General features: G+C 59.2%; 49 protein-coding genes and 7 pseudogenes (1 of these 56 cut by a window edge). 25 read left to right on the top strand and 31 right to left on the bottom strand.

What is annotated here, in order from left to right:
• The 4 genes in view from ACNJX8_RS09980 to folD are tightly spaced (at most 30 nt apart) and all read left to right on the top strand, a layout consistent with a single transcriptional unit that may run on beyond the window.
• Nucleotides 1-1,276: the final stretch of a sarcosine oxidase subunit alpha family protein gene (locus ACNJX8_RS09980; RefSeq protein WP_439360464.1), read on the top strand. Its footprint begins 1,697 nt before the window's first position; only the last 1,276 of its 2,973 coding nucleotides appear in the window; the start codon falls outside the window, past its left edge; its stop codon occupies nt 1,274-1,276.
• Nucleotides 1,269-1,880 carry a sarcosine oxidase subunit gamma gene (locus ACNJX8_RS09975; protein WP_439360463.1) on the top strand — a complete coding sequence of 204 codons (612 nt, stop codon included), beginning with the start codon at nt 1,269-1,271 and terminating at the stop codon, nt 1,878-1,880. The genes ACNJX8_RS09980 and ACNJX8_RS09975 overlap by 8 nt, the downstream gene beginning before the upstream one ends.
• Nucleotides 1,881-1,910: 30 nt before the next feature.
• On the top strand, nt 1,911-2,771 hold the full coding sequence (gene purU, locus ACNJX8_RS09970; protein ID WP_439360462.1) for a formyltetrahydrofolate deformylase: 861 nt from the start codon (nt 1,911-1,913) through the stop codon (nt 2,769-2,771).
• Nucleotides 2,772-2,774: 3 nt separating this feature from the next.
• On the top strand, nt 2,775-3,650 hold the full coding sequence (folD, locus tag ACNJX8_RS09965; RefSeq protein WP_439360461.1) for a bifunctional methylenetetrahydrofolate dehydrogenase/methenyltetrahydrofolate cyclohydrolase FolD: 876 nt from the start codon (nt 2,775-2,777) through the stop codon (nt 3,648-3,650).
• A 124-nt stretch (nt 3,651-3,774) separates the two neighbouring features.
• Here the strand turns inward: folD and glnT are convergent, their stop codons facing one another.
• From glnT to ACNJX8_RS09935, 6 genes and pseudogenes are all read right to left on the bottom strand, one after another.
• Nucleotides 3,775-5,073, bottom strand: coding sequence for a type III glutamate--ammonia ligase (glnT, locus tag ACNJX8_RS09960; RefSeq protein WP_439360460.1), 1,299 nt, complete (start codon nt 5,071-5,073; stop codon nt 3,775-3,777).
• Between the two features lie 73 nt (nt 5,074-5,146).
• Nucleotides 5,147-6,475, bottom strand: a complete 1,329-nt coding sequence (locus ACNJX8_RS09955; protein WP_439360459.1) for an FMN-binding glutamate synthase family protein — start codon at nt 6,473-6,475, stop codon at nt 5,147-5,149.
• Between the two features lie 12 nt (nt 6,476-6,487).
• On the bottom strand, nt 6,488-7,177 hold the full coding sequence (locus tag ACNJX8_RS09950) for a protein glxC (protein ID WP_439360458.1): 690 nt from the start codon (nt 7,175-7,177) through the stop codon (nt 6,488-6,490).
• Complete coding sequence (locus ACNJX8_RS09945) at nt 7,177-8,082, bottom strand: class II glutamine amidotransferase (protein ID WP_439360457.1); 906 nt, start codon at nt 8,080-8,082, stop codon at nt 7,177-7,179. The genes ACNJX8_RS09950 and ACNJX8_RS09945 overlap by 1 nt, the downstream gene beginning before the upstream one ends.
• A gap of 59 nt (nt 8,083-8,141) precedes the next feature.
• Complete coding sequence (locus tag ACNJX8_RS09940) at nt 8,142-8,489, bottom strand: hypothetical protein (protein WP_439360456.1); 348 nt, start codon at nt 8,487-8,489, stop codon at nt 8,142-8,144.
• 38 nt (nt 8,490-8,527) lie between these two features.
• A pseudogene (locus tag ACNJX8_RS09935) lies at nt 8,528-8,901 on the bottom strand (hypothetical protein).
• Nucleotides 8,902-9,236: 335 nt separating this feature from the next.
• On the opposite strand from ACNJX8_RS09935, the gene ACNJX8_RS09930 reads away from it, so the two are divergent.
• Nucleotides 9,237-9,899, top strand: a complete 663-nt coding sequence (locus ACNJX8_RS09930; protein WP_439360455.1) for a helix-turn-helix domain-containing protein — start codon at nt 9,237-9,239, stop codon at nt 9,897-9,899.
• 538 nt (nt 9,900-10,437) lie between these two features.
• Here ACNJX8_RS09930 and ACNJX8_RS09925 read toward each other — a convergent pair.
• Nucleotides 10,438-10,691, bottom strand: a pseudogene (locus ACNJX8_RS09925) (hypothetical protein); the annotation flags it as partial.
• A gap of 16 nt (nt 10,692-10,707) precedes the next feature.
• Nucleotides 10,708-10,908: a hypothetical protein gene (locus tag ACNJX8_RS09920; protein WP_439360454.1), complete on the bottom strand. Its 201-nt coding sequence runs from the start codon at nt 10,906-10,908 to the stop codon at nt 10,708-10,710.
• A 690-nt stretch (nt 10,909-11,598) separates the two neighbouring features.
• Between ACNJX8_RS09920 and ACNJX8_RS09915 the strand changes: the two genes are divergently transcribed.
• The gene (locus tag ACNJX8_RS09915) at nt 11,599-11,802 is read left to right on the top strand and encodes a DUF6894 family protein (RefSeq protein WP_439360453.1); all 204 of its coding nucleotides are present in this window, start codon (nt 11,599-11,601) and stop codon (nt 11,800-11,802) included.
• 211 nt (nt 11,803-12,013) lie between these two features.
• On the opposite strand, the gene ACNJX8_RS09910 is transcribed toward ACNJX8_RS09915, so the two are convergent.
• Together ACNJX8_RS09910 and ACNJX8_RS09905 are read right to left on the bottom strand one after the other, a co-directional pair.
• Complete coding sequence (locus tag ACNJX8_RS09910; RefSeq protein WP_439360452.1) at nt 12,014-13,996, bottom strand: methyl-accepting chemotaxis protein; 1,983 nt, start codon at nt 13,994-13,996, stop codon at nt 12,014-12,016.
• A gap of 914 nt (nt 13,997-14,910) precedes the next feature.
• Nucleotides 14,911-15,339 (bottom strand): annotated as a pseudogene (locus ACNJX8_RS09905) (pantoate--beta-alanine ligase); the annotation flags it as partial.
• A 99-nt stretch (nt 15,340-15,438) separates the two neighbouring features.
• On the opposite strand from ACNJX8_RS09905, the gene ACNJX8_RS09900 reads away from it, so the two are divergent.
• Entirely contained in the window at nt 15,439-16,713 is a 1,275-nt protein-coding gene (locus tag ACNJX8_RS09900; protein ID WP_439360350.1) for an IS256 family transposase, read from the top strand.
• A gap of 54 nt (nt 16,714-16,767) precedes the next feature.
• Here ACNJX8_RS09900 and ACNJX8_RS09895 read toward each other — a convergent pair.
• Nucleotides 16,768-17,223: pseudogene (locus tag ACNJX8_RS09895) on the bottom strand (4-phosphopantoate--beta-alanine ligase); the annotation flags it as partial.
• 12 nt (nt 17,224-17,235) lie between these two features.
• Complete coding sequence (gene panB / locus ACNJX8_RS09890) at nt 17,236-18,108, bottom strand: 3-methyl-2-oxobutanoate hydroxymethyltransferase (RefSeq protein WP_439360451.1); 873 nt, start codon at nt 18,106-18,108, stop codon at nt 17,236-17,238.
• 608 nt (nt 18,109-18,716) lie between these two features.
• Here panB and ACNJX8_RS09885 point away from each other — a divergent pair.
• The gene (locus tag ACNJX8_RS09885) at nt 18,717-19,007 is read left to right on the top strand and encodes a hypothetical protein (RefSeq protein ID WP_439360450.1); all 291 of its coding nucleotides are present in this window, start codon (nt 18,717-18,719) and stop codon (nt 19,005-19,007) included.
• 545 nt (nt 19,008-19,552) lie between these two features.
• On the opposite strand, the gene ACNJX8_RS09880 is transcribed toward ACNJX8_RS09885, so the two are convergent.
• The 5 genes from ACNJX8_RS09880 to bioB all read right to left on the bottom strand — a co-directional run bounded on the left by ACNJX8_RS09880 (nt 19,553) and on the right by bioB (nt 23,757).
• Entirely contained in the window at nt 19,553-20,815 is a 1,263-nt protein-coding gene (locus ACNJX8_RS09880) for an adenosylmethionine--8-amino-7-oxononanoate transaminase (RefSeq protein ID WP_439361864.1), read from the bottom strand.
• Nucleotides 20,815-21,450, bottom strand: coding sequence for a dethiobiotin synthase (gene bioD, locus ACNJX8_RS09875; RefSeq protein WP_439360449.1), 636 nt, complete (start codon nt 21,448-21,450; stop codon nt 20,815-20,817). Before bioD ends, ACNJX8_RS09880 begins: the two co-directional genes overlap by 1 nt.
• A complete protein-coding gene (locus ACNJX8_RS09870) occupies nt 21,447-22,289 on the bottom strand; it encodes an aminotransferase class I/II-fold pyridoxal phosphate-dependent enzyme (protein WP_439360448.1) in 843 nt (280 codons plus the stop codon). The genes bioD and ACNJX8_RS09870 overlap by 4 nt, the downstream gene beginning before the upstream one ends.
• A 71-nt stretch (nt 22,290-22,360) precedes the next feature.
• Complete coding sequence (gene panD, locus ACNJX8_RS09865; RefSeq protein WP_439360447.1) at nt 22,361-22,714, bottom strand: aspartate 1-decarboxylase; 354 nt, start codon at nt 22,712-22,714, stop codon at nt 22,361-22,363.
• Between the two features lie 8 nt (nt 22,715-22,722).
• Complete coding sequence (bioB, locus tag ACNJX8_RS09860; RefSeq protein WP_439360446.1) at nt 22,723-23,757, bottom strand: biotin synthase BioB; 1,035 nt, start codon at nt 23,755-23,757, stop codon at nt 22,723-22,725.
• A 114-nt stretch (nt 23,758-23,871) separates the two neighbouring features.
• Here bioB and ACNJX8_RS09855 point away from each other — a divergent pair.
• From ACNJX8_RS09855 to pabB, 3 genes and pseudogenes are all read left to right on the top strand, one after another.
• Nucleotides 23,872-24,498, top strand: a pseudogene (locus tag ACNJX8_RS09855) (GntR family transcriptional regulator).
• A gap of 161 nt (nt 24,499-24,659) precedes the next feature.
• Nucleotides 24,660-24,965, top strand: coding sequence for a Dabb family protein (locus ACNJX8_RS09850; protein ID WP_439360445.1), 306 nt, complete (start codon nt 24,660-24,662; stop codon nt 24,963-24,965).
• A 168-nt stretch (nt 24,966-25,133) separates the two neighbouring features.
• Nucleotides 25,134-26,527: pseudogene (gene pabB / locus ACNJX8_RS09845) on the top strand (aminodeoxychorismate synthase component I).
• A gap of 121 nt (nt 26,528-26,648) precedes the next feature.
• On the opposite strand, the gene ACNJX8_RS09840 reads toward pabB, so the two are convergent.
• Nucleotides 26,649-27,545: a MurR/RpiR family transcriptional regulator gene (locus ACNJX8_RS09840; protein WP_439360444.1), complete on the bottom strand. Its 897-nt coding sequence runs from the start codon at nt 27,543-27,545 to the stop codon at nt 26,649-26,651.
• Nucleotides 27,546-27,984: 439 nt separating this feature from the next.
• Nucleotides 27,985-28,146 (bottom strand): hypothetical protein, encoded by a 162-nt coding sequence (locus ACNJX8_RS09835; protein ID WP_439360443.1) that lies wholly within the window; start codon nt 28,144-28,146, stop codon nt 27,985-27,987.
• Between the two features lie 117 nt (nt 28,147-28,263).
• Here ACNJX8_RS09835 and ACNJX8_RS09830 point away from each other — a divergent pair, with 117 nt between their 5' ends.
• The gene (locus ACNJX8_RS09830) at nt 28,264-29,376 is read left to right on the top strand and encodes an IS110 family transposase (protein ID WP_128943091.1); all 1,113 of its coding nucleotides are present in this window, start codon (nt 28,264-28,266) and stop codon (nt 29,374-29,376) included.
• A gap of 384 nt (nt 29,377-29,760) precedes the next feature.
• Here the strand turns inward: ACNJX8_RS09830 and ACNJX8_RS09825 are convergent, their stop codons facing one another.
• Nucleotides 29,761-30,879, bottom strand: a complete 1,119-nt coding sequence (locus tag ACNJX8_RS09825) for an IS5 family transposase (RefSeq protein ID WP_439360442.1) — start codon at nt 30,877-30,879, stop codon at nt 29,761-29,763.
• A gap of 534 nt (nt 30,880-31,413) precedes the next feature.
• Here ACNJX8_RS09825 and ACNJX8_RS09820 point away from each other — a divergent pair.
• Nucleotides 31,414-31,722 carry a hypothetical protein gene (locus ACNJX8_RS09820; RefSeq protein WP_439360441.1) on the top strand — a complete coding sequence of 103 codons (309 nt, stop codon included), beginning with the start codon at nt 31,414-31,416 and terminating at the stop codon, nt 31,720-31,722.
• A gap of 47 nt (nt 31,723-31,769) precedes the next feature.
• Here ACNJX8_RS09820 and ACNJX8_RS09815 read toward each other — a convergent pair whose 3' ends face one another.
• Both ACNJX8_RS09815 and ACNJX8_RS09810 read right to left on the bottom strand, forming a co-directional pair.
• The gene (locus tag ACNJX8_RS09815) at nt 31,770-32,183 is read right to left on the bottom strand and encodes a Zn-ribbon domain-containing OB-fold protein (RefSeq protein ID WP_439360440.1); all 414 of its coding nucleotides are present in this window, start codon (nt 32,181-32,183) and stop codon (nt 31,770-31,772) included.
• Nucleotides 32,180-33,340, bottom strand: a complete 1,161-nt coding sequence (locus ACNJX8_RS09810) for a thiolase domain-containing protein (protein ID WP_439361863.1) — start codon at nt 33,338-33,340, stop codon at nt 32,180-32,182. Before ACNJX8_RS09810 ends, ACNJX8_RS09815 begins: the two co-directional genes overlap by 4 nt.
• Before the next feature lie 1,220 nt (nt 33,341-34,560).
• On the opposite strand from ACNJX8_RS09810, the gene ACNJX8_RS09805 reads away from it, so the two are divergent.
• The 3 genes from ACNJX8_RS09805 to ACNJX8_RS09795 all read left to right on the top strand — a co-directional run bounded on the left by ACNJX8_RS09805 (nt 34,561) and on the right by ACNJX8_RS09795 (nt 38,280).
• Nucleotides 34,561-36,105 carry an acyl-CoA synthetase gene (locus ACNJX8_RS09805; protein ID WP_439360439.1) on the top strand — a complete coding sequence of 515 codons (1,545 nt, stop codon included), beginning with the start codon at nt 34,561-34,563 and terminating at the stop codon, nt 36,103-36,105.
• A 65-nt stretch (nt 36,106-36,170) separates the two neighbouring features.
• Nucleotides 36,171-37,352, top strand: coding sequence for an ABC transporter substrate-binding protein (locus ACNJX8_RS09800; protein ID WP_439410322.1), 1,182 nt, complete (start codon nt 36,171-36,173; stop codon nt 37,350-37,352).
• A gap of 409 nt (nt 37,353-37,761) precedes the next feature.
• Nucleotides 37,762-38,280, top strand: coding sequence for an acyl-CoA dehydrogenase family protein (locus ACNJX8_RS09795; RefSeq protein ID WP_439360437.1), 519 nt, complete (start codon nt 37,762-37,764; stop codon nt 38,278-38,280).
• A 625-nt stretch (nt 38,281-38,905) separates the two neighbouring features.
• On the opposite strand, the gene ACNJX8_RS09790 is transcribed toward ACNJX8_RS09795, so the two are convergent.
• The 9 genes from ACNJX8_RS09790 to ACNJX8_RS09750 are packed head-to-tail and all read right to left on the bottom strand — an operon-like array spanning nt 38,906 to nt 49,312.
• The gene (locus ACNJX8_RS09790; RefSeq protein WP_439360436.1) at nt 38,906-39,331 is read right to left on the bottom strand and encodes a hotdog domain-containing protein; all 426 of its coding nucleotides are present in this window, start codon (nt 39,329-39,331) and stop codon (nt 38,906-38,908) included.
• A gap of 14 nt (nt 39,332-39,345) precedes the next feature.
• The gene (locus ACNJX8_RS09785; RefSeq protein WP_439360435.1) at nt 39,346-40,992 is read right to left on the bottom strand and encodes a hydantoinase B/oxoprolinase family protein; all 1,647 of its coding nucleotides are present in this window, start codon (nt 40,990-40,992) and stop codon (nt 39,346-39,348) included.
• A complete protein-coding gene (locus tag ACNJX8_RS09780; protein ID WP_439360434.1) occupies nt 40,989-43,031 on the bottom strand; it encodes a hydantoinase/oxoprolinase family protein in 2,043 nt (680 codons plus the stop codon). The genes ACNJX8_RS09785 and ACNJX8_RS09780 overlap by 4 nt, the downstream gene beginning before the upstream one ends.
• Nucleotides 43,032-43,823 carry an ABC transporter ATP-binding protein gene (locus ACNJX8_RS09775; protein WP_439360433.1) on the bottom strand — a complete coding sequence of 264 codons (792 nt, stop codon included), beginning with the start codon at nt 43,821-43,823 and terminating at the stop codon, nt 43,032-43,034.
• Nucleotides 43,820-44,815, bottom strand: coding sequence for a branched-chain amino acid ABC transporter permease (locus tag ACNJX8_RS09770; RefSeq protein WP_439360432.1), 996 nt, complete (start codon nt 44,813-44,815; stop codon nt 43,820-43,822). Before ACNJX8_RS09770 ends, ACNJX8_RS09775 begins: the two co-directional genes overlap by 4 nt.
• A complete protein-coding gene (locus ACNJX8_RS09765; protein WP_439360431.1) occupies nt 44,812-45,684 on the bottom strand; it encodes a branched-chain amino acid ABC transporter permease in 873 nt (290 codons plus the stop codon). Before ACNJX8_RS09765 ends, ACNJX8_RS09770 begins: the two co-directional genes overlap by 4 nt.
• A gap of 26 nt (nt 45,685-45,710) precedes the next feature.
• On the bottom strand, nt 45,711-46,862 hold the full coding sequence (locus ACNJX8_RS09760; RefSeq protein WP_439360430.1) for an ABC transporter substrate-binding protein: 1,152 nt from the start codon (nt 46,860-46,862) through the stop codon (nt 45,711-45,713).
• Nucleotides 46,863-46,901: 39 nt separating this feature from the next.
• Nucleotides 46,902-47,627 (bottom strand): ABC transporter ATP-binding protein, encoded by a 726-nt coding sequence (locus ACNJX8_RS09755; protein WP_439360429.1) that lies wholly within the window; start codon nt 47,625-47,627, stop codon nt 46,902-46,904.
• Complete coding sequence (locus ACNJX8_RS09750) at nt 47,627-49,312, bottom strand: class I adenylate-forming enzyme family protein (protein ID WP_439360428.1); 1,686 nt, start codon at nt 49,310-49,312, stop codon at nt 47,627-47,629. The genes ACNJX8_RS09755 and ACNJX8_RS09750 overlap by 1 nt, the downstream gene beginning before the upstream one ends.
• Before the next feature lie 464 nt (nt 49,313-49,776).
• On the opposite strand from ACNJX8_RS09750, the gene ACNJX8_RS09745 reads away from it, so the two are divergent.
• From ACNJX8_RS09745 to istB, 9 genes and pseudogenes are all read left to right on the top strand, one after another.
• The gene (locus ACNJX8_RS09745; RefSeq protein WP_439360427.1) at nt 49,777-50,853 is read left to right on the top strand and encodes an ABC transporter substrate-binding protein; all 1,077 of its coding nucleotides are present in this window, start codon (nt 49,777-49,779) and stop codon (nt 50,851-50,853) included.
• A gap of 1 nt (nt 50,854) precedes the next feature.
• The gene (locus tag ACNJX8_RS09740; RefSeq protein WP_439360426.1) at nt 50,855-51,145 is read left to right on the top strand and encodes an ATP-binding cassette domain-containing protein; all 291 of its coding nucleotides are present in this window, start codon (nt 50,855-50,857) and stop codon (nt 51,143-51,145) included.
• Entirely contained in the window at nt 51,109-51,930 is an 822-nt protein-coding gene (locus ACNJX8_RS09735) for an ABC transporter ATP-binding protein (protein WP_439360425.1), read from the top strand. Before ACNJX8_RS09740 ends, ACNJX8_RS09735 begins: the two co-directional genes overlap by 37 nt.
• Nucleotides 51,931-52,097: 167 nt before the next feature.
• Nucleotides 52,098-52,757, top strand: coding sequence for an ABC transporter permease (locus ACNJX8_RS09730; RefSeq protein ID WP_439360424.1), 660 nt, complete (start codon nt 52,098-52,100; stop codon nt 52,755-52,757).
• Nucleotides 52,754-53,572, top strand: a complete 819-nt coding sequence (locus ACNJX8_RS09725; RefSeq protein ID WP_439360423.1) for an ABC transporter permease — start codon at nt 52,754-52,756, stop codon at nt 53,570-53,572. Before ACNJX8_RS09730 ends, ACNJX8_RS09725 begins: the two co-directional genes overlap by 4 nt.
• A 115-nt stretch (nt 53,573-53,687) precedes the next feature.
• Nucleotides 53,688-54,053 (top strand): hypothetical protein, encoded by a 366-nt coding sequence (locus ACNJX8_RS09720; protein ID WP_439360422.1) that lies wholly within the window; start codon nt 53,688-53,690, stop codon nt 54,051-54,053.
• 214 nt (nt 54,054-54,267) lie between these two features.
• Nucleotides 54,268-54,411, top strand: coding sequence for a hypothetical protein (locus tag ACNJX8_RS09715; protein WP_439360421.1), 144 nt, complete (start codon nt 54,268-54,270; stop codon nt 54,409-54,411).
• Nucleotides 54,412-54,552: 141 nt separating this feature from the next.
• Nucleotides 54,553-56,107 (top strand): annotated as a pseudogene (locus ACNJX8_RS09710) (IS21/IS408/IS1162 family transposase).
• Nucleotides 56,108-56,118: 11 nt separating this feature from the next.
• Complete coding sequence (gene istB / locus ACNJX8_RS09705) at nt 56,119-56,862, top strand: IS21-like element helper ATPase IstB (protein WP_439360420.1); 744 nt, start codon at nt 56,119-56,121, stop codon at nt 56,860-56,862.
• Nucleotides 56,863-57,458: the final 596 nt, after the last annotated feature.

Raw genomic sequence — 57,458 nt, 5'->3', positions numbered from 1 at the left:
GATGTCGCAAGTCGGCACAACCGTGTTCCGTCCGCCCTATACCCCAGTTGCGATCGGCGCACTCGCTGGTCATCATCGCGGTTCGGACTTCAAGCCGACCCGCCTCACTGCGGGCCATGGCTGGGCCGAAGAACGTGGCGCTACGTTCGTGGAGGCCGGCATGTGGCTGCGCGCGCAGTGGTTCGCTCAACCCGGCGAGACCCACTGGCTGACGACAGTGTCGCGCGAAGTCAGGGAGGTTCGCAGCAAGGTCGGCGTCTGCGACGTCTCCACTCTCGGCAAGATCGATGTCCAGGGCAATGATGCGGGTACGTTCCTGGATCGGGTCTACATCAATATGTTTTCGATGCTTCCGATCGGCAAGGTTCGCTATGGCCTGATGCTGCGCGAAGACGGCCTCGTTATGGACGACGGCACCGCAGCCCGCTTCGCGGCCGACCACTACGTCGTGTCGACCACGACCGCGAACGCGGCCAAGGTCATGCAACACCTCGAGCATGCACGCCAGGTGCTCTGGCCTGAGCTCGATGTTCAGCTCATGTCCGTCACCGAACAGTGGTCGCAATACTCGATCGCGGGGCCACATTCCCGACTGCTCCTGGCTCGGCTGCTCGGTGACGCCGCCGACGTGTCCGATGCCGCCCTTCCCTATCTCGGCTGTATCGAATTCCGCTGGCGCGAAGTTCCGGCTCGCCTGTTCCGTGTCTCCTTCTCCGGCGAACTTGCCTACGAGCTGGCGGTGCCGGCGCAATTCGGCGATGCCGCCATCCGTGCGATCATGGAGGCTGGCGGCGAGCTCGGCGTCGTACCCTACGGCACCGAAGCCCTGGGCGTGATGCGCATCGAGAAAGGTCACGTCGCGGGCAATGAGCTGAACGGCACAACCACGGCGACCGATCTTGGCCTCGGCCGGATGATGTCGCGCAAGAAAGACTTCATCGGCCGTACGCTCGCGACGCGTCCGGGCCTCGCCGATCCTGAGCGGCCGGCGCTGGTCGGCATCAAGCCGGTTGCCAAGTCCGCGCGATTGCATGCCGGCGCACATTTCCTGGCCGTCGGCGCGCAACCGAGCAGGGAGAACGACCAAGGTTATGTCACGTCCGTCGCCTTCTCGCCGATGCTCGAGCATTGGATCGGTCTCGGCCTGATCAAGAACGGCTCGGCGCGAATCGGCGAGGTCGTGCGCGCCTACGATCCGGTCCGCAACCGCGACACCGAAGTCGAAATCGTTTCTCCCATCTTTTTCGATCCCGAAGGAACACGTCTGCATGGCTGATCCTGCTCTATCTCCACGACCTGCCCTACCGGATATCGGCCGATCGCAACCCGGCGGTGGCGTCACCATTTGCGAATTGCGCGGACTTGGCTTGGCAACGATGCAGACCCGCAAGGGACAGCACGCGCTGCTGAGCGACCGTATCAAGCAGCATTTCCTTCTCGATCTGCCCATGAGCCCTGCGATCGTGCGCGCGGGCGAGATCGCTTTCGCGGGCATAGGCCCGAATTATTGGCTCGCCATGTGCGAAGGCGCAGGCCCGCGGTTTGGCACGTCGCTAAGACGGACCGTCGCGCCGCTCGCCTCCGTGTCGGATCAAAGCGGCGGCTATGCGGTTTTCCGTGTCGGCGGACCTGCGGTCAGGGATACCCTTGCCAAGGGGTTTCAGATCGACCTCCATCCGCGCGCATTCGAAATCGGAGCCGCAGCGATCACGATCGTCGCGCATATCGGCGCAACCGTCTGGCGATGCAAAGACAAAGCCGACGGCAGTGCGTGCTTTGAGATTGCCTTGTTCCGCAGTCTCGCCAAGAGCTTCTCAAGCTGGTTTTTGAGCAGCGCCGCCGAGTTTGGCTGCGAATGGCAGACCCAAGCCGCTCCATAGCCTGCAAATGCCCTATTGCAAGAGACTCCCATGCCTGACGACAGCTACATTCTGACCTTCTCTTGCCCCAACAAGCCCGGCATCGTCGCTACCGTCGCCAAGACGCTGTTCGAGACCGGCGGCAATATCCAGGAAGCGCACCAGCACGACGACATCGAGACCAACTTTTTCTTCGCCCGCATTCGCTTCAATTTCGTCGAAACTGACAACGCTGAAAGCTTCAGCAAGGCGTTCGCGATCCTCGCCGACGACTTGCAAATGAAGTGGACGATCCGTCCGCGCGCCGAGCGTCCACGGCTGCTCATCATGGTGTCGCGGTTCGACCATTGCCTGGCGGACCTGCTTTATAGATGGCGGATCGGCGAGCTCTCCGTCGATATCGCCGGTATCGTCTCCAACCATCCGATCGAGACCTTCGCGCATCACGATCTCAGCACCATTCCGTTCGATTATCTGCCGGTCACATCACAGACCAAATCTCAACAGGAAGCGGCCATCCTGGAGATCGTCAAGGAACGGAAAGTCGATCTCGTCGTCCTCGCCCGGTACATGCAGATCCTGTCCGACGAACTTTCGGCGAAGCTCGCCGGGCGCTGCATCAACATTCACCATTCCTTCCTTCCCGGCTTCAAGGGCGCAAAGCCGTACCACCAGGCGCACGGTCGCGGCGTCAAACTGATTGGCGCCACGGCCCACTATGTGACGCCCGATCTCGATGAAGGCCCGATCATCGAGCAGGATGTCGAGCGCGTGTCGCATCATGACCAGCCCGACGATCTCGTCCGCAAAGGCCGTGATATCGAGCGGCGGGTGCTATCGCGTGCCGTGTTCTGGCATATCGAAGGCCGCATCATCCTGAACGGCTCCAAGACCGTCGTTTTCAAGGACTGAGCCATGGCTGCGATCAATATCGACGGCAAGGCGATCGCCGAGCAGGAACGTCTGCGGACCGCAGCCGGAGTCGCGGAGCTGCAACAGCGCCGCGGCCGCGTGCCGGGACTAGCGGTCGTCCTCGTCGGCAATGATCCCGCGAGCGAGGTCTATGTTGCTTCCAAGGCCCGTCAGACCATCGCCACCGGAATGCGCTCGTTTGAACACCGCCTACCAACCGAAACATCGCAGGAGGCGCTGCTTTCTCTGATCCAGCGGTTGAACACCGACGACGAAGTCGACGGCATCCTGGTTCAGCTTCCGTTGCCGCCGCACATCGACACGGACATCGTCATCCGCTCGGTCGATCCGGCGAAGGATGTCGACGGTTTCCATCCCGAGAACGCCGGACGCTTGATGCGCGGGCTCACAAGTCTCGTCCCCTGCACGCCGCTGGGCTGTATGCTGCTGCTCCGCTCGGTGCAGAGGAAACCGGCCGGCCAGCATGCGGTGGTGGTCGGGCGTTCGAATATCGTCGGAAAGCCAATCGGTCAGCTCCTGCTGCAGGCCGATTGCACCGTGACGATGACGCATTCGCGCAGTCATGACTTGCCAGGCCTTTGCCGTCAGGCCGATATCCTGGTTGCGGCCGTCGGCAGACCGGAGATGGTTCGCGGCAGTTGGATCAAGCCCGGCGCAATCGTCATTGACGTCGGAATCAACCGTTTGCCGGCGGAAGGCGGAGGCAAGGGCCGATTGGTCGGGGACGTTGCCTTCGGAGAGGCGTGGGATGTGGCCCGCGCGATCACTCCGGTTCCCGGCGGAGTTGGTCCGATGACGATTGCCTGCCTGTTGCGAAACACGCTGCAGGCCGCAATGGCGCGGCGGGGCGGGAGCTGAAACGTCGAATGCGACGCAGACCGGTCATTTGCGTCGCGCTCCGAGATCCGAAAGACTATCTGTTGATGCTTGGCCAAGGGGAGGCGCAGTAAGCCTGCGCCTCCTCCGCTTGATGTGATGCCCGTCAGCAATCGAGTGTGGTTTCGCGTTCCCATGCCGTCAGATGACGGGAATACGAATTCCATTCATCGGTCTTGAGCTTGATGTAGCTCGGAACGAACGCGCCCAGCCGTTCCGAGAGCACCGGCGATGATCGCAGCGCTCGGATCGCATCAAGGAGATTCAGCGGCAGCTTCTTGCCGGCCACGACCGTATGACCTTCAGTGTACATGTTGATGTCGAGGCGTTTGCCGGGATCTCGCTCGTTGTCCATGCCGTCGAGTCCGGCGGCAAGCAAACCTGCCTGCAACAGGTAGGGATTCGCCGCCCCATCGGCTAGCCGGACCTCGAAGCGCCCCCCTTCGGGAATACGGATCAGATGGGTGCGGTTGTTTCCCGTATACGTCACCGAATTCGGCGCCCAGGTCGCCCCCGAGGTCGTGCGCGGCGCGTTGATGCGCTTGTAGGAGTTGACCGTCGGATTGAACAGGGCCGCAAGCGCATCGGCCGAGTGCATGATGCCGCCGAGGAACTGATAGCCGAGCTTTGAAACGCCGAGTTCGCCGGTTTCGTCCTCGAACAGATTGCGGCCATCGCGCCACACCGAGACGTGCGCGTGACAACCATTGCCGGTCAGGTCGACGAACGGCTTCGGCATGAAGGTCGCACGCAGCCCGTGCTTCTCCGCGATCGAACGCACCATGTATTTGAAGAACGCGTGGCGGTCCGCCGTCTTCAAGGCCGCATCGAAATCCCAGTTCATCTCAAACTGGCCGTTCGCGTCCTCGTGATCGTTCTGGTAGGGCTTCCAACCGAGCGACAACATGCAGTCGCAGATCTCGGCAATGACGTCGTATCGTCGCATCAGCGCCTGTTGGTCGTAGCAGGGCTTTGGCTGGCGATCGGCTTCATCGGAGATCCCGGTCCCATCGCGCGAGATCAGGAAGAACTCACACTCGACACCGGACTTCAGCTCATAACCCTTGGCGGCGGCATCGGCGATCAGCCGTTTCAGGAGATTGCGCGGCGCCTGCGCAACCGGCTTGCCGTTCATCCAGGGATCGGCGGCAAGCCAGCCGACTTCAGGTTTCCATGGCAACCGGATCAGGCTTGCCGGATCCGGCATCGCGAACATGTCGGGGTCGGCCGGCGTCATGTCGAACCATGTCGCAAAGCCGGCAAAGCCGGCCCCGCTCTTGACCATGCCGTCGATCGCGGCAGCCGGCACGAGCTTGGCGCGCTGCACGCCGAACAGGTCGGTATATGAGATCAGGAAATACTTGATGCCTCTCTCTTGCGCGGCAGCATGCAGACTGTTGGCCATGATTACCCCTTTGATGCTTCAACACCCCGGCATCGAAACTTGCAGTCCTCGGATCTCGCGCGTTGCGAGTCCGTTATTTTGTTATTCCCGGAATCCAGCTGGTCCCGGCGAGCGGCACGCCGGCCATAGCTGCGGCCTCGATCGTCAATGCGACGAGGTCTTCCGGCTCGAGATTGTGCAGATGGCTCTTGCCGCAGGCGCGCGCGATCGTCTGGGCTTCCAGCGTCAGCACCGAGAGATAGTTCGCCAACCGCCGGCCGGCCTTCACGGGATCGAGCCGCGCGGCAAGCACGGGGTCCTGAGTCGTGATGCCGGCGGGATCCAACCCCTCCTGCCAGTCGTCATAGGCACCGGCAACGGTGCCAAGCTTTTCGTACTCCGCCTGCAGGTGCGGATCGTTGTCACCGAGCGCGATCAGCGCGGCGGTGCCGATCGCGACCGCATCTGCGCCGAGCGCCAGCGCCTTCGCCACGTCGGCGCCGGTGCGAATGCCGCCGGAGACGATCAGCTGCAGCTTACGGTGCAAGCCCAGATCCTGCAGCGCCTGTACCGCGGGCCGAATTGCCGCAAGGATCGGGAGGCCGACATTCTCGATGAAGACTTCCTGGGTAGCAGCGGTGCCGCCCTGCATGCCATCAAGCACGATCACGTCCGCGCCGGATTTTACCGCAAGCGCAGTGTCGTAATAGGGCCGGCTGGCGCCGACCTTGACGTAGATCGGCTTTTCCCAATCTGTCAGCTCGCGCAGCTCCTCGATCTTGATCTCGAGATCGTCAGGCCCGGTCCAGTCCGGATGCCGGCAGGCCGAGCGTTGATCGATCCCCTCCGGCAAGGTGCGCATCTTGGCGACCCGCGGTGAAATCTTCTGACCCAGCAGCATGCCGCCACCGCCGGGTTTTGCGCCCTGCCCGATCACGATCTCGATCGCGTCGGCCTTTCTCAGGTCATCCGGGTTCATGCCATAACGCGACGGCAGATACTGATAGACCAGGATGGAGGAATGACCGCGCTCCTCGGGTGTCATTCCGCCATCACCGGTGGTGGTCGACGTTCCGACTGCCGAGGCGCCGCGTCCCAATGCTTCCTTAGCCGGGGCCGATAATGCACCAAAGCTCATCCCGGCGATGGTGACGGGTGTCTTCACTTTGATCGGCTTCTTGGCAAAGCGCGTTCCCAGCGTGACTTCGGTTCCGCATTTCTCCCGGTAACCTTCGAGCGGATATCGCGAGATGGAGGCCCCCAAAAACAGGAGATCATCGAAATGCGGGAGGGCACGCTTGGCGCCACCGCCGCGGATGTCGTAGATGCCGGTCGCGGCGGCGCGCTGAATTTCAGCAATCGACTGCTGGCTGAAAGTGGCGGAAAAACGAGGCGGCGTGCGATGAGGCGGCGGGACGGTCATCAGAAATCCTGCTCAGTAGGCGTCGACGTTGTCGACGTGGAAGTGATAGAGACGGCGCGCGGAGCCGAACAGCTTGAATTCATCGGGGCTCACCGCGTCGTTTAGATCCGCGCGTTTCAACAGTGACTTGAGAATGGATTTGTCTTCCTCCGACATCGCTTTCTCGATGCAGTCGGCACCGAGGCTCGCGATGCTGCCCCGGACGAACAACCGGGCTTCATAGATGGAGTCGCCGAGCGCATCGCCGGCATCACCGAGCACGACGAGATTGCCGGCCTGCGCCATGAACGCACTCATCGGCCCGATCGACCCTTTGACGACGATATCGATGCCTTTCATCGAGATGCCGCAACGCGCGGATGCGTTGCCGTCGATTACGAGCAGGCCACCACAGCCGGTCGCGCCGGCGGCCTGGCTGGCATCGCCCCTGACACGAACCTCGCCCGACATCATGTTCTCGGCGACGCCAACGCCGGCGTTGCCCGAGACGATGATCGTCGCCTGCTTGTTCATGCCGCCGCAGTAATAGCCGACATGTCCTTCGACATCGATCGTGACCGGCGCATCGACGCCGCAGGCGATCGCATGCTTGCCGCCGGGATTGGTCACAACCCAATGAGTTTCATTTGTGGAGGGCGGCAACGCGTGAAGGGCCGCATTCAGTTCGCGCAGCGGCGCCTTGGCGAGATCAAAGGTTGACATCAGACGCGCTCCCACGCGTAGACGGTTGCAGGCTTCGGTTCAAAAAGATTGGCTTTATCGACACCCGGCAACATCGCGAGCGCGCGATACTCCGAGCCAAAAGCCACGTAATCGTCGGTCTCGGCCATCACCGCCGGCTTGCAGGAAATCGGATCGCGCAACACCGCAAATCCGCTCTCCGTCCCCACGACGAAGGTATAGAAGCCGTCGAGATCGGCGAGGCTTTGCGTCAACGCTTCCTTGAGCGAAGCCCCCTCCCGGATTTTCCAGCTAAGATAACCTGCCGCGACCTCGGTATCATTTTCGGTTTCGAACGTCATGCCTTCGCGGCGCAGGACACGACGCACCCCGTTATGGTTCGACAGCGAGCCGTTGTGGACGAGGCATTGATCGAGTCCGGTCGAGAACGGATGTGCGCCGCGCGTGGTCACGGCTGATTCCGTCGCCATACGGGTATGGCCGATACCGTGGGTTCCTGTCATTCGCGTCAGCCCGAACCGCTGTGTGACCCGCTCCGGAAGGCCGACCTCCTTGTAAAGCTCCATTCGCTTCCCGGCCCCGACAAAACCGATATCCCCACCGATATCCCCGCGCGCGGCGATCCAGGCGCGCGCTTGCCGTTCCTTGCCGGCGGGAAGCGAAACCACTGCGTGGGTATCCCGGAACGTGGTGACCAGGTTTTCCCCGACCGCGCGCCCAAACTCTGCGATCGTTTCACGCAGCGCAGCGTCGTTCGGCCCGCTCACCGTCAGTTTCACGCACCCCGCTTGGCCGTCGCCATAGACGGCGAAGCCCGCGCTGTCAGGACCGCGATCACTCATCACAGCCAGCATGTCCGACAACATCGCCCCGAGCTCCGGCTCAAGCTTCGGCTGCTTCAGAAACAGCCCCACGATTCCACACATGACATCCTCCGCTACTGTGGTTCCCGCCCCCAATAATCCTAAAGAACATTTATTTCCTGTCAATAAACTTGGCGGGGTACAGCAAAGTCGGCCCGCCACAGCTTCCGAAACATTGTCGCGGCGGCACGATACGATCGTGTCGACGCGACGATCTTGAGCGTCGAAGCCTCCGCCGCGGATGGGCCTCGCCATGTAGCGCGAGGTCTAGGCCGATCTCCTCGTTTTCTGCTGACGCGCAGGCCGATTGTGAGGTCGATGAGCTCAAGGAGAACGAAGCTGATCACGCCGGACGAGACCAGCGTCATGCCGACGCCCTCGAGCTGAAGCAGGATCTGACCGGGATTGCCGTCGACCAGACCGGCCTTCCCCGTGCCGCCGATCGCGGCGATCGCGGACGTCGAGCGCATCGTCATAGCCAAATAGGTTTTTCAACCCCGACACACCCTCAATAGCACGCGACGCCGGTCGGAAAGCCGATGATCAAGGCACCGCCCACGCTGGCGAATCCGGCCGGCGCAATGGCGACGAGACCTGCGATCGCTCCCGACACAGCCCCAAGCAGCCTCGGCTTACCCCGCATCATTGCTTCGGCTAGGCCCAAGGCAACGATTGTCGCCGCCGTCGCACCGTGAGTGTTGATCATCGCCCCCTGGCCGAACCGCGGGCGGTCAGTGCGGATCCTGCATTGAAGCCGAACCAGCCCATCCACAATAGGGCGCCGCCGATCTTGGTCAGGAGCACCACAGCGTTAGGGCTGACGGAAAGCTTCGATCGAGCGGACCGAAGGAGAGATGAACTTGATTCGCGCTTTCGTTGCATGCCCTGTGGGGTGGTTTCCCTCCATTCTCAAGTACCCCAACACTCGTTCTGGCTACGAAACTTTATTTCTTAATAGGAAGATAGAGTTCAGCTCTTGACGCTCGCGGCGGTGAAGAGCGGGCCTTCGGACCCACCGCTATGGCGAGAATTTCAGGCAACAGAACACTCTTGCAGCAGAGAGCAGCACCGCGATGTGGGGAAATCATCGCGAGGGCTGCGATCGGCTAGCCGCGGGCTTCGCGCCGCAGTATAGAAGAGACCACAAGTTAACCCGTCGGAGATCTGCCGTAGCGGTGCTAAAGTGCCGGACTGCGCAGATCCAGCAAGGTCTTACCGTGGCCAAAGGCGCCATCAAGCGTTCCAAAACAAACGCATCGCGGCAAGAACCGGAGCTTCTAACCGGCTCGCTGGCGCCCAAGGAAGTAACACCCACTCTTGAATCAGAAATCGGAGCCGAAGTCCGTCGACTGAGGAAGGAACTCGATCTCAGGGTATCGGAGCTCGGGGCAGCAGCCGGCATTTCGGCCGGCATGATGTCCAAGATCGAGAATGGGTCGATCTCCCCCTCTCTCGCGACCTTGTCGGCGCTGGCAAAAGCCTTGAATGTACCGATCGGCCGTCTGTTCCGCGAAAGCGCCGAGCAGCGTGATTGCTCCTTCGTGAAGTCGGGTACCGGCGTCCGCATCGAGCGGCGCGGTACCAAGGCTGGGCACCTCTATGACTTGCTCGGCCATAGCATTGGCGGCGATATCGTTGTCGAGCCCTACCTAATCACACTCAAGGGTGACGCAGCTCCCTACACTGACTTCCGGCACGCCGGCGTGGAGTTCATCTACATGCTCACGGGCAAGGTACGCTACCGACACGCCGATCGTAGCTATCTGCTCGAACCCGGCGATGCGCTTTTTTTTGACTCGGCGGCTCGCCATGGACCGGAGGAGCTCATCAAGGCCCCGATGACATATCTCTCCATTATCATCTATCCTCGACGCGGCTAACGTCGCGATCGTCGAGCGCCATACAGCACCAGCGTCGGCAGCTTGATGGCTTCCCGGCAGTTCCAGAGATCCAGCGGCGGATAATACCAGGGTGACTTGAAACGTCTTTTCGACTGCAGCACCACACACGTTTTCGTTCGTCGTTCCAACGAAGGCTGTGCAGCATCAAATGACGCCAGTGCTTATCGGAGAGATATTAATAGGGCTCACGGACCCTGCGCTTCGCTCTCCTCGATCGTCGAGAACGAGGTTGGCATGGCGCTGTACTGGAAGCGTCGTTCTCAGGCCACAGCTTTGAGGGCATGACGCGGGAGGCTCAGGGCAGTAGCTGGTCGATGTCCGCGGTTTGGATGCCAGTTGACGATCCTGGTCAGGACGTCGGCGAGATAGGCGAGCGGATACATGAGCAAATATTCCTGAGCTAAGACTTAGTGTCGCCCGTTCGGCCTTCCGAGTTTGCCGCAGACGGCCTGACAGCTGATCAGGGATTAGGGGGTTCGACCACCCTGAAGCGCCCACCTCTCATCGCTGTAATGATCGGCCGCCCTTCCATGATTTCCAGTACTGCGTGCGCGCCCCTTTTTAGATACGCCAACCGCCGTGGATACGCTCAACGAGCCCCTCCGAAAATTTATCGAGATTCGGCACACGGCTGGCCAGTCTTTTGGTGCGCTCGGACCAGTCCCGACCTATTGTCGCTAAAATAGCCATATCGCGCTTGAGGTTCGACATCGGTGCGAACCCATCCGAATAGCTCACGAGGATCTTCAGCACTGTGACTTGGAGATCCACCTGATTGACAGACGCGCTACCGCCACATGGTAGGCGCTTGCGAAAGGGCTTCGCGACCGATCTTTTTTAGGATTTCGGGTTCCGTCTCACCCCGCGTGGCAGCTTCTAGGATCCTGGAGGCGACATGGGCGCGGGCGCCGGTGTCATAAGGGGACAGGCTCTGGCAGACCTCGTCGAAGATGGCACGCAGAAGCGCGGCGGTAGTGGCATCCAACATCGAAGATCTCCCATAATCGAATGCTGCGGATCTCGCATCGAAGAATCAAATGCATCAATGGCGAACTATAACGCCCCTCGCAGTCCGCGCAGAGGCGCCTCCAACGTCTCCGCTGGTGTTACGTCCGCAATGGAATGCATCGAGAAGCGGGAGTGATCAAATGCCCTCATACCAACTTCTTTCTCTATTCTCATGACGCCTCGGGAATAGACCGCCATCCTGAAGTTTAGATGCTCGCTGTTGCGACATCAATCGATACAAAGCTATGCACGATCCGATTCTGGTACGCTTTGACGGATTCGTCCGCCGAGTTCTCCCCGAGGCACATCGGATTGCGCGGGGCGAGCAACGCGAGGACTTCAAGCTGGAATGTCTCTGAAATTCGCCCGCTAGTGAGGTAGGGCGATCCGGGTTCGCACCTGGGCCACAAGGACGACCTATCGCTGCAACCTTTGACTTTCTAATCGGTACGGCCACGTGACGTTTGCCGACCGCACCTCTATTCTGTTGCCTTCACTGTGAAGCTTCATTTTCGTACGAAACGGATCAACTATTTTCTGTTCGTCGTCGGCCGCAATTGTGCCTAGTTCAACTTTCCGCTAGCCGTGAATACACCGGCGTTGCCATGCATACGGACAGCGAAATCCTGCTGATGCGAATTTTGCTATTGCGGGCAATGGATAGGAATAAATGCTGCGTTTCTATTTTAATCTTGAAGGAAACCAGAATGTCGAGGATCCTTTCGGGCTAGCATTCGAAAACGAGCTGCAAGCTTTCCGCGCGGCCCAACGTCTCGCAATCGACTTACTGAGTGCTCAACCTGCACTCCGAGGCACCACGTGGGTGGTCGTGACCCGCAGGGATCGCGATGAGGCCTACTATGTCAGCGTGTGACCGGGATCTTAAAGATAGTTCACTAGCCCAGTCTCGTGAGCGTCATAGGAGCAACTCCCGAACGGCCCGCAAGTCGGCATTCGCGGGTCGGGCGGCCTGTGTCTGCCGTCTCGTCAGGATCTACGACCTGTCCATCCCAACTCAAGTTGCTCTAAGCACCGACAGAACTATCGGCGGCCCTGTCGTTCTCGGCGCCGATGAAATCGCTAGCCTAAGCCACTTGAACCCTGGTTAGGAAACTGTCCAGTTCGTGTTTCAACCGAGAACTTTCCTCGGAGAGGCGTTCGGCCGACATAAGCACCTGGAGCGAAGCCGCTCCGGTTTCGTTCGCGCCGTCGGTCACTTTAAGGGCAGCGGCCGCTACGCCGGTCGTCCTGTCCGCCGCTCCCTGCACATTGAAGGCAATGCTCTTGCTTCTTGCCTCCTGCTGACCGATCGCGCCGACCACCGTACTCGCAATTCCCGAGATACGGCCGATGATAACGCCGATTTCGGCGACCGCACCAACTGACTCTGCCGTCGCCGTTTGGATCCGGCCAATGTGATCGCCGATCTCGACGGTGGCATGTGCGGCTTGGGCAGCGAGAGATTTCACTTCTTGCGCGACAACCGCGAAACCCTTGCCGAGATCTCCGGCACGGGCGGCTTCAATCGCGGCGTTCAGCGCAAGCAAATTGATCTGCCGGGCGACCGCTGCGATCACCTCGACCACGCTGCCGATCCGCTCCGCCGCAGCTGTCAAACTGGCCATACGCTGATCACTAAGTTCGACTTTGCAAACCGCTTGGCGCGCGATATTGGCAGCTTCTTCGACCCGCCGGCAGATGCTGGCCATTGCTTCCGCCATTTCGCCCGTCGCGGCCGCGACGTTTTGAACGTTTGAGGATGCTTCCTCTGACGAGGAAACGACCTCGACGGAGAGTTGCCGACTGTGATCGGCCGTGCAGGTGAGACCGCGTGCGGACGCTTCAAGTTCTGAGGAAGCGGATGAGACGCTGTCGATGATTTTGCCGACGGCGGCTTCGAACTCGCCGGCGAGTCGGGCGACATCGGCCCTACGTTGCTCGGCGGCGACATGATCCTGTTTAGCCTTCGCATCGAGCTCGGCTCGTGCCTTCTCGCAGGCTTTCAGTTTGAACATTTCGACCGCTTCGGCCATTTCGCCAAGTTCATCCTTTCGACCCAGGCCCGGTAGACTCACGTCGAACTGACCGTCGCCGAGCTGACGCATGGCTGTCGTCATCGAAACGACTGTTGTGGCGATACGGCGGCCGAAGAGTAACGCGAGCAAGCCCACGAGCACCGTGGCGAAGCCGATTACCCAAATCACATTTCGCCGAATTTCCTCGGCGCGCATTTGCGCAGCCTTCGAATGCCCGTCGGCGGCAGCCATGATCTGGTCCAGTGCCGGGCGGATGCGGCCATAGATCTGTCCGAGATCCTCGACCTGATCGCGCAGGGTCTCGTTCGTTACCAGGAACGATACAAAGCTCGACTTATATGCGCGGATCAGCTCGAGAATCTGGGATTTTGCCTCTGGAGGCAAATTGCTTTGAGCGAGGGTCGTTTCGAATTCCGCCTCTCGGTCGGCCAATTGATCGCCATACCTGTCATCTCCGCGCAAGATGAAGTCTTTCTCATGCCGGCGCATCATCAGCATCAAGATCGTAAGGCGCGCCTGGTTCAGCTCTGCAAGCCGTTGTTCGACGGTGTGCACGGCGTTGCGTAGCTTGCCCTGAAATCCGTCATCCTCGTTGAAGCCTAGGTTGCGCTGTGCCGAGACCACGTTCTGAAAACGTGTTGCATAGAGGTTGATCACCGGGCGAAGGGAGGTTGCTTGCTTCAGTGGATCGTTTTCGGGCAGCGACGCCACAAATGCTTCGACCTCGCTCAAATCCGCGAGCTGATGCTCATGATTCTCCGCATACTTCATTATTAGCGGTTCACTGGGCCTGCGGAGGAAGTCGCTTGCGATTTGACGCGACTCCAGGAAGCTTTGTGACAGAGAGGCGACGTGCGCCTTCAATTGGTTGCTGCCTGTTGAAGCGCTCTGCACCAGGCTAGCGTAGTTGAAGGCGGCGGCGCAGATCGTACCCGTAACAAGGACCCCAGAAATTCCGAGCAATGCGATTTGGTCGCGCAATCCAACGCGTGCTCTCAATTGTCCGCAAATCCTGGTCGCAGTCTGGCGCATCTTACCCCTCAAATGAGTTGCTGCCCGGGCGCCATCCTAGTTAGCGCGGCGGGTACTGTATTGAGCTAGCTGATCTGATCTGCTTCGTTTCGGGCCATGACGATGGACTCAGTAATTTGGATTGATTTCGAAATGCTGAACTCGCAACTGTACGTTTCGTACAGACCCTTCAATGGATCAACTACGCGCTCCTATTTCCCTGGCGTCGCCCTTGACTCGCACGCAACCGGCATGGCTCCATCACAATGAACTGGTGGAGCGATTATGCAAAGTGAAACTGCGACTCAGGACGACGCGGACGAAAAGAAGATCGCGGCGCGGCGTGCGCGCAAAGGGACTGAGCGCCCCTGGACCGCAGTTGAAAGGCACAAACTGCGAGGATTGATTGACCGAGGGCTACCGGCAAGCACGATTGCGCGAACTCTCAGGCGACCGCTGGCTTCGATAACTACGATGGCCGCCAGCCTGGGTTTGCTTTTGGATTGAGAATGAGCATCTGTATCCAGACGATCGCAGAACAACTGCAAGGCAAACGGAACTAACGAGCAATCTTCCGGTACTTCGACTGAAGGCTTGCCGCGCAAATCGACTCCGACGAGGCCGACTGCGTTAGCAATGCCGAGCGGTTACGGGACCTGATCGAACTGGACTCTATCCGAACCGACCGACGCGCGGATCGGCGACTTGATGAAGCGCTCCTCGCTATTTCGCATCTGGATTCGACAGAAGTTATTTCGTCGCCAAAGACGGTCGGCTGATACGTCTGTCATATCGCTCCGCGAGCTCCAGCAATCTTACTCTAATAAATGGGTCTGCCTTGTTCGCCAGGTCGCGAATGATCCAGCCCGGTCCTTTAAATACTGTTCGTGCACGAAAACACCCGCCCACCGTAAACCTGAATTTTCTAAGCGGCGTCAGTCGCCGAGGCTCCGCTGCCACTCCGGAGTAGGCAAGGACAATATCACGTTGTCGATCAACCGCGTTGAGCCGACGTAGGCGGCCGCGCAAAGTGCCGCTGGGCGCTGCAAGGGGCTCTCGGCCTGCCTGAGCGTGTGACTATCAACAAGCTCAAGGTACTGGAGTCGATCGACGCTGTTCAACTGCTGCTTGGCAATCGCAACCAGGTTTTCAACGTCCCGCTCTCCGGAACGAAACTTGTCCACTGCGGCGAACAGCCCACGGCTGATGGTACAGGCCCGTCGGCGCTCTTGGCTGTTGAGATACCGATTGCGACTGCTCATTGCGAGCCCGTCCGGTTCCCGAACGGTTGGTATGGTCACGATGTCGATCGGAAGGTTCAGATCAACGGTCATGCGGCGTATGACCGCGCATTGCTGAAAATCGGGGATGTCCCGGGTTCTGTTGAATTTCTGAAGAGGTCGGCGTTGCCCACCTTGAGCCGGTAGGCTCGGGGTGCTGATTCCACAAAGGAGAGCAACGCCATGACGAGAGATATCACACCGGCTGGTTCGCCGGCGACCGGGGCTGTGGACGAAGCGCTTGCAGAAGTGCGGGCGAGCTTCGATCGGTTCTGCCTTGCGGCAGGGATCGAGGCGCTCGGCACGATGATGGAGGCGGATGTCACGGCGGCCTGCGGGCCGCGCCACGGTCGCGACGCGGCACGGCGGGCGCACCGTTGGGGCCGAACGCGGGGACGGATCGGCTTCCACGGCGGCAAGATCGAGGTCGAGCGCCCGCGGGTCCGGGGCGTGGACGGCCGCGAGGTCACGATCCCGAGCTGGGAAACGGCGGCGGCGGAGGATTGGCTCGGTCGCTGGGCGATGAACCTGATGCTGATCAATGTGTCGACGCGCCGGTTCGGCCGCGCTGTCCGGCTGCCCGAGGGTGACGTGCCGGCACCGCCCGGATCGGGGGTTTCGAAGTCGGCGGCCTCGCGGAGGTTCGTAGCGCTGTCGGCGGCGCGGCTGGCCGACTTCATGGCTGCCGATCTGTCCGCGCTCGACCTTCTGGTGGTCCAAATCGACGGGCTGCATCTCGGCGACGATCTCGTGCTGGTCGCCGCGATCGGGGTTGACGGCGAAGGCAACAAGCATCCGCTGGCTCTGGTGGAAGGGGCGACCGAGAATGCCGCGACGGTGCAGGCCCTGCTGGACAACCTGATCTCGCGCGGGCTCGACCCGACAGTGCCAAGACTGTTTATCGCCGACGGCGCGAAGGCGTTGTCGAAGGCGATCCGCCGCACCTTCGGTTCGGCCGCTGCGATCCAGCGCTGCCAGATCCACAAGGCGCGCAACATCATGGAACGCCTGCCGAAAGAGCATCATGCGGCCACCCGTCGGGTGCTGCGCCAGGCCTGGGAGCTCGATGACGCCGACAAGGCTGAAAAATTGATCCGCAATCTCGCGCGTCGACTCGACCAGCAATGGCCCGGCGTAGCGGCCAGCATCCTCGAAGGCCTCGACGAAATCCTGACTGTCGTCCGGTTGAAGTTGCCGAAGGAGCTTCGTCGATCGCTCGCCTGTACCAACATCGCCGAGAACATGATGGGCACCATTCGCCGCGTCACGCGCAACGTCAAACGCTGGCGAGATGCCGGTATGGCCTTGCGATGGGTTGCGGCCGGCATGATCGAGGCCAACAAGGGCTTCCGACGATTGAAGGCGCATAAGCAATTGTCGGTTCTGCGTGCGGCTCTTCAAGCTCGCCACAATCGCATGACGATCAACCCCGTTGCCCACGTCACGAGGGCCGCGTAACATTCAGTCCGGCGACGTCGGCCCGACCTAGTTCAACAGCGATCGGGACATCCCCTGAAAATCCTTCTGTCCAAAGAACGCAAGGTCCGGTTGCACCATGTTGAAGAGCTTGCAGACGACGGTCGCGACACCGCGAAAATGTCCAGGCCGGAACGCGCCGCACAATCGCTTTGCGAGTTCGCCTGGTTCGACGAACGTCTCAAATGGTGCCGGATAGACCTCCTGCGTGTCTGGCGCGAAGACGATCGCGACTCCGGCATCGCGGCAAAGTTGTTCATCGCGGATAAAGTCCCGTGGATACGTACTGAGATCCTCATTCGGCCCAAACTGAGTGGGATTGACGAAGATGCTTACGACCGTGATATCGCTTCGCGCCCGGCTCGCCTCGACCAGTGCCAGATGGCCTTCGTGAAGGTATCCCATTGTGGGCACGAAGCCCACGCGTTTACCCGCCTTGCGAGCCTGCGCGAGAGTGTGGCGCAACCCGGCGACCGTGGTGATTGTTTGCATTTCAGGTTTGCATCAGGTTGAGGTGGAAGGCGTCCAGTTTGCGATCGCATCATTGAGCCCCTCGGGAAGTCGATAGGACTCTTCTGGCGCTGGAAAAGCACCATTACGGACATCGGCGGCCCAGCGCGCCAGCGCGTCCTGCAACATCTGGAAACCAGTTGAATAGGCACGAACGAATTTAGGGCGATGACCTTCGGTCAAGCCCAAGACGTCATGGAAGACGAGCACTTGTCCGGAGCAGCTGGCCCCCGCCCCGATCCCGATCGTCGGTATGTTCAGCGATTCAGTCGCTCGTGCAGCCAGTTCGGCCGGAATGCCTTCCAGAAAGAGAGCAAAGCAGCCGGCCTCCTGCAGACGCTGGGCATCATCGAGGAGGCGCAAGGCGTCATCGGCCTTTCGCCCCTGCACCTTGAATCCGCCCATGACATTGACGCTCTGGGGGGTGAGACCGAGATGACCCATGACAGGAATTTCGCAGTCGACCAATGCACGTATCATTTCGACCCGCTTGGCACCACCCTCGAGTTTGACAGCATCAGCGCCATGCTGGAGGAAGCCCCCGGCGTTGCGGATTGTCTCGTCTACACCGAGGTGAAAGCTGAGAAAGGGCATATCGGCCACAAGCAAGGCACGAGGCTTTGTGCGCGCAACAGCGTCCAAGTGATGGTTCATCATGGCCATGCTGACTGGCAGCGTGTTGTCGAATCCGAGGCACACGTTGCCCACGCTATCCCCGACCAGGATGATGTCAACGACAGGGTCGGCGATTCGTGACGTAACCGCGTCATAAGCGGTGGTCATTACGATTCGGCGCCCCTCCTGTCTCCAACGCTGTAGAACTGGAAGCGTGACACGTTCAACTGGCCGCTCCAAAATGTAACTCATCCTACCTCCCGATCGTCAGCGCCCGCATCCCTAGAGCTAGTGCTTCCTAGGGAAGCCGAGAGAACGCAGTCAATAGCGAGTGGAAGAAAGAAACTTACCTCTCCCCGATCGGAGGCAGACAAATTAAAACCACCAATGATTGCGCGATCATAAAATAGGAGATTCCAAGCTGCCCTTTCGCCGTACGAGAACTGGCCCTGCTCTGTCGAGCACATCCTAGCCAACCTACTTAAGGCGAGGAGGTCCCTCAGCCGCAGACGGCCCGCTGGCCCGCTGCGTTGTGTTGACCCACGCCCCCGCGACCGCCACCCCGACCTGAAACCAGCACGAAGCAGCTGTCAGCATGGCCGTAAGGCCAAGGGGACCAAGATTTTTGGCATCATGCGCCGAGTCCGCGCTCCATGTATGGAACGGGAAGGATGAGTGGTAGCGTCGATAGCAATCGTAACCACAATATCCCTTCCGCGTTGCCATATCTCGCACGTAACCCGGACCTAGCAACCGGGAACACTCGGCGCAGCTTCGGCCCGCGCGCGGAGTCCTTTGATTTACGAGTATGAATTTCATTGGCGGGTCCGTCGGGATGCTCCACTTGGTCCGAGACCTCGTTGCGGTCCCGTTTGGCCTGTTTTGTCGTTGTTGCGTATGGCCGTAATTCCAGCGAAGCTAAGGCACATACGATAGGACGTTCAGGCACTATATTCCATGCACTTCCCTTCAAACTTTGCCTGATGCTCGGTGGCATTTACGAAGCTGCTCGCAAGGCGAAGCCATCGATGGTCGGCTTCCCGGCGGGCATGAAAGCGGTAGACGCAATTCTTGGAGCAAAGGGCCGTTCGCCACCAGTAGTGGCGGATCAGCCCAAATTTTCCGCCGCACATGGCGCAGGATTTTACTGAACGGACGTGCGCACTATGAGAGCTGTTTTGCATTCTGGCCTCCTATCGCCATTATGTGGTTCGCCCCCTGCATTTTCCTCTGCGTAGCGCGTGGCCCGGCCGAACGCCTTGCGGAGATTTTGACTTTGATGGTCGCCTCCGCGGCGCAGTAGCGCCCGTCATCGCGCTATGTTCGTACTACTGGGCGGCGCGGTGATGCATGCTGAGAAGCACCACGCGATCTCGTTAAGGGATCGCGCCGATCATTACGTCCCAGCCGCTGCCTTTGTACTTAGTGTCGGTACTGACAGACCGAGCCAGCCGAGCTGGGTAAAGATATTTTCAGGCCGATAAAGGACCTGCACTGTCAAGCGCAGGTTAACCGAAGCCCTCTCGACGGGGCCAATACCAATCACGGGCAAATCTATATCAGATTGGAATTAATGACGCTGGAGCGTACCGCACTCCTCGATCTATGAGACCCGCGCACAGAGTTGCTGCTGTAATGAGCCGGGCGGCAGCAACGAAAAGAACTGGATGCGGGGTGGGCGCGCCAGAGCATTCCTTTAATCCAGTGCATTGGCCGCGTCACGGATGCCCGCATAGATTTCATCAAGATCTGCTGTGGTGATGCAATAAGGCGGCAATACATAGATCGTATTGCCGAGCGGCCGCAGAAGCAGATTTCGGTCTTTAAAAAAAGCTCTAAGCTGCGGACCGACGTCCGCGAGATAACCCGCATCGCTCGTCTTCAGATCGAGTGCTGTGATGGTGCCGGTCCGACGGACGTCTGCAAAACGCGGGTCGGCGCGGAATGGCTCAAGTGCCTGCTCCTGCATCGCCGCCACGGAGGTCACGCGCTGTCGATATTTGTGATCCTGCCAAAGATCCAGGTTCGCTTTTGCGGCGGCGCAGGCCAATGGATTGGCAGTATATGAGCTCGAATGAAAGAACGTGCGAGTACGGTCTTTCGAGTAGTGCGCATCAAAAATATCTGCCCGGCAGAGTGTCACTGCGAGTGGAAGCGCCCCTCCCGTGATTCCCTTCGAATAGCAAGCGATATCGGGTACGACATCCGCCTGCTCACAAGCGAACAATGTTCCGGTGCGGCCCCAGCCCGTCATGACCTCGTCAGCAATGAATAGCACATCGGAAGCCTCGCAGATACGCTTCATTTCTTTCAGTACCCAGGCCGGATACATCAGCATCCCACCTGCCCCTAATATCAGAGGCTCCACCATAAAGGCGGCTGGCATCTCGTTTCGACACACTGACTCCAGCGCATCAAGCGTCGTCTGTTCGTGCCCCCTGACAGGAAAAGGGATCGATGTCACATCGAATAGTAAAGGTCCGTACGCCGCATTGAAGACGCCCCGGGCGCCGACCGACATCGCCCCAACCGTGTCTCCATGATAGGAGTGCTGCATTACCACAATACGTATTCGCTGCTTGCCGATATTGTGCCAGCAGCCTAGTGCCATCTTTAGGGCCACTTCCACGCTTGTGGAGCCACTGTCTGAGAAGAAGACATGGTCGAGGCCACGCGGCACGAGTTTCAATAGCTGCGCCGCAACCTCCTCCGCCGGATCATGGGTATAGCCGGCGAAGATAATCTGGGTGAGCTTGGCTGCCTGTTCCTGAATTGCGCGCACAATGTGTGGATGGCAATGGCCATGTGTCACAACCCACCAGGATGAGATTGCATCTACGATACGGCGTCCGTCCGCAGTGAAGAGATAAGCACCCTCACCGTGCACAATCCTTGTCATCTCGCCTTGGAGCGCGTGTTGCGTGAACGGATGCCAAATCAACGAGTTTTTGTGCGCAATTACGGATTCAAGAAATGATTACGAACGAACGAGTTTTTGAACACCGTCTGCAGCGTGTTTGCCGTGAGTGGTAAAATCCACGGCAATCGCCCCAGCCAGCGTACTCGGCCGATCTCACAAATCACCTTCTCACTTTCTGGATTTCTTTCCCCCACAAACGCAATGCCAAGAACTCGAATCTGCCGCTTTCGCAAAGCCTCTATTGAGAGCAGCGAGTGATTGATCGTGCCGAGTTTCGTGCTTGCGCAAAGCACGACGGGAAGGCTCCATCGCTCAAAGATATCAATGTAGAGCACGCCCCGATTCAGCGGCACCATGAGCCCGCCCGCACCCTCGATTACGAGTGGCCAGTCCCGGCAATCCGGCAGATGAAACGACTCCACATTAATACGGACCCCGTCGATTTCAGCCGAATGATGTGGCGAGGCAGGAGTTCGAAGACGGTAGAGCTCCGGTATGACACGATCGGGCGCGAGGCCGCCCAGCCGTGCGGCAGCCTCGCTGTCTGTTTCTCCTTCGAGCCCGGCCTGAATCGGCTTCCAGTATTTCGCACCGAGAAGATGTGCAAGGCCCGCAGAAAAGACCGTCTTTCCAACCCCGGTATCGGTGCCGGTTACTACGATGCGCTGAGTCATCGCGACCAACCTCTCGTCTCCTCGGAGAGCGCGTCGAGCATCGCACACACATCACCTTCCCTAACGTTGAGCGTCAGTGAAATGCGCAAACGGGCCGTGCCGGCCGGCACAGTCGGCGGCCGGATCCCCCGAATATCGAAACCGCGAGCCTGCAGTCTCGATGCGAGCTGCATCGCGCGGGCGTTTTCGCCCACGATATAGGGCACGATCTGCGAGTTCGAGGGGCTGTGAAGACCGCGCGCACGGATCTCCCGGTGCGTAAACGCAACTATCGCCACCAGGTCTTCCAGTGGTGCAAAATCGCCATCCATGCTGTAGAGACTTTCGACGACGATCCAGATCCGACCGCCCTCACCCTTAGCGCGCCACTCTTGAATTGTGTCCTCAACGGACTGTGGATCATTATGTTTGCTGATCCGAAAGTCGGCCCGGCCGGCTCGCGCGCCTTCATGAATGCTTGCGTGCACAAGAGAATCGAGAACGAGCAGATCGCCCCGCTGCGGCAGCGTTGTGAGGACAGCAAAATTTGCAACATAACCGCCGCCAAAGAAGAGCGCCGTCTCCGCTCCGAAAAAGCGAGCCGCTTCCGCTTCGAGAACTTCGTGTTCCTCGCAATTGCCGCGTAGAAGCCGCGAGCCGCCGGCCCCGACTGGCGTGCCGGCTTCAAGCGCATCGGAGATCGCTTTTTTCATACGTGGCGCGCTCGCCAGCGCTAGATAGTCATTCGATGTAAAATCGATTCCGCCGGGCGGCTTTAGACCGCGGAGCCGATCGTCTTCTTTCAGGGCATGCAGGGCCGCGACATAATGGCCGACTCGATCCGCGTTGGTTGACTTCATTCTCACCCGCTGACTAGCAATCACATCAAAAGTGTTGATGACCGGAAGGCTTCACCGCCGGCCGGCTCGCTCTAAGTGGTCAAGATGCGATTTTCCCGGTCGACCAGCACCACTCGTGGCTGGAAGACCTTCGCCTCAGCCTCATCAAAAGAGGCATATGCAACAATAATGACCTTGTCCCCAGGCAGGGCGAGTCGCGCAGCCGCGCCGTTCAGGCTTATCGTGCCGGATCCCTTAGGTGCCTCGATCACGTAGGTCGCAAACCGCGCTCCAGTGTCCACGTTGTAAATTTCGACGCGCTCGTTAAGCAGGAATCCTGCCGCCTCCAACAGCGTACGATCAATCGAAACCGAGCCCTCATAGTGAAGATCGGCTTCGGTCACGGACGCGCGATGGATCTTGCCTTTCATCAGGGTAACTTGCATTCTTCACCTCAGTTGGAGTTTTGCGTGCGGCGTCGTTGTTGAGCTGCTCTACTTAAGCCTGATGCGATACCGAGCCGATCCAGCAAATTCGCGTCGCGATCGGCTTCCGGATTCTTGGTGGTCAACAACACATCCCCGATAAAGATTGAATTGGCGCCGGCCAAAAAGCACAGTGCCTGAAGTTCATCTGTCATGTATTGTCGCCCGGCGGACAACCGCACCACGCTCTTCGGCATCATGATCCGGGCAGTTGCGATCAAGCGTGCCAGCGCGATTGGGTCTGGTCGCTCTGCTGTCTCATTGACCGGCACTCCTTTGACCTCGTTCCACAGGTTGATCGGCACGCTTTCCGGATGGATGGGGAGATTGGCGAGCAACAAGAGCATGGCGATGCGGTCCTCGACGCGTTCACCCATGCCGACAATGCCGCCGCAGCAGACCTTGATGCCGGCCCGCCGCACATCTTCAAGGGTTTTGACCCGATCTTGCAGGGTGCGGGTAGTGATGATTTTCCCGTAGAACTCCGGCGAGGTGTCGACATTGTGGTTATAGAAGTCGAGCCCTGCCTCAAAGAGGCGGTCGGCCTGCTTAGCTGTCAGCATGCCGAGCGTGACGCAGGTTTGCATTCCAAGAGTTTTGACTGCGCTCACCATGTCACAGACCTGATCGAGATCGCGATCTTTTGGACTGCGCCAGGCTGCAGCCATGCAGAAACGAGTCGCGCCGGCATCCCTGGCGCGCTGCGCGGCGGCCACGACATCCGCGCACTTCATGAGACGCGTGACTTCCAAACCGGTGTCGTAGTGGGCGCTCTGCGAGCAATAGCCGCAGTCTTCCGGACAACCGCCTGTCTTGATGCTGAGTAGGCTGGCGATCTCGACGCGATTTGCATCGAAACTTTGGCGATGAACGCTCTGCGCCTGGAACAAGAGGTCGGCGAAGGGTTGCTCATAGATCGCTTCGGCGTCAGCTCGATTCCAGTCACGGCGAACCGGCCTGCCGCTGTCCGTTTCCTTTCGCTTCACGCCAGCACCAGCAACCATAAAGGGCCCCTCCCAATTCATAGATAATTTTGCAAATTATCTATAGTCATCACCCATGGGCTGATGCTATTTGAGCGCCTTCTCGAACGCATCCGTTTTTGTGGTAGATAATCTATGATCACCGATGGGAGCACGACTGTTGCGGCGCGTATTGCGGAGTCGGTCAGTGAGCGCATTATCAGCGGAGCGTTGCAGCCAGGCGCACCACTCCGCCAAGATCATGTCGCGCGAGAATTCAACTCCAGTCATGTTCCTGTGCGCGAGGCCTTTCGACGACTAGAAGCTCATCACCTTGTCGTCGCTGAGCCGCGTCGCGGAGTACGGGTTGCATTGCTTGACACAAAATCAATCAAGGAGATCGCCGAGATGCGGGCTGCGCTCGAGGTGGTCGCGCTTCGCAACTCGGCTCCGAAGCTCACATCCGCACATTTAGCACGGATCGAGCTCGCCTTGATTGAAGGAGACCCAGACCATCGAGGAATTTGAGAGGGCGAACCGTGCCTTTCACCAGGCGCTGGTTGCGCCTTGCGGGATGCCCCGCCTGCTCGCCAACCTCGACGGACTACAGCTTGCAAATTCGAGATTGGTGTTCGCAATGGCAAGGTCTGCCGGGTGACGTCCGCCAATCAGGATCACCGCCTGATTCTTCAAGCACTAAGGACACGCAACTTCGATCAGGCCTGCAACCTGCTTGCGCGCCATATCCAAACGATTGAGCGCCTTGCCGTTCCTGCCTCATGAAAAGGAAGACCATTTGATGAGTTCCCTGGTGGACTTCTCGATTCTAAGAGCGTCGAAGACCGGCGCTCCTGACGGCCAACGCGATATACGGCGGTACATTGCCGTGGGCTCGATCCCGAGATAATTGCGCAACCCAGTTCGATATCAATCCAGGTCCATCGATGATCCGTCACATTGTCTTCTTCACCGCCAAGGATAGGGCCCATATCGATCAAATGATTGAAGGCCTATCGGTTCTCACGACAATCCCACATGCACGCCGGCTCGAAATCGCTCGTAACCGCAAGACCGACCAGCTCCGCAATGACATTGACGTCGTGGTCTATGGCGAGTTCGACAATGAGACGGAACTCGCAGCCTACAAGGCGCATCATCTCTATCAGGAGTCGATCAGGCGGGTCCGACCACTCCGGGAGCTACGGTTCGCGGCCGACTATGATGTATCGACAGATGCGCATTCTGCGTAATGGAGAACGACTAGCCAACTTGACCGACGGATCCAATCCATTGCCTAGGACTAAGCTGACAATTGGCCTCGCGAGCTTGCGAAGCCCCGACAAGCGCCACCCTTGTTGGAATCGTGATCGCAATCGCTGCGAGTCTCATCGCGACCCGCCGACTACGACTGATAGCTGATGTACGTCCGCGAGTTACAGGGGATTGAGCCTGTCACAGCGATGCGAAGTCTGGCGCATCGACCTGACCTCACGTTTCTCGATAGTGCGGCTAGGCACGAGATGCTGGGTCGTTACTCGTATCTGACCTGCGATCCATTCGGGACTTATACCGTCATGGACGGACGAGCGAGTTGGAATGGAGAGCCAGTCAACGGCGACCCATGGGACGCGCTCCGTACAGTTCTAGCCAAGTATCCGCAAGAGCGTCGCCCCGGCCTCCCGCCGTTCCAAGGAGGCGCGGCCGGCTTTCTCGCTTACGATTTGAATACGACATTGGAGCGATTGCCGCTGTCTGCAACTGCCAGTCAGCGCGTGCCGCAATCCATTCTGCATTTCTACGACGTCATTGTCAGCTTCGATCATTTTCAGGACAGATGCTGGATTGTCTCCACCGGATGGCCGGAGCAGGATCCCGCACGCCGTAGCGAGCGCGCACGTCGTCGAGCCGATGAGTTTTCAGCCCTTCTCGCACGCCGAATGTCGCTGCCGAATGACTTTAGAGACATAATTAGCTCGTGGCATTCAAACTTCAGCCGTGATGGCTACATTGCGGCGGTACAGCGCGTGGTCGACCTGATCCTGGCTGGCGATATCTTCCAGGCAAATATTGCGCAGCGCTTCAGCGCCAAGCTACCCGCGTCATTTGATCCACTTGCCTTCTACTGCCGGCTGCGGTCAATGAACCCGGCGCCGTTTGCTGCCCTGCTGCGTCACGGCAAGCTGATCATTGCATCGAGCTCACCGGAGCGGTTCTTGAAGCTTGACGGACAACGAGTCGAAACGCGGCCGATCAAAGGAACGATTGCGCGTTCAGATGACCCCACGAAAGATCGGCTTCGCGCTGAATTCCTCCTTGCGTCCGAAAGGACCGCGCCGAGAACACGATGATCGTCGACCTCCTGCGCAACGATCTCTCGCGAGTTTGTACTCCAGAGTCTGTCGAGGTGCGCGCCCTGTGCAACCTCGAGTCATACGTTTCCGTGCACCACCTCGTGTCGATCGTTGAGGGGCGCCTCGCAGAAGACCAGGACGGTGTCAGCCTCCTTCGAGCTTGCTTCCCCGGCGGATCCATTACCGGGGCGCCTAAGGTTCGATCGATGGAAATTATCGCGGAGATCGAGCGTGTTGCGCGACAGATCTATTGCGGATCGATCGGCTTCATCGGCTTTAACGGATACATGGACACAAACATTGCGATCCGCACCGTGACGATCGACGACGATCAGGCTGTGTTTCATGCGGGAAGCGGAATAACCGCAATGTCGGATCCAGCGGCCGAATATGAGGAGACGCTCGCCAAGGCCCGGCGCATCTTTGATGCATTTTGTCCTGAGACATATGGTGCATCTTGATGGTCGTCATCGACCAATACGACTCCTTCGTGTCCAACTTTCGCTATTCCGACAGTTACCCGAAGAAACGGAGATGATAAGGAATTATGGGGTGAGGTCGCCGCAACGGCCATCCCGATGCTTAGCCTTTTCGTTTCCGAGCTGGAGCAGACCAGTAGACTCCCTCTTTGGCCAACTGCTCAAACTGAGCGGACACTCTCTTGACGCCCTCGGCGCCGCGTCTTTTGGCAATCAACGCTGCAATTACTTCGGCAATTGCGAGTGCCGGAATGGAAGACTGGTAGAAGCCGACTCCAATGTTTGGAGCCACGATCGTCTCGCGAGCCTGGCGAGCCACGGGGGCGACTGTGCTATCGGTAATCGCGATGACGGCTGCACCCCGGGAGGCTGCAATCTCCGTGCAGCGAACCGCATCACGAACATATGGCTCGAAGCTGATGACTAACGCTGCATCGCCTGCTCGAATTTCCGAGATTTCGTCCACGAACATGCCATAACGCCCTTCCACTAAAATGACGTTCGGCCGCAACAAGGACGTCACGTAAAAGAAAAAATAGCCAACGGCGTGATTATTTCGCTGACCGATCACATATATTTTCTTAGCCCCCTCAAGAACGTCTGCTACGCGACCTAGCGAGTCCAGAAATTCATCACTGAATAGACTCTCGGCCCCATTGAGAACTCCGCGTACGAGGCTTCGGATCTGATCGTTCCGCTCCTGCACTTTGCTCGAGATGGTCAGCGATTTTGCATTACGTGCGTATCGCTGGGGGCCGTTCCCGCTCGTGATGTCCTCCCGAAACTCCTCGCGCAATTCATTGAAGCCCGAAAAGCCGAGTTGGAGTGCAAGGCGCGTCAGAGCACCAGGACTGACCGCAGCATTATCCGCAATTTCGCGCATAGAGTACATGGCAACTTCTGCGGGAGCGGAGATGATGTATTTTGCCGCACGCTGGAGTTGGGGAGGAATGGAGTCGAAATGCTTCTCGACGAGCTCGCGGACTTTCTGAAGGGCCAAGATTTCGCGCCTTTTGCTTTATTGGTGTGGAGCCCACATACGGCCCGAGGCCACTTGCCAGACCTTAGACCTCAATGAGGCTCCCTTACCCGAGAGATATGTTGTTTTAACGTGACGCATTTGTATCAGTGAAAAAACTCGCGGGCTAGGCGCAATTTCTGAGTGCATCTCAGCAATCGCTCAGCTAGCAGGGCTACCTGTCGCGAGGATTGTAGCCTGCTCAAAGGAAGGCCTTTCCGAATTTTGGAAGCTCTATCGAGCAGCGGCAAGCTGGCAAGCTTTGACTACCGAATTGAAGATTCGCCAATCACTTTCGCCAGGCTGTCCATCGGAAGTGCCGCTTACCCTATCCCATGCATCGGCAATGACGGGGGAAATCCCGTCGCTGCGAAGACGGCATCCATCTGCTCCGCGATCTAGCCTTTGGTGACGGATAGCGTTACTGGATCGAGTGCGCCGCTCGTTTTGCTGCTTCCTGAATGATGTTCAGGCTTTCCGGTCTGGGGGCTTCGCCCATGACCGCGGTCTTCATGCGATCGCCGAGAATTTCGCGCGGCAGGCCGCCAATCGCTGCGAAGGCGACCGTGTAACAGCGCAGCACGCTCTAGACCCTATGTTCGCCCTCTGAGGTGACGGGCGGCCCGCCCCGCGGCAAGCTCCTATCGAGGGTTGCGCCGGATGGTCCGGCGCCGAGCCTCAAGCATGGGGAGCGGGCCTGATGAACGATAGCATTTTCGTGGGGCTGGATGTGCACAAGGCGACGATTTCGGTTGCGGTGGCCGAAGGGATGCGCGGCGGGGAAGTTCGTAACTTCGGGATCATCCCCAATCACGCGGATCAGATCGACAAGCTGGCGAAGAAGCTTGGCAAGGGTGACCGGCAGGTAAGTTTTTGCTACGAAGCCGGACCCTGCGGATATGGCCTGCATCGCCAACTGACGGGACTGGGGCACAATTGCATCGTGGTAGCCCCCTCGCTGATCCCAATGAAGGCCGGGGATCGGATAAAAACCGACCGGCGCGATGCGGCGATGCTGGCCAAGCTGCACCGGAGCGGCGAGCTGACAGCGGTGTGGGTTCCGGATGCGGCGCATGAGGCCATGCGCGACTTGGTGAGAGCCCGCGCCACAGCGATGCGTGTGCTCGGCAAGGCGCGGCAACATCTCCAAGGCTTCCTGCTGCGGCATGGGCGCATCTATGCCGGGAAGAAGGGGTGGACCCTGGCTTATCGTCGCTGGCTCACCACGGTGCGCTTCGATCACCCGGCAAGCCAAATCGTTCTGCAGGACTACATTCATGCCATGACCGACGCTGAGGCCCGTGTGGATTGCTTGACCAAGCGGATCGAAGAGCTGGCGCCACAATGGTCGATGACGCCATTCGTTGAGGCCGTGCAGGCCATGCGCGGCGTCGCCTTCATCGTTGCCGTGACGGTGGTTGCTGAGGTCGGCGACTTCTCCCGCTTCGACAATCCCCGCCAGTTGATGGCCTTTCTCGGTCTCGTGCCGTCGGAGCATTCGAGCGGCGCCACCATCCGACGCGGCGGCATCACCAAGGCTGGCAACGCTCTGGCCAGGCGGGCTCTGATCGAGGGGGCATGGACCTATCGCATGCAAGCCCGCGTCAGTCGCAAGCTCCATGACCGTAACGAGCGTCTGCCACAAGCTATCCGCGATATCGCCTGGAAGGCCCAGGTCAGGCTGTGCGCCCGCTATCGCCGCTTGTCGGCGAGCGGCAAACCTAAGGTGATCGTCACCACCGCCATTGCACGCGAGATGGTCGGCTTCCTGTGGGCGATCACTCGCCAAGTACAACTCGGGCCGGCCGCCTGAAGAGCGCTGCTCGACCATATCGGTGCCCAGGGCAGGAGGCAGGGCGCGGTGGGGAATCCTCGTGGCCTGTTATGAGCCGGCATCGCCGACGCTCGCCCCCTAGACCGAGGCAGCCCCAAGACGAAACCACGGTCATGCGGTACCCAACCCGCGCATGAGAGCTTGATCAACCGTCGTCTTTGGCTCTGCCTCCTACCGTGGGCACCTTCGAAGTCCAGCGTCCGGGCGCTCAGCCGGAAGCGGCTCCGCTTGATCGAGTCCCTTGACAGCAAACATGAGAACAGGCTGCTGAAGAAGTCTCGATTTCGTGTGATTTAGGTCGTTGTGCGGGGGCACGTCGAGATCGGAGGTCGGACAAACGAACCGGGGCGCTGTCGCCTTGTCTCAGGCGACGGCTGGAGCCAGTAGTTTTGGAATGCGGATCAGATTGTAGGCCGCGACCGCAAACGTGAACACGGCATTGGCCTTGGCAAGTCCTCGCACCTTGAACTGATCGAGCCCGGCCTGCGCCTTGATCCAGCCGAACACCTCCTCGATCCGCTTGCGCAAGATTTGGCTGATCCCGTAGCCGGCATGCCGGGTGGTGCGGCCATCGACCGCCGTCTTGCGGACCACGCCATGCTTGCTGACCGTGCCGTTGATCGCAACGTGCGGCGTCACCTCGCGCTCCCGCAAGTGTTGGACAAAGGAGGTCGCGTCGTAGGCCTTGTCCGCGCCCAGCGTGATGCGATGCATTTGCTTCCCCCTCCTGCCTTTCCGGCGATCGACCATGGTCAGGGCCGCTTCCCGTTCCGCCGTCCCGGTCGCGTGAGTCAGCGTCGCATCGACCGCAAGCCCGTTGCGGTTCTCCATCAGAACATGCCCCATGAAGCACAGCCGGCTCTCGCGGCCGGCTGCCTTGCGATAGAGCCGCGCGTCGGGATCGGTGGTTGAACTATGGGTCTCATTCGAACGCTGTTCCTTATGGAAGTTACGCTCGCCGTTGCGTCCCGACGCCGGAGGCTCGCCAGAGCCATCCTTCGGTCGGAAGCTCTTCATCGACGCCCAGGCATCGATCAGTGTCCCGTCGACCGAGAAGTGCTCGCTCGACAGTAGTTTCTTCACCTGTGGCAAGGCCAGCAGCGCCGCCAGGAACTCACGCGCCACCTCCGCCTCCAAAAGCCGATCGCGATTGTGGGTGAATACCGTCGCATGCCAAACCTCCGCGTCCATCGACAGCCCCACGAACCAGCGGAACAATAGGTTGTAGCTGATCTGCTCCACTAGCATTCGCTCAGAGCGCACCGAGAAGAAGGCTTGCAACAACGTCGCCCGCAGCAGCATCTCCGGCGCAATCGAGGGCCGACCCGTCGAGGAATAAAGCTTATCAAAACGCTTATTCAGCGAACCCAGCGCCTCATCCGCCAATCTCCGGATCGCCCGCAACGGGTGATCCGCCGGAATCCGCCCCTCCAGCCGAACATAGGCGAACAAACCTTCCGACCGATCGTCCCGTCCGCGCATGCAAATCACCCCGTGCCTTCCCCTCCACGGAATCACACGTCATTCCTGCCGTCGAGAACAGTTTTTCAGCAGCCTGCTAAAGATCCTGGTGAAGACCAACCGCTACCCCGATCAGGTGGGCGAGGCCGAGTAACAGCGAGAACAGCCAGAGGATTCGCCGCACGCCGGGCTCGACGAACTGGGCGAGGTAGGCCAGGCGGGGGTGGATCGATCTGACGCTCGCGCGCTGGTCGCGGCGCTAGATTGGCGTGGTCAGCCCCTTGGTGATATGCGTGCGCACGCCCGTCGATTATGAGTTGGCGGGCGATGGCGGATACCGAGACGCCATGGCAGTGAAGTTCCAGAATGATGACGAGTTCTGCGAGTTTGATCCCCCGCGAACGGGAGCAGCATCGGCGAATCGATCGGGGCGCCGGGCCTTTCGGGACATGTCCCGGAAGGCCGGCGCCACGAAGCCTCGGGAATTTTCATTCGAGGTTGTTTGGGAGTTTGCGTCCGGCACTCACACGCGTCTTTAGGAGAACTTCGGCGTCTATGGTGGACGCAAAGATGTGGCTGCACTTGAAGCGCGAGAAGTTCGACATCGCCTGCGCGCGACTGACGCAGGCAATAGAGCACAATCGGGGCAAACCGATCGGCACGATCCGACGACACGACCAAGCCTTCCGCTCGACCGCGTCAGCGGATCGGCCGAATGCGCTGTGGTTGTCGGACTTCACCTATGTCCCGACCAACACCTGGTTCGTCTATGTTGCGTTCGTGATCGAGCCTTCGCACGGTCGATCGTCGGCTGTCGCGTCAGGCGGGCGGCGCATGCGGGCTTGGTGCTCGTCGTGCTCCTGAACGCGCTGCATGATTGTCGGCCCGTTCATCTCAACGGTCTCGTTGAGTCACGCTTCCTTTTGGTTCATGACGAACGCCGGAATCTTGCGGGCATTATCGCCTGGTGATGTTGGGAAAGTCGCTTTGACTCTGAGCCCGATGCGGACATCCTCAGGCGTACATTCAATAATGTTCGTGAGCATCATAACGCCTTCGTCAAGCCGCACATAAGCGATAACGCGTGGTGGGCTCTCACGCCGGAGAACCGTGTATGAATAGATCTCGCCGACTCCCCCGGACTGCTTCCATTCCGTTTCAACACCGTGGCAAAACGGACAATGCGCACGAGGATAGTGATGGGATTTGTTGCAGCTGAGGCATGTTTTCAGCATCAGCCGGCCTTGTTCGGTGCCAACCCAATATGCTTCGGTTTCAGGATTGGACGGAGGCGCGGGTTGCATCGGTGCAAAATCCAAAGTCATTCCCTTTCCAAAATAACGGTTGCACTGCCATGCCTACTTGCAAGCCACCCCCCAGTGCCGTGAGCCAGTGCCAAGTCGCAGTTCTTCACCTGAACTACCGGATGGGCCTCGCCCCGGAGTTGGCGGACAGCTTCTAATATCTTTGTCATTCCGCCACGATTGGCCGGATGATTGTTGCATAGTCCGCCACCATCCGTATTCACAGGTAGCTTGCCTACGCCAGAGATAAGCTTTCCGTCCGCGACAAAGCTGCCTCCCCGACCCTTCTCGCAAAATCCAAGATCCTCCAGCTGAACAACGACGGTAATGGTAAAGCTGTCGTACAGAGAGGCGTACTTGATGTCCGCCGGTTTGACACCAGCTTCTGCGAATGCGGCAGCGCCCGAAGCTATTGCGCCCGAAGACGTGATGTCCGCGGTGCCCCCCCTCAGTCCGCGGATCGACTCGCCTGCTCCCCGCAACCTAATGCGCGGCTGCTGCAGCCTCCGCGCAATCTCTGGACTTACGACGACAAATGCACCGCCTCCGTCGCTCACAACGCAGCAATCCAGGCGGTGAAGAGGGTCCGCGATCATCGGCGAATCCAAGACCTCCTCAACCGTGACCACGTTTCGCAGCATCGCGTGAGGATTGTGCTGGGCATGATGCGAGGCTGCAACCTTCACCCAGGCCAAATCCCGGGGACTTGTCCCGTATTCATGCATATGCCTCATAGCCGACATGGCATACTGGTCGACCACGCCATAAGCATAGGGCAGCTCGAACGCCATTTCTGGCACATCCCATTGAGGTTGCGTATGTAGGCCTTTTCCACCGGTGCGAGGCTTTCCTGCAAGTGTGACCAAAGCAACGCTGCACTTTCCTGCAGCAATTGCTTGCGCGGCATGAGCCAGATGAATCATTGGCGCCGAGCCGCCCACGTCGGTGGAATCGTAATGACGGACATTAAGCCCGATATAGTCGACCAAAGAAAGTGGGCCCAAGCCAGGAGCATCGGAGTCGCAATAGAATGCGTCCACGTCCGCCAGAGTCAGGCCGGCATCGCTTACGGCCCCTTGAGCAATCTCGAAATAGAGTTGCGCCAAGGTCTTATCGGCTGCCTTACGCGTTGGGTGCTCATAAATCCCAGCGATATACGCATGTCTTGTCACAGGTATCTCACTCTCCGATGTTGCTCGATTATCTTACGTGCACACGCAGCGATAGGATTTGTGCGGTCCTAGCTTACAGCCCTCCGGCAAACAGCTACGCGCGCATTTTACGCGACCAGATCTTCTTGAGAGCTCAGGCCAAGAATCAATCACACCAAGTCGCCGATGCTTTTCGTCGCATGTGGCCTGGGCCTTGACAGGCAATTACCTGTCTCGCCCCAACGCGTAAAACATCAGCCGCCCTTGCTGTTTGCGCGCTCATGGAAGACACCCCAATTCATCGTATATCAAAGACGAAACAAATATGTCAAGTTGGTTGTAGTTGCACGTTTTGTTTTAATGGCTGGCGCGCCCCGGGTACCCTTAGCAAACAAGGTGGCACGAGGTCCGTAAGCTGGAGCGACGAATGGAACCCCGCGCCAGCGATGACAGTGACGCAGTTGGGCGCAGGCCGATTTTGGACGCCAGACGGAAAGCGCCGGACCGTTGAAGAGAGCCGGAAAAGACGGCCGTCGATCGTCGAGATCGCACGGTGTCAAGACGTCAACGCCAACCTCGCTTTCACGTGGCGCCGCAAAATGAGCGAAGAGCCGGTCGATCAGAACGTCGCGTGGCCGGTCCTTCCGCTGACGATTACAATGGGCGCGGTGCCGGACGAGCATGGGCTGGTCGGATGGAAATCGCTCTTGGGATGGGCGACATGTCGAGGCTGCGGCGCTGACGCGCGTTTGAAGGCGCTGGTACGTATGATCCCGATTCGGAGCGGCCTGAGGCAACACCGATATGGGGAGCGGCATGATCCGCCTGACAGGTCAGATTGCGCTGGATCTGGTTGACGCTTGCATCCAGGACCGAAACTTTCGGGGACGATCACCGCCTTCTCTTCTGGAGTTCATGATCGAGGCGATCAGGCTCCAGTGAATACCCTTAATGTGCCGGATGCGAACAATTTCGCTCTTCATTGGGGACGGGAATCCTCAACAAGCCTCCATTCGCAAATTCTTGCGCAGCGGCAGTTGACATATTTGTTTCGGAAGTACAATGTTTGATATGTTTGTTTCGCGACAGCAGCCTGCTTGGGTAAGGATGACAGGCGCGCGCGGTGCATGAGGTTACGCCATGTCAGCCACACGCGAGATGTGTTCGATGAGCGGTAAGGCGGGAGCACGGGGGCTCTCATCTCCGTCTGTGCTGTCGGAAGCAGTATTGCGGCGAAAGGCGGCGCCATGAAAGCGATCTCGGGCTACTGCGACGCTATCCGCCATAATGTGACGTTGTTTCCTGACAAGCTCGCAATACGAGACTTGACGACTGGGCGCGAGCTTACGTTCGCGGAACTTGACAGTCGCATTGAGCGACTTGCCAGCTTCCTTCAGGACCGCGGAATTGGGATGGGCGATCGCGTCGCCCTTCTCGCGCAGAATGGCAGCGAATTTTTCGAGATATTGCACGCCTGCAGCCGCCTTGGCGCTATTTCGGTCTTCCTAAACACGAGGTTGACCTCGACCGAACTGTCGTACATCGCCTCCGATTGTCAGCCCAAACTCCTAGTCTACGATAGAGTCGTAAGTGACACCGCCCGAGAACTGCTCGACCAGTGCAACATTCCCTACCATCTTGAAATTGTAGCGGGTGACCCGTCGAGCAGTTACGAGACGACGCTAGCCACCATGTCGGGTCGAGCGATCGACGCGCATGTCACACACGACGATCCCTGCTTTCTCATGTACACCTCTGGGACAACGGGCCATCCCAAGGGCGCGATCATCACCCATGGCATGCTTTTTTGGAACCTCGTAAACGTCAACTATCCGTGCCGTATCTCGCGTGACGCGGTCCAGCTTGTACTGCTGCCATTCTTCCACATAGGCGGGCTCAATTGTCACGCGCTTCCCATTCTGACTGCAGGTGGGACGGTTCTGCTGTGCAAGACTTTCGATGCCGGCGAGGCGCTGCGCATCGTCAATGATAGATCGTTCGGTGTGACGCACATTAACGGTGTCCCCTCTCAATTTCAGATGATGGTGCGGCACGAGGCGTTCACCAGGACGGATTTTTCTAGCCTGCGATTTGTTGGAATGGGTGGATCACCGTGTCCCGCGAGCGTGATCGACACCATGTTGGCGCGCGGGGTTCCTCTGTCTGAGGGATTCGGGATGACCGAGGCCAGCCCGCTCTGCGCGACGCTTAATTTTGAGAATGTGCAGCGGAAGCGAGGGTCGATCGGCAAGGCCCTGATGTGGACAAATCTGCGTATTGTCGATCCAGAGACCCGGCTCGACGTTGATCAGGGTTGCGTCGGTGAACTGTGGATCAGAGGTCCAAACGTGACTCCGGGATATTGGCGAAATCCGGCGGCAACCGACCGCGCCTTTTGTGACGGCTGGTTCAGGACCGGTGATGCGGCGCGCAAGGATGAAGAAGGCTTTCTCTACATCGTCGACCGGGTGAAGGACATGTACATTTCCGGAGGCGAGAATGTTTATCCTGCCGAGGTTGAGCGAGTAATCCTCTTGCATGAAGGTGTTGCTGACGCCGCCGTAATTGGCATACCCGACGAGAAATGGGGCGAATCGGGCCTTGCGGTCGTCGTGCCGAAGTTAAGCGCTGATCTCGACGCTATGTCTATCCAGCGGCATTGCCGCGCGAGGTTAGGTAAATTCAAAGTTCCCGTTCGCATCGAGTTCCTCGACAATCTGCCGCGAAACGCATCCGGTAAGGTGCTCAAGCGTCAGTTAAGAGAAATGTTTGCGGTCGCATTAAGTGGCTAAAAAAATCCTCAATAAATCGCCGGAGGAAACATAGTGGCTAGAATGAAATTTGACGGACCCGTGGTTTGCCTCGCCGCCACCTTCGCGTTTGCTGGCTTGCGCTGGCTGAGCCAAAGTATGGCCCCGGCACAAGTGATACCGAGATCCGCATCGGCAATACAGCCCCTTATTCTGGTCCTGCGTCCGCCTACGGTACCGGCGCTCGCGCGATGAAGGCTGTTTTCGATAGGGTGAATGCTGAGCAGGGCGGAGTGAATGGACGCAAGATCGTCTTACTGTCGCTCGACGATGCCTACAATCCTTCGCGTACGGTCGAACGAGTTCGCGAACTCGTCGAGAAAGAGGAAGTTTCGTTTATCGCATACCCGATAGGAACCGCGCAAAACGCTGCGATTCAGCGTTATCTCAATACGAAGAAGGTGCCGCAGATATTCGTAGGCTCTGGTGCAAATCAGTGGGGCGACTACAAACGATTTCCGTGGACCACCGCGGGTGTCATCCCCTCGTACGATTTGGAGGGATATGCTTATGGACAACACATAGGCAAGACGAACCCCGACGCCAAAATAGGTATCCTCTACCAAAGTGACGACCTGGGTAAGGATTATCTGAAGGGCTTCCTCGCCGGTCTGGGCGAAAAGGGTAAGGCTATGATCGTGGCCGAACTCCCGTATCAGATCACGGATCCGACGGTAGACAGCCAAGTCGTCAGCCTCAAAGGCTCGGGAGCCAATGTGGTCGCAATCTTCGCCTTGCCGAAAGCGACTGCTCAGACGATCCGTAAGATCGCCGAACTGGATTGGAAGCCCGTGCAGTACGTGGCGGGTGTCTCCAGTTCGGTCGGCTCCGTAATGAACCAAGCAGGCCTCGCGAATGCCCAAGGCGTGATCGCCGCTCTATATGCAAAGGATCCAACCGACCCTGCCGTACGTGAGACGCCAGCCTACAAGGATTATGAGAAGACGCTGGCCACCTACTACCCTGGCGGAAACCCGCAGGAAACGATTAACGTGAACGGTTACAATGCCGGTATGGCGGTCCTGAACATGCTCAGGCAGGCTGGGGACGACTTGACCCGCGACGGCATCATGAAGGCGGCCACAAGCCTTGAGTTCGAACTCCCGATGATGATCGAGGGCATTAAACTCTCGACCTCGCCTACAAACCACACTCTCATGTCGCAGATCCATTTGGGGCAGCTGGAAGGGCAACATTACAAACTGATTGGTGGCTTGGTCTCGCGTTGATAATCAGCAGCATTGAAGCGAAGCGCTTCGCATGCCGCCATGTCTCCAAATTTCGAGAGGTGATTGAGAACGTGATCTTTGTGGGCCATCGCAGCTCAGCGTCCATTCTGCCGCGCCTCCTTCCTTTTTTTGCGTTTCGGGCACTTTAACATTGACAGAGGCCTGACATGGATCTCAGTTTCACGCCTGAAGAAATCGCCTTCCGCGAGGAGGTGCGAACCTTGATCAAGCAGAACTTGCCCGCCGACATCAGGGACAGCTCGTCGGCGGCCTTCATTAGAGCAAGGACAACCTCATCCGCTGGACGCGCATTCTCAACAAGAAGGGCTGGGCGGTCCCGCACTGGCCGAAGGAATACGGCGTGACCGGCTGGACGCCCGTGCAGTAGTACATCCGGCTCGAGGAGCAGATGCTCGCGCACGCACCGCAGACGCTTGCCGTCGGCACCAGCATTGGCCTGGTCATCTACACCTCCGGCTCGGAGGAGCAAAAGAAGTACCTGCCCGCAATCGTCAATCTCGACAGCTGGCGGGGCCAGGGCGCTTTTTCCGAGCCCCGAGCCGGCTCCGACCTCGCGGGCCTCAAGACCACCGCCAAGAAGGACGGCGATTACTTCGTCATCCATGGCCAGAAGACCTGGACGACGCTCGGCCAGCACCGCGACATGATCTTCATGCTCGTGCGCACCAACCCGACGCCGAACAAGCAGCAAGGCATCTCTTTCCTGCTGATCGAACATGAAGTCCAAGAGCATCACTGTGCGCCCGATCCAGACGATCGACGACGGCGAGGTCAACGAAGTCTTCTTCCACGAGGTGAGCGTGCTGCATGGCTCCGACTTCAATCTCGACGAGGGTGGCGTCACGACGCTGCTCGGCGCCAAGGGCGCCGGAGACGACCACGCTGCGCGCTCTATGCGGCATTGTGAAGTGCGGTGGCCACATCCTGTTCGAAGGCAAAACATTCCTTGGACATTCGACCGAGGACGTAACGCGGATCGGCGTGGCGCACATTCCTGAGGGCCGCGGCACCTTTGCGCGCTTGACCGTGGAGGAGGACCTGCGGCTCGGGGCGATCAGTCTTGGGATACTCGGAACATCTCAAAGGACGTCGACATGTCTGCGAATGTGGCACCATCTGCGAGCACGCTGATCGCCGCCGTTCCTGGGACTTTGCGAGAATTGCGCTTCCTACCGCGACGATTCCAATATCGCCATGCGCAGCCAGTTGTCGGGATGGCGCTCACTTGCATCGGCCGAGCACGTCAGCCAGCCCTGTATTCGGTGATCTTCACGTGCGAACATCGACGATGTCGATCCCCCGCCTGGCTCACCGACGTGCTCGCTCGCCTCGCCGATCGTCCAGTTCAACAACTCGATGCCTTGTTGCCGCGGAACTGGAAGCCGGCGGAAGTCGCTGCACCAGCGTGGATCAAACCGAATGATTGCGACCCGCCTCACCTGCATGCTTCATCGGACGAACACTCATTCGAGGAATCCCACCCAACTCCAGGGGACAGCGGCGACACTATTGTGCCAACGATCTTCCACGGTTCATTTCTTAGCTGCTGAGGCGCGTGGCGTGCACCGCTGATACTGAACAGGCGTAACCGCGACACCATCGGCTCGAGCAATGAGGATGGGCTTTGCGAGCACGTCACCGGACGACTCGAAATCACCCACGCCGTAGGTCCTCGCCGTGCACCAGCATTCATAGACCCGTTTGCGCGACGAGTTTCCAACCCCGACGAGCTTCGCGGTGACGCGCAGGAAGTCGCCTTGATATGCCGGGGCGATGAATTCGACATTGTTCATGGCACGCATGAAACCGGCGTCGCCATCGAACATGTAGGCCAGCTTCGTTCCGGCCATACCGAACAGCTCGGTGATCGTCCCGAGCGACACCACCTGGTTCGTATAGTGGCTATCGACGCGGACTTCGACGCTGGCTTCGTACTTGCTGAATTCAATTTCACTCATGGTCAGTCCTCTCTTTACTCGGTGATATAGCCACGGCGTCGGTCAGCCTGACGTAGTTCTGCGCTGCGATCCTGCGGACGTCCCCATCCCCCGCCCCCAGGTGTGCGGAGGAGGGCACCGTCGCCCGGTCCAACCCGGAACCGATCGATTTTGGACAGGAACGGCGGCTTGATGCTGTGTCCGTTGGCATGGAAGCAGTGATCCGCAGGAAGACCGGGCTCGCCGCCATGGAGGCCATATGCGCCACGGGCACCGCGATCGCCGACGAGCGTTACAGTGGCCTCGCCGTCGAGCAGGCTGAACCCGACCTCAACCCCGAAGCCACCGCGATACTTGCCATCTCCCGCCGACCCCTCTCGAACGGCATAACGTTCGAACAGCAAGGGAACGGCTTGCTCCAAAACCTCGATTGAGCTATTTCGCGACGAGGAAACGAGTGTTGACCCGTTGGTGAGTCCGTCGCCGTCCGAATGCCCGCCGTACCCCCCTCCGAAGAAGAAGACGGTCGCATAGCGACCACGGGAAGGGGAGTTGCCACCGATACCGATATTGGTGCCGGTGCCGAAAGCACAGGCCGGAACCTTCTCCGGTATTGCCTGCGCCAACGCACCCATTACGACGCCGATCAGCCGTTGAGTCGTCTCAGTGGTACAGGCGGCGCAGGGGCTGTAGGGCTCCGGGTTGAGCATTGATCCCAACGGCACCTTCCATGTGAAAGGCGCGAAGCACCCCGAGTTGATCGGCACATCCCAGAAGACGTGATTCATTGCGATCATCAACCCGGTCACAGTGCAACTCAGCGGACTGTTGAACGGGCCACGACATGCAGGGGAGCTACCGGAGAGGTCGAACTCGATTTCCGAGCCCTTAACTGTTAGGACCAGATCGATGAGCTTCTCGCCCTCTTCAACGCCGTCATTGTCCATGATGTCAGAGAAGCGGTAGACACCGTCTGGGATTGTATCGATGTGGGCTCGCATTAGGGACTCTGAGCGAGCTTTCATCTCCCGGGTGGCAGCGATGATCGTCTCCTCGCCGTATTTGTCGAAGAGTTCGTCCAGGAGCTTCACGCCAATATCCAAAGCGTTTATCTGAGCCGCCATGTCACCATAGCGGTCTTCGCTAACGCGCATATTAAGAAGCATGACCTGCAACAGCTTCTCGTCGAGGCGCCCGGCCTCGTAGATTTTCACTGGAGGGAGCCGCAGCCCTTCCTGATAGATTTCAGTCGAAGCCGGCGTGAACCCGCCGGGCGCCATACCCCCGACGTCCGGCCAATGACCCGTATTGGCCAGAAACATGGCTATTTCGCCATTTCGGAAGTACGGACGGACGAACTTCACGTCCATTGTGTGCGTGCCGCCTTGATATGGGTCATTGATCACAAACACGTCGCCTGGCTGCATCGAAGAAGGCTTGTGTTGCGCCATTACCGCCTGGACGGTGTGCTGCATGACGGTGGTGAAGAGAAGGATGCCGGTGGCCCCCTGCACTATCACTTCGCCAGACTGGCCATCGTAAATACCGCTTGCCCTGTCCCATGCATCTGCAATGACGGGGGAAATCGCCGTCGCTGCAATGACGGCGTCCATCTGCTCCGCGATCTGGTCGAGCGAGCCCTTAATGACGGACAGCGTTACTGGATCGAGTGTGTTGCTCATTTTACCACTTCCAGAATGATGTTCAGGCTTTCATGGACGCGACCGCGGCACCCTCTCTCTACCAATGTGGTCGCGTCCGGTTGAACGAGGATGGCCGGACCTTCGACGGCGTAGCTGACCGGCAGGGAGAAGCGGTCATAGATCGACGCGTTAATCCGCTCGCCATTCAGGTAAATTGAGCGACTGCCAACGGGTGTGATCTGACCCGGCGCCGGCGCGCGCTTGGCCAATAGGCGGGATAGGCTAGGAGGATCGTCGGTCGACGAGGAAGTCAGGCGTGCATTGACCAGAAGAATGCCTGCCCGATCGAGCAGGCCCCCGAACCGCTCCCTGTAGGCAGCTTCGAAAGCTTGCCGCAAATCGCTCGGCGTGAGCGCCAACCCTTTGGGGAAGTAAACTTGGATCGTGTGTGTCTGGCCTCGATAGCACATGTCCGCGCCCCATTGATGAGTAACGCTGGACTCAGCCACGCCCTCGGCAAGAAGCAGCCGGCGTCCTTGCCGCTCATAATCCTCGTAGATAGTCGCGAGGCGGTCCGCCTCGAAGTCGTCGATATCCACGTTGACCGTTCGGACGAAGTCGTGCCGCAAACGGCCTAGGAGACACCCGAGTGCGGAAGTGATGCCAGGGAAATACGGAACGATGGCTCCGGCCATGCCAACCAGGCTCACCATGCTATTGACGAACATCGGTCCCGCCCCGCCAAACGCGAGGGCGTGATAGGCGCGCGGGTCGTGCCCCTGCTCCACAAGCCGACGGCGGATGTGTCCAGCGATTTTGTGCCGCGCCACCTGGAGAATAGCATCCGCGGCCTCGACGGTTCCGAGGCCCAGCGGCTTTCCTATCTTTTGCTCAATGGCCTTCTCGGCCAGCTCTGGCACCATGACGCGGCCGCGGTGCTGACCAATTGCGCGCTGTGGATCAAGGATGCCACACACGATCAATGCATCCGTGATCGTTGGCTGCGTCCCGCGTCCGTAGCAGGCCGGTCCAGGATCCGAACCGGCACTCTCTGGCCCGATCTGAAGCAAACCCGATCGATCGATCCAAGCAAGGCTGCCGCCGCCCGCACCCACGGCGTCAATAGCGAGCATTGGTGTTGCAAGCGGAATGCCGAATTCGAGTGCAGTGCTTTGCGTAAGCGGAGGTGTTCCCTTTCGGATCACGCAGATATCGAGGCTGGTCCCGCCGATATCCGCCGACACCACGTTCTGGACGCCACAGTCACGAGCGATCTCTACCGCCGCGGTTACGCCGCCCGCCGGCCCTGATAAAACGGTGTTCGCTGCCATCTTGGGTGCAACGTCGGCGCTCATCAGGCCGCCATTAGATTGAACGATTAGCAGGTCCTTGGAGTAGCCGCTCGCCTTCAGCTTTTCCGTCAGCGATCGAAAGTAACGCGAGAGCAGTGGCTGGACATATCCGCTAACCGCCGAAGTGCTCGTGCGTTCGAATTCGCGGATCGCGGGCAGGATATTGGAGGACAAAACAATGTAATCATTCGGCCAGACATCCCGGACAGCGTCGAAAGCTGCACGCTCGTTCGCGGGATTCGCATACGCGTTCAGCAGGGAAATAACGAGCACTTCGCAACCGCCATCGAGAAGCTCTCGCGCGACAGCGCGAACTTTCTCGGGGTCCAGCACTTTCAGCACCTCACCCGTTGAAAGAACACGTTCGTCGACCTCCCGACGATCGGGGCGGTCAATTAGAGGCGCGAAGGTCCCAGTTAGGCCAAACACCTTCGGACGATCACGCCGACGCAATTCCAGAACGTCCCGGAAACCCCGTGTTGTTATGAGGCCACAACGGGCTCCCTTCCGCTCGATCACGGCATTCGTGGCGACCGTCGTACCATGGATTACCAGATCGAGCTCGGCCGGTGACACATCAAGGTCTGCAATACCATTGAACATCCCTTCGGCTTGATTCTGCGCCGTGGTCGGGACCTTCGCGACTTTGACCTCTCCAGCTTGGTCGTCGATATAAATCAGGTCGGTATGGGTCCCGCCAATATCGACGCTTAGATAATGGGACATCTAGCAGTTTCCTCCTGCACGGTTTTCGCGCGCGGACCGCCCGAGGTAGGCTTCCACAACGGCTTCATTGACCCGGATTTCATTTGGTGTGCCAACGGCAATGGTCTTGCCGAAATTCATTGCGGTGATGTCGTCGCAAAGGCCCATCACGAAGGGCATGTCATGCTCGACGAGAAGGATCGTCACGCCGCCAGAGCGCAATTCACAAAGAAGATCGGCGATACGCGCGGTCTCAACCGGATTGATCCCAGCGGCGACTTCATCCAGTAGAAGGATCTTTGGCTCAAGCGCTAGCGCCCGTCCGATCTCCAGTTGGCGCCTATGACCATAGGAGAGATTGCGCGCCGGCGTATAAGCTTCGGCAGCGAGGCCGACTCTCTCCAGGATCGCAACCGAGTCCTCTTCGATGCGACGCTGTTCCTTCCGTTTTGAGCCAAGCCGGAACATCGAACCGAGGACGCCCACTCGCCCGTGGATGTAACGTCCAGCAATCACAGTCTCGAGGCTCGTAAAATCCTCAAAGAGCCGCGGTGTTTGAAACGTGCGCGCGATGCCTTTCCGCGCACGCGCATGTGACGTCAGGGTTTCAATGTTCTCGCCGTCGAGGCGGATCTGACCAGAATCTGCCCTGAACACGCCCGTAACCAGGTTGAATGCGGTCGTTTTTCCCGCGCCATTTGGACCGATTAGTCCGTGAATTGTTCCGGGTTTGACCCGCAGGCTCAAGCCATCTGCGGCCTTGATACCGCCGAAGCTTCGACGAACCTCGCTGAGTTCGAGAACGGGAGTCATCGTGCCTCCAACCTCTGGCGGCGGTGCTGATGGTCCATCCACGAAAGAAGCGAATAGCCCACCCCCGCAACGCCTTTCGGGAGCAGCATCATGAAAGCGACCAGCAGAACGCCGTACATCAGCATCTTATATTCAGCGAGATCCCGCATATACTCGGGGATTACTATGAGAATTGCCGCGCCCAGCACCGCGCCCGCCATGCTGCCATGCCCCCCGACTGTGATGATGATCAACAGCACGAGGGATTCATGCCAGCCGAAGTAATCCGGACTGACATATTGATATAGATGCGGGACTAAAGATCCGGCCCAGGCTGCGACCGTGCAACCGATGACGATCACCGCCATCTTGTAAGCCTCGACCGGCACGCCAATGGAACGAGCGGCGATCTCATTCTGACCAATGGCAGAAAACGCACGTCCTGCTCGACTATTCACCAAGCGTAGGAAGAGCACATAAGTGATTGTGACCATCATCGCAGCGATCGCGTAGAGGCGGCTCGGATCGTCGAAATTCACACCCAAGACGTCGAGTGGCGGAATTCCAGTCAATCCACCGTGGCCACCCGTGATCGCGGCTAGATTGTGCATCAACTGATAGGCGATGATCCCAAATCCGAAGGTTGCAATCTTGAAGTACACGCCAGAGAGCCGGATCAATTGTGCCATCAGGAGGCCGAAGATACCCCCGATGGCGGCCCCGCACGCGGAAGCCGCGATGTAAGAGAAGCCCGCACGAAGCTCTAACAGAGCCGTAGCATAGGCGCCGATGCCCAAAAAGGCAGCATGGCCAAGCGAAAGCTGCCCACCCAATCCGACCATGAGCTGAAGGCCGAGTGCCGATGTCGCGTAAATCGCAACGATGGTACCGAGATAGAAGGCAAAGCCGCCAATGCTGAACGGCAATCCCCATAGAATGGCCAAGATGATCAGGGCCGTTATCCATTGACGCCGGGATGCGGCATCGAGTGACAGGGTTGGATTTGGGCTCATCGAGCAACCCCCTTCCCAATCAGACCATTCGGCCGGAGCAAGAGCACGAGGATCATCACTGCGAACGCGACACTGTCCTGGTACTCGGGCGCGACGATGCGTCCGCCAACCGTTTCCACGATGCCGAGGCTGATCCCGCCGACAACCGCTCCCGGAATGCTGCCGAAGCCACCCATCACGGCTGCGGCAAACGCTTTGATCCCGACCGACCCCATGTCGAAGGAGACGAAGAAGATGGGCGCATAGAGAATTCCCGCCGCTGCGCCGATCGCCGATGCAATGCCAAAAGAAAGCGAGGATGCGATCGCAGGATTGATACCCATCAACCGTGCTGCGGACCGGTTCTCGGCCACAGCGCGCATCGCAAGCCCCGACCACGCCTTGGTGAAGAACCAATGCAGCAGGACGAGGAGCACGACCATTGAACCCATCGTGTAAAGGTACATTGTCGGCAACGGGAATCCGCTGACATGAATAATGCTGTGCGCGAGCGGGGTTTGATAGACGACAGGATCAGCGCCCCAAATGAGCCGAGCCCCATTACTTAAGATGATGCCAATACCGAGCGTCAGAAGAACGAGATAGATCTCGGATGCTCCCCGACGGATGGCCGGCCGGAAGGCAACTCGCTCAAGAACGGCGCCCAGAACGGCCGTCCCCATGCATCCTAGAATAACGACCAAAAGGAACGGTGCACCCGGAATGGCACTAAGCACTGAGTAGCCAAGAAAGGCGCCGACCATTGTGAACTCGGCCTGCGCGAAATTTACCAGTCCCATCGACTTGTAAATCATGCTGTAGCCGATGGCGACGAGCCCGTAAATACAGCCTATGGCCGCGCCGCCGATAAGTTCGGTTATGAAGGTCATGCACTGAGCCTCGAACGACCTAACTCTCAATCAACCAGCATTTCGAGGGCGATCTTCCCGTCTTTGAGTTGGACGATGGGGAGCGGACGTTTTACGTCACCTGTCTGCGTGATCGTGATATTCCCGGTAACGCCGGCGAAATCCTTTGTTTCGAACAGGGCATCGCGGACTGTGTCGCGGCTCAGCTTTCCCTTAGCCTTGGCGCGCTGAATGGCGTTTGCCAGTAGGTTGACGCCATCATAGCCCATGCCTTCATACTGGCTTGGTGGTTTGCCGTTGTTCTCGGTCCAGCTCGTAACAAACCGTCGCGCCTGCTCGCCCGTGATCGATCCGGGCAGGTAATAGACAGCGCCATAAGTACCCTCCGCAGCGGGGCCTGAGATCTCCGTGTATTGCGGGATGGCGACCGCCGTGTTGTTAAAGAACGGCTTCGTGACCCCCAGTTCGTTCATCTGCTTCACCAGCAGCGCTGTGTCTGTATAAAAGCCGCTGATCACGACGAATTCCGATCCAGAATCCTTGACAGCCGTCAGGAGTGGCTTGAATTCCTTTGTATTCGGATCGTAGTTCGTTTTGCTGAGGACTTTGATGCCCACCTGCTCGGATGCGCCAGCTATAGCGTTCTGCAGCGACTGCCCGTAACCGTCGTTTCGCCCCAGCATGTCGATGGACTTCGGCTGACGCTTCGTCTTGAGCCAAGTAGCAACGGCCCTCCCCCAGATATCAGTGTTCTGGCAGATGCGGACGAACCATTTGTTCTCGCCCGCTGTCAGCTCAGCCGCCTGTGCGAGTGTGGAGAGCACCGGAACCTTGAGATTTCGCGTCGCTTCAACGATGGCTTGCGTCTCAGCGCTCGTATGCCCACCGATGATCGCCAACACGTCGTCGCTCAAAACCATGCGCCGCGCCGCTTGGGCAGCTTGGGCTGGATTTGCCGCAGAATCGACGGGGATGAGAACAAGTTTATCTCCGCCCAACACGCCTGAGGCGTTGATTTCCTCAACGGCAAGGCGTGATGCCTTGAGTGGCTCGGTTCCGTAGACAGCCACGGGCCCAGACAGCGGACCGATAAATCCGATTTTTAAGTCTGCGGAGGACGCAGCGACAATTGACATGCATATCGATGCACCAACAATTCCAGAGGTTACAACCAAACCCCTCAACCATTCGACGCCCATGTTTCCTCTCCCTCATTGGTTACTTTTGGCTTATTCTTGTCATCCAAGATATGCAGACCGCACCGCTTCATTGCGCATAAGCTCATCTGCGGTCCCACTGAGTGCAATTCGCCCGCGTTCCATGACGTAGCCACGCTGGGATATTTCGAGCGCGGCATTGGCATTTTGCTCTACTAGAAGAATGCTGATCCCAGACGCCGCCAGTTTGGCGATGGTCCCGAAAACCAACTCCACCACGATTGGAGCAAGCCCCATTGAAGGCTCATCCAACAGCAGGACCGCTGGCTTTGACATCAGTGCGCGACCGATTGCCAACATCTGCTGCTCGCCACCAGATAGAGTCCCGCCTTGCTGATCGATGCGTTCCGCCAGCCGGGGGAACAGCGTGAAGACTTCGTCGAACTCACTCGCCCGGAAGGTCGACCGGCGAGAATAAGCGCCGATCCTGAGATTTTCAGCGACGGTAAGCGTCGGGAAAACTGAGCGCCCCTCTGGTACCGTTGCCAAGCCCATTCGTACGATCTGTTGCGCGGGCAAGCCGTCTATACGGCTCCCGTTCAGAATGATCTCCCCGCCGCGTGCCGCAATTTCTCCGGAGATGGCGCGGATTGTCGTTGTCTTGCCGGCCCCATTGCTTCCAAGCAGACAGATGATCTCGCCACGATGGACGCTCAAACTGACGTCACTCAGAACGTCGGATTTAAGATAGCCCGCCCGAAGCGCGCACAGGCGCAAGACTTCGGATTTTGATGGATGATTGACCATCAGGTGGTCACTCCTGGCGCCTCGCTGCCGCTGGCATTCGGCTGATGCCAGGAACCGTCCGTGCAGTCGTAGACGGGCGACGGCTGACTTTCCTGCGTCTTGAGAAGCAGATGCTTCGCGATCTTTCCCGAGGGAGTTTTCGGTATTTCACCCACGTATGCGACGTATCGCGGCAGCTTGAAGCGCGCGAGCAAGCCGCGGGCATACTCGAGGATCGCTTCAGGCGGAACGCTCTCGGGCGAGTACCCTTCTTTCAGCGCGATGAAGACTTTGACTTCCTCATCACGAATTGGATCCGGCTCCGGCACGGCCGCAGCCTCTAGAACTTGCGGCATCGCGCGCAGAACCGACTCAACCTCGTTGGCCGCGATATTCTCTCCAGCGCGGCGGATCATATCTTTCAACCGGCCGACCAAGTAGTAGTAACCCTCAGTGTCCCGACGAGCGAGATCCCCGGTCCGGAACCAACCATCCATGAAGGCAGCTCTCGTTGCCTCGGGGTTGTTGTAATAGCCAAGCAAGATCCCTGGTCCGCGGATCTGAAGTTCCCCCTCCTTACCGTCACCCAGCTCGTTGCCCTGACCATCGACGATGCGAGCCTCGCGAAAAGGGCTCGGTCGCCCGCAAGAACCACTGCCGACCATATGCGTGGCCTCCAGGGGCATGAACATGCCCGAGCCGATCTCAGTCATGCCGAAAGCTTCACGCGCCTTGAACCCGAACCGACGCTCTATGTCAGCATGCGTATCCTTGCTGAGACCGTAGACATTCACGCGGATGATTTCATTGTCGGCATCTTGCGGGGTTTCAGGCACCTTGTAGACGATCTCGGGAAACAGCGCGAAGTTGATCTTGTAATCCCTGAGCCATTTCAGAAAGCGGCTAGAGCTTTGCCTTCTTGCAACGTGCAAAGTCGCACGTTGGAAAAAGGCCATGAGCATCAACCACTGCGGATCCATATAAAAGAACGGAACGGAAGCCAGGATATTCCTGTATTCCACGCCATCACGCCGTGCGTTTACCTTTCCAGAGGTCACCCAATAGCGCTGCGTCAACATGCAGCCTTTCGGCATGCCGGTTGTGCCTGATGTGTACTGGATGTTCAGCACATCGTCGGGCGCAATTTCTGAGAGTGAGGGCAGCGCAACATCATCTTCTGCTGGGTCAAGCAGGTTCTCGAACGACATGCCGCGCTCAAGCGGACCATCATTTCCCACGACGATAATGCGCTGCCCCAAACGAGACTGCATGGACTGCGACATGCCGAAAACTGACGGCAGACACGAATAATGGGCGCATGCCCACTCAACGTCGGCGTTCGACCATACGAAATCCAACTCTCGACTGGTGTAATCGATGTTCGTGGGAATCATGGTGGCGCCAATGCGAGCGATCGCCAGCCATGTGATCGGGAATTCCGGCCCGTTCGGCAGCATCACGCCGATCTTTGTGTCGCGTTTCACGCCGACCCTCAGCAAGCCGCGCGCCACGGCGTCGACACGCGCGCGCAGCTCCGCATAGGTGAAGGATACCTTATCCTCGAAAAAGTTCAGGGCCACTCGATCAGGCGCGTCCAACGCGACCTCTTCAAGAATTTCAGGAACATTCCTGGGCAAGGGCTCCAACTCAATGGAGCGAATGCGCTCTTCCACCACGTCTACGCTCGGCGTGGAATTCGTCGTCATGGTTTCTCCGAGGCAGCAAAGGTCATTCGGCCGCCAAACAACAGCCGTCACGCACTAGCCCGCCCCTTAATCGGCGGCCAGCTATGATGATGGTGAAGCCATGAGAGGGTAATAAAACATTCGTGTCAACATATATTTTTTCAACCAATTTGTTTTATAATGCCCCCTGACGGATGGGCTCCTCTCGGCTGGAATTAGCGGGTGCGACAACCCCATTCCGAGGCTCATTAGCTTCCGACAGTGTGCGGACGCCGGACCGAGGACCCATTTTTCGGGGGCCGCCTCAAGCTCGACCTCATGCGGCGATACAAATCAGTTAACGAGTAGAAGATTGACTGGTTTGTGTTTTGGCCTATGGTCTCCCGCCGGGTGTTCGAGCGCGCCCCCCTTCTCATCTCTTTGGTCGCGCAGTCGAAGAGCACACCGAGGCGAAAAATCAGAAGCGAAAACCTGTGGGAGGAACGATGATATCTTCAGGTACGAATGCGAGAAGCTGGCTCTTCGGCCCTCTTGTGATGGTCGTTGGCCTGCTCCCTTTGGTTTCGGTCCGCGCGGCAGCCGCTGAACCATCCAAGCCAGCTCAGATCGTGATCAACGATTCGGGCGGCGAGATGCAGGCCAACATGCGGAAGATTTTCTATCAGGAGTTCGAAAAGCGCTACGGCATCCGCGTCCTCACAACTAGCCCGCCCGATCTTGGTCAGCTTCGCGCGATGGTCATTTCAGGAAACGTTTCGTGGACAATCACTGAGCTTACCGGGCAGGAAGCGATCGACGCCGAGAAAGCCGGACTGCTGGAGTCGCTCGACCTGAGCATCATTGATCTTTCGGCCTATCCGCACCATTTGCGGAAGCGGCGGGACGTGTTCCCCAAGTCGGTGTATTCCACGGTCATTTCCTACCGCACCGACAAATTCCGAGGCGAAAATCATCCGAAATCTTGGGCTGATTTCTTTGACGTCGAGAAGTTTCCTGGGATGCGTTCCATGCAGAACACGCCTGTCGAAAACTTGGAGTTCGCACTCCGTGCGGACGGCGTTGCTCCGGACAAGCTCTACCCACTCGACGTCGACCGGGCATTCAAAAAGCTGGATTCGATTAAGAAGCATGTCGCCGTCTGGTGGACTACCGGGGCACAATCTGGGCAGGCGCTCGTCGACGGTGAGGCCGTGATGGGGACGGCTTGGAACGGTCGTACGTGGGCCCTCATGAAGCAGGGCGCTCCGCTAGCGATCGAGTGGAATCAGGGCGCCATCAAGGAGTCCGCTTACGGCATTCCGAAGGGCACTCCCAATGCTTACTGGGGCCAAAAGTTCTTGGCCCTAGCCGCTGAGCCCCAGCCGCAAGGCGTCTATGCGGATGTTCTCGGATATCCCGGGCTCAATCCCGAGGCTTTCAAGTTCGTTGATCCGGCAGTCGCCCCCTTTATGCCGACTTACCCAGAGCACCTGTCGAAGCAGTTCTGGACAAATCTCGCCTGGTGGAGCGAGAACGGTAACGCCGTTAAGGAGCGGTGGTCGCGCTGGGTGCTGGAAAATTAAGATGCTTCAGCCTGCTGACGAGAAGGGCCTCTCCATCGAGAGCGTCGGGAAAACATTCGAATCGTTTAGTGTTCTTACGGACGTCAACCTTGACGTCCGGGAGGGCGAGCTCGTGACGTTGCTCGGTCCCAGCGGATCGGGAAAGACCACCCTTCTCAACATTATCGCGGGCTTCCAGTACGCGGATTCTGGCACAGTTCGGCTGGCGGGGCGGGACATCACTGCGGTCCCCCCCCCGCAAAACGAGACATTGGCATGGTCTTTCAGAACTATGCGTTGTTTCCGCACATGACTGTCGCCGAGAATGTCGCGTTTCCCCTGGAGATGCGCAACGCACCGCGAAACGAAGTCCTGAACCGCGTTACGGAAGCTTTGTCCCTCGTCGCGCTGGAGAAGCTCGCAGATCGCTTGCCGCGACAACTCTCGGGTGGGCAGCAGCAGCGCGTTGCGCTTGCCCGGGCCTTTGTGTTCCAGCCGAAGCTGCTTCTCCTCGATGAACCGCTGGGAGCGCTTGACCGCAAACTACGCGAGCAAATTCAGCTCGAAGTCAGGCGGCTGCAACAGCGGCTTGGGTTAACCGCGGTGTTCGTCACGCACGACCAGGAAGAGGCTCTGATCCTTTCAGACCGGATCGCAGTGATGAATCGAGGGCGGATCCAGCAAATCGGCACACCGACCGAAATTTACGCTAAGCCTTCCAATCGGTTCGTCGCCGACTTCATCGGCGAGTCTTGTCTATTCGAGGCTACCCCGGCTGAAGCGAACACAGCTCTGATCAACGGGAAGGTCCTCATAGCACACAGTGGCGCGCTCCAAGATTGGACGTCCGTCATGATCCGGCCCGAGCGAGTCCGTCTCGCTTCCGCGAACGACACTTTCGAAAATACCTTTGAAGGGTATGTCACGGAGTTGGTTTACCTCGGCGACTCCGTGCGGCTTCGCATCGACACGGATGACGAACTTTCGCTCCTGGCCCGGTGGCAGACAGGAGATATCAGCAGCGTGCCGGCAATGGGCGACCGAACGCGCATTGGGTTTCGACGCGAAGACGTTCAACTCGTCGGAGGCGAAACCTAATACCAGGCTCGACCACAAGGGTTTGGGCCGGGATCGGCGGGGCATCTCTGCCGGTCTTTTACGTCTCGTTGCTCTTCCTGCTGCCGGTGGCGACTTTCCTCGCGGGAGCGTTTCAAGACGTGCCAACCCATCTGGTACGCGCAGTCGGGGACCCTCTTTACACACGTGTGCTGATCGACACGCTGAAAATTGGCATCTATGTCACGGCCCTTTGTGTCGTGCTCGGCTACCCGCTCGCATACGCACTTACGATTATGCCGCCCGCCCTTGCTTGGCTCGGCTTCGCCTTCCTCCTGCTGCCCTTCTGGACCAGCCTGCTCGTCCGCACCTACGCCTGGATGGTGCTGCTCGGCCGAAACGGCGTGGTCAACAACATGCTCGTATCGCTGGGAGTCATCCAGTCGCCCCTGCCCTTTCTGAACAACATGTCTGGTGTCTTGATAGGCATGGTTCACGTCCTTCTGCCCTACATGGTGTTCCCGATCTATGACGTGATGAAGCGCATAGACATATCGCTAATCTCCGCCGCAGAAGGACTTGGTGCTCCCGGATGGAAGATATTTTGTCGTGTCTATTTCCCCCTGACGCTTCCGGGCGTGCTCGCCGGCTGCGTCCTCGTCTTCGTCCTCTCCATCGGGTTCTACATCACGCCGGCCCTATTAGGCGGCGGTCGTGTGGCGACCATGGCCCTCATGATCGAAAGGCAGATCCGCGAATTTCTTGATTGGGAGTTTGCTGCGGCCCTTTCGGTCGTACTCGTCATTTGCGCACTGGCAGTCTCGGTTGGGCTAAGTCGGCTTCTACGGGGCGAGGAGGTTCACCAGTGAGAGGCCGCAGCGCATCGCATCCCACCGGGCGCACCCTCCTTAACGGACTTCTTGCCGTCTGGTGCGGCGGCGTGTTGGTTTTCCTGATGGTGCCACTGTTGATCGTCTTTCCGATCTCGTTCAGCAGCGCCAACTATCTCCAATTCCCGCCACCTGGCTGGTCGCTTCGCTGGTATCGCGCCTACCTGACGGACTATGTCTGGATGGATGCAACGTGGCGCAGCATCAAAGTCGCTTTTTCGACCATGGTGCTAGCGACCATCCTGGGAACAATGCTCGCCCACAGCCTGGTACGTGGGAGTTTCCGCGGACGAGCAATCTTGGGGCAAATTGCCAATACCCCTCCGTTGGTACCGACGATCATCTATTCCGTTGCGATCTACAGCCTCTTCTCTGGAATGAAACTGATCGGGGAGTGGTGGGGGATCGTCCTAGCCCATACAGTCTTGGCGATTCCATACGTGACGATACTTGTCAGTGCGGCACTCAAGACGGTCGACCCCCGGCTCGAGCAGGCCGCGATCGGGCTCGGCGCCAGCCGGCTTACAGCGATCCGCCGCGTCATCCTGCCAATTATCCGGCCCGCTATCCTCTCGGCCATGCTCCTGTCATTCATCTCGTCATTCGACGAGCTTGTCGTCGCGATGTTCATAGGTGGAGTGAACATGACGCTGCCGAAGAAAATGTTCGACAACATCGTCAGCGAGATTGATCCGACGATCGCGGCAGTCTCCGTCATCCAGATCCTGCTCGTTTGCATCTGTCTTCTCTTGGCTAAGCGGTTCGGTATGCGGGGAGCGACCTTACCCGTGTAACCAGCGTGGTAGAGCTTGCGTGAATGTGCGAAGGATCGGCTCAAGGCCATCCCCTCCGCCAAAGCGGAGGCTTCATACAGAAGGTTATCCTGACACGGCTTCGGAGGGCAGGGCTATGGACCTGATCGACTTCCACGCCTTCAAAGCGACTACGCATTCTGCGCCGAGACGGAGCCGGAATTCGTGCTGCCGGTCAAGCAACAGGCCCTTCCAGAGTTTCGCCGCAAGGACGGGCTGTGCCGGCACACGCCACTACATCAGCATCCTGGCCTCGACGAACTGCTCGGTCTCGGCGGCGCGCTTCACGGCCGAGGAGGTGAAACCCTCGGGCCGTCTAGCCGATTATCCCAATGTCAACGGCGTAGATCGCGCTGACCGGCGGCAAAGGCAGCGGCATCCACGAGACGGCGAGAGCTGCGAGGCGCTGAAGCGCAACACCCGGGGCTATGCCTGCAACCCGATATCGCGGCGGTTCTGGTAGTCGGCCTCGGCTGCGAGGACTTCCAGATCAGCCGCATGACGATGCCTATGTCATCAGCGAAAGCGACGTATTCCGCACGCTGACTATCCAGGAGACCGGCGGACGAAGAAGGCGGCCGCTGCCTCGGAGCTGATGCTGCCTCTGCAACGGGGCGGTTCAGGCGGCTATTCCGGATTCACCTCCAATGCGGCGCTTGGCGCGACGATCGACATCCATGTCGAGCATGCGGCACGGCAACCTGTCCGCGGTCGGACTGCAACGCGCGATCGGGGAGAATCTCGTCGGCATCATCGAGTTGCGGATTCCGCTCGATGTCGCCCAGCATTCCGAGATGATCTCGCCCACCATTCCGATTTGAAGTCGCCCACTCGTTCCGAGATGATGTCGCCCACCATTCCGGGATGATGTCGCCCGGGTGACGAGACCTCTTCTGGCTCCCATAGGGTCAACCCTTTCGGCTTTGCGAAGGGGACCCTGGATGCCGACGGAGAGGCTTGCGATGCGCCGTGTGCGCTATGTGATCAGGATGAAGGCGGCTGGGCTGCCGAGCCGCGAGATTGCGCGGCGGATGGGCGCGGCGCCCTCGACAGTGCGGTTGACCATCCGGCGGTTCGAGGCCGCAGGCCTGAGCTGGCCGTTGCCCGACGAACTCACGGACGCGGCCCTGGAGGCCCGCCTGTTCGCCAAGACCGGCAACAGCAACCGGCAGGGTCACCGCCGCATCGTCGAGCCCGACTGGGCGGCGGTGCACCGCGAGCTCAAGCGCAAGCACGTGACGCTGTCGATCCTGTGGGAGGAGTACATTGCCGCCGAGCCCAGCGGATACCGGTACTCGCGCTTCTGCGAGCTCTACCGCGCCTGGGAGGGTCGCCTGTCGGTGACGATGCGCCAGGCGCACGCGGCCGGCGACAAATTGTTCGTCGACTACGCGGGCGACGGCGTGCCGGTGGTGGTCGACCGCCTCACCGGCGAGCGGAGGACGGCGCAGGTCTTCGTCGCCGTGCTCGGCGCCTCGAACTTCACCTATGCGCAGGCGACGTGGACGCAGGGGCTTGCCGACTGGATCAGCGCCCACGTCGGCACCTTGGCGGCGATCGACGGCGTGCCGGCGCTGTTGGTGCCTGGATTGTGGAGCACCTGCAGGATGCGCGCATGATTCGGCGGCGCCCACAGGAGGTCTCCCTTGTTTGGACCTGCGCGCAATCGACGTGGGAACAAAAGACCTTGCTCTCGGAAGAAGCGGACGGTCTGCATGGCACTTTCGGTCCGCTCGAAGGTGCCAAGGTCGAGCAGGCTGTCCTCATCGTCGAGCGCTGGCTGCTCGGCCGCCTACGCCATCGCATCTTCTACAGCCTCGCCGAGGTCAACGCGGCGATTGGCGAGTTGCTCATCAGGCTCAATGAGGAGCGGCCGATCCGGCGGCTCGGCGTGACGCGCCGCCAGCTGCTCGAGGAGATCGACCGGCCGGCGCTCAAGCCATTGCCGACAAGCCCATACGTGCTCGCCGAGTGGCGGATCCGCCGCGTCAGCCTTGATTACCACGTCGAGGTGGAGAAGCATTACTACAGCGTGCCACATCGCTTCGCGCGTACCGAGGTGGAGGTGCGGTTCACCGCCCGCACCGTAGAGATCTTCCACAAGGGCGAGCGGATCGCCGCGCATCAGCGCATGAGTGGCAATCACAAACACACCACCGTGCCGGAGCACATGGCCTCCAGCCATCGGCGCTACGCCGGCTGGACCATCGCGCGCATCCGCCAGGACGCTGCCGCGATCGGGCCGGCGACCAGCGCGTTGTGCGACCTCATTCTCGACGCTCGCACCCCGAGCAAGGCTTCCGCGCCTGCCTCGGCATCCTCAGGCTTGCCGCCTCCTATGGGCGCGAACGGCTGGACGCCGCGGCTGCGCGGGCGATCGACATCGGTGCGCGCACCTATGGCTCGGTCAAGTCGATCCTCGCCAACAACCTCGATCGGCGTCCCGCTCATCAGCGCTCCGCGGACGATGCGCCGATCCTGCATGCCAACATCCGCGGACCGCGCTACTACAATTAGGAGACCATCCCTTGCTCACCCATCCGACCCTCGACCGCCTCAACGCCCTCGGCCTCCACGGGATGGCCAAGGCCTTCGCCGATATCGAAGCCACCGGCGAGGCTGGCAGCCTCGGGCACGCCGAATGGCTTGCGCTGCTGCTCGAACGTGAAGCCTCGCTGCGGCACGACAAGCGGCTCGCCACCCGCCTGCGCTACGCGAAGCTGCGTCAGCAGGCGTGCGTCGAGGACATTGACTACCGCACCCCGCGCGGCCTCGACCGCCCGCTGTTCGCCAAGCTTGTCGAGGGTCGCTGGATCGACGACCATGCCAACCTGCTGATCTGTGGCCCGGCCGGCGTCGGCAAGAGCTGGCTCGCCTCGGCGCTCGGCCACAAGGCCTGCCGCGACAATCGCTCCGTGCTCTACCAACGTGTTCCGCGGCTGTTCGATGACGTCGCTCTCGCGCGCGGCGACGGCCGCCATCCACGCCTATTGCGCAGCCTCGGCCGTGTCGATCTGCTGATCCTCGATGATTGGGGGCTCGAGCCGCTCGATGCCGGTGCCCGTCACGACCTCCTGGAAATCCTCGAAGATCGCTACGGTCACCGTTCCACCATCGTCACCAGCCAGCTCCCCGTGGACCAGTGGCATGTGCTCATTGGAGATCCCACCTATGCCGACGCCGTACTCGATCGCCTCGTCCACAACGCCCATCGGCTCGACCTCACCGGCGAGAGCCTGCGCCGAACCCGGCAGTCCGCCCGAAAGGCCTGAGACCGTGACGCTGTGGACATGCCGCTGCGCTTGGACAACGCCAAGGCGTTGCCCACATGCCCACAGCAACCGCAACAGAAACACAACAGGTTCAAGCCGCGATTCCAGTTGACCGCGCGGCTGGCCTAATGCCAGAGAACCTAGGCAGCCAGAACGCCTCGTCCCCGGGCGAGATCAAATCGGAAAGGTGGGCGATATCGTCTCGGAATCCCCGGGCGACTTCATATCGGTACACCCGGGCGACTACGTCGGAATCCGCATCGAGTGGTTACATCCCCCTCGCCGGCAAACAAGGCGGGGAGCTTACCACCGTCCTAGAAGTCGCTTGGCGCCGCCGCCAAGGACGACAGCAAGACGCTCTCGGCGGCCCACCATTATGCCGAGACAGTGAACGAAAAGAGCTTCGTCTACATGGACAGGCCCGGCTACGCCTCGAGCGGGCGTGACGACGTCCGAGCAGCTCGGCTATCCCGCGAGAAGCGTGGCTTTGATTGATTAAAACGACCGCTGAGGCCGGTCCCCCAGTCTCGGTCGTGCAAAAGATCAGCAATGATCGGCGGCTGCATTGTAGGGTTAAGGGCCGTTTCTCTTGGTTC

This window comes from Bradyrhizobium sp. SPXBL-04 (genome assembly GCF_051853035.1).
Classification (GTDB): domain Bacteria; phylum Pseudomonadota; class Alphaproteobacteria; order Rhizobiales; family Xanthobacteraceae; genus Bradyrhizobium; species Bradyrhizobium zhanjiangense.
This window is presented reverse-complemented; position numbering and strand designations above follow the sequence as displayed.

Excerpts from the sequence above, each read along its gene's own strand:
- ACNJX8_RS09975 (WP_439360463.1), top strand. The coding sequence starts at position 1,269 with ATGGCTGATCCTGCTCTATCTCCACGACCTGCCCTACCGGATATCGGC.
- purU (WP_439360462.1), top strand. The coding sequence starts at position 1,911 with ATGCCTGACGACAGCTACATTCTGACCTTCTCTTGCCCCAACAAGCCC.
- folD (WP_439360461.1), top strand. The coding sequence starts at position 2,775 with ATGGCTGCGATCAATATCGACGGCAAGGCGATCGCCGAGCAGGAACGT.
- glnT (WP_439360460.1), bottom strand. The coding sequence starts at position 5,073 with ATGGCCAACAGTCTGCATGCTGCCGCGCAAGAGAGAGGCATCAAGTAT.
- ACNJX8_RS09955 (WP_439360459.1), bottom strand. The coding sequence starts at position 6,475 with ATGACCGTCCCGCCGCCTCATCGCACGCCGCCTCGTTTTTCCGCCACT.
- ACNJX8_RS09950 (WP_439360458.1), bottom strand. The coding sequence starts at position 7,177 with ATGTCAACCTTTGATCTCGCCAAGGCGCCGCTGCGCGAACTGAATGCG.
- ACNJX8_RS09945 (WP_439360457.1), bottom strand. The coding sequence starts at position 8,082 with ATGTGTGGAATCGTGGGGCTGTTTCTGAAGCAGCCGAAGCTTGAGCCG.
- ACNJX8_RS09940 (WP_439360456.1), bottom strand. The coding sequence starts at position 8,489 with ATGCGCTCGACGTCCGCGATCGCCGCGATCGGCGGCACGGGGAAGGCC.
- ACNJX8_RS09920 (WP_439360454.1), bottom strand. The coding sequence starts at position 10,908 with ATGTTGGATGCCACTACCGCCGCGCTTCTGCGTGCCATCTTCGACGAG.
- ACNJX8_RS09915 (WP_439360453.1), top strand. The coding sequence starts at position 11,599 with ATGCTGCGTTTCTATTTTAATCTTGAAGGAAACCAGAATGTCGAGGAT.
- ACNJX8_RS09910 (WP_439360452.1), bottom strand. The coding sequence starts at position 13,996 with ATGCGCCAGACTGCGACCAGGATTTGCGGACAATTGAGAGCACGCGTT.
- ACNJX8_RS09900 (WP_439360350.1), top strand. The coding sequence starts at position 15,439 with ATGACGAGAGATATCACACCGGCTGGTTCGCCGGCGACCGGGGCTGTG.
- panB (WP_439360451.1), bottom strand. The coding sequence starts at position 18,108 with ATGAGTTACATTTTGGAGCGGCCAGTTGAACGTGTCACGCTTCCAGTT.
- bioD (WP_439360449.1), bottom strand. The coding sequence starts at position 21,450 with ATGACTCAGCGCATCGTAGTAACCGGCACCGATACCGGGGTTGGAAAG.
- ACNJX8_RS09870 (WP_439360448.1), bottom strand. The coding sequence starts at position 22,289 with ATGAAGTCAACCAACGCGGATCGAGTCGGCCATTATGTCGCGGCCCTG.
- panD (WP_439360447.1), bottom strand. The coding sequence starts at position 22,714 with ATGCAAGTTACCCTGATGAAAGGCAAGATCCATCGCGCGTCCGTGACC.
- bioB (WP_439360446.1), bottom strand. The coding sequence starts at position 23,757 with ATGGTTGCTGGTGCTGGCGTGAAGCGAAAGGAAACGGACAGCGGCAGG.
- ACNJX8_RS09850 (WP_439360445.1), top strand. The coding sequence starts at position 24,660 with ATGATCCGTCACATTGTCTTCTTCACCGCCAAGGATAGGGCCCATATC.
- ACNJX8_RS09830 (WP_128943091.1), top strand. The coding sequence starts at position 28,264 with ATGAACGATAGCATTTTCGTGGGGCTGGATGTGCACAAGGCGACGATT.
- ACNJX8_RS09825 (WP_439360442.1), bottom strand. The coding sequence starts at position 30,879 with ATGCGCGGACGGGACGATCGGTCGGAAGGTTTGTTCGCCTATGTTCGG.
- ACNJX8_RS09820 (WP_439360441.1), top strand. The coding sequence starts at position 31,414 with ATGGTGGACGCAAAGATGTGGCTGCACTTGAAGCGCGAGAAGTTCGAC.
- ACNJX8_RS09815 (WP_439360440.1), bottom strand. The coding sequence starts at position 32,183 with ATGACTTTGGATTTTGCACCGATGCAACCCGCGCCTCCGTCCAATCCT.
- ACNJX8_RS09805 (WP_439360439.1), top strand. The coding sequence starts at position 34,561 with ATGAAAGCGATCTCGGGCTACTGCGACGCTATCCGCCATAATGTGACG.
- ACNJX8_RS09795 (WP_439360437.1), top strand. The coding sequence starts at position 37,762 with ATGCTCGCGCACGCACCGCAGACGCTTGCCGTCGGCACCAGCATTGGC.
- ACNJX8_RS09790 (WP_439360436.1), bottom strand. The coding sequence starts at position 39,331 with ATGAGTGAAATTGAATTCAGCAAGTACGAAGCCAGCGTCGAAGTCCGC.
- ACNJX8_RS09785 (WP_439360435.1), bottom strand. The coding sequence starts at position 40,992 with ATGAGCAACACACTCGATCCAGTAACGCTGTCCGTCATTAAGGGCTCG.
- ACNJX8_RS09780 (WP_439360434.1), bottom strand. The coding sequence starts at position 43,031 with ATGTCCCATTATCTAAGCGTCGATATTGGCGGGACCCATACCGACCTG.
- ACNJX8_RS09775 (WP_439360433.1), bottom strand. The coding sequence starts at position 43,823 with ATGACTCCCGTTCTCGAACTCAGCGAGGTTCGTCGAAGCTTCGGCGGT.
- ACNJX8_RS09770 (WP_439360432.1), bottom strand. The coding sequence starts at position 44,815 with ATGAGCCCAAATCCAACCCTGTCACTCGATGCCGCATCCCGGCGTCAA.
- ACNJX8_RS09765 (WP_439360431.1), bottom strand. The coding sequence starts at position 45,684 with ATGACCTTCATAACCGAACTTATCGGCGGCGCGGCCATAGGCTGTATT.
- ACNJX8_RS09760 (WP_439360430.1), bottom strand. The coding sequence starts at position 46,862 with ATGGGCGTCGAATGGTTGAGGGGTTTGGTTGTAACCTCTGGAATTGTT.
- ACNJX8_RS09755 (WP_439360429.1), bottom strand. The coding sequence starts at position 47,627 with ATGGTCAATCATCCATCAAAATCCGAAGTCTTGCGCCTGTGCGCGCTT.
- ACNJX8_RS09750 (WP_439360428.1), bottom strand. The coding sequence starts at position 49,312 with ATGACGACGAATTCCACGCCGAGCGTAGACGTGGTGGAAGAGCGCATT.
- ACNJX8_RS09745 (WP_439360427.1), top strand. The coding sequence starts at position 49,777 with ATGATATCTTCAGGTACGAATGCGAGAAGCTGGCTCTTCGGCCCTCTT.
- ACNJX8_RS09740 (WP_439360426.1), top strand. The coding sequence starts at position 50,855 with ATGCTTCAGCCTGCTGACGAGAAGGGCCTCTCCATCGAGAGCGTCGGG.
- ACNJX8_RS09735 (WP_439360425.1), top strand. The coding sequence starts at position 51,109 with ATGGTCTTTCAGAACTATGCGTTGTTTCCGCACATGACTGTCGCCGAG.
- ACNJX8_RS09720 (WP_439360422.1), top strand. The coding sequence starts at position 53,688 with ATGGACCTGATCGACTTCCACGCCTTCAAAGCGACTACGCATTCTGCG.
- ACNJX8_RS09715 (WP_439360421.1), top strand. The coding sequence starts at position 54,268 with ATGTCGAGCATGCGGCACGGCAACCTGTCCGCGGTCGGACTGCAACGC.